Source organism: Methylobacterium dankookense, assembly GCF_902141855.1.
Taxonomy (GTDB): domain Bacteria; phylum Pseudomonadota; class Alphaproteobacteria; order Rhizobiales; family Beijerinckiaceae; genus Methylobacterium; species Methylobacterium dankookense.
Genome location: NZ_CABFVH010000007.1, coordinates 1 through 54,919 on the forward strand (window position 1 = coordinate 1; position 54,919 = coordinate 54,919).

The window sequence follows — 54,919 nt, forward strand, 5'->3', positions numbered from 1 at the left end:
CCCGGACGTCTGTTTCATCTTCGCTCCTGGGGGCTACGATGAACCAGCCATCCTCCGTTCGTGAAGACCCTCAATCTGTCTCAGGAGTGCTGACGGCGGACACCGCACCCCGCACGAAAGTGTGCCCTCGACGCCGGCTCGCCGCCGCCGATCAGCCGCGAACGCCGGCTGGCCCTCGCGTAACCGTGCTGCGACAAGTGCCTCGTGTTCCTCGTGCGAGCGCGGGGTCAGCAGGCGGCGCTCCGAGAGCGTGCAGCGCGGCTTCACGGTGCAGGCTTGGCAGTCTCGTGTCGCGAAGCGGATGCGCATGACCGTACGCCCGAGGTTGTGGTCGGGACACCAGTTCCGGTTGCTGTGCCCGGCCGGGCTGACGGCGATCTGCCGATCTCAATGAAGTTGGAAGGCTCGATCGTGAACGCGCCCTTGATGCGCGCCTGCCACTGGTTGTCCTTGGGTACCAGCCCGATGAGATCGACACCGTGATTGGGGATAGATGGCCAGCATCAGCAGGCACTCCTGGCCGCACGGCGGCGCACACCCTCGAACCGCCACACGTAGGCTTCGATCGCCCAACGCGCTGCGTCGCCATGACGTTTCGCAACTGGCCTGCATCGACCAGCCCACGACACGGCGTGAGAACAGGTCGATGACGGTGGCGACGTAGAGCCAGCCCTCGGCCGTCCAGATATAGGTGAAGTCGGCGATCCATTTCCGGTTCGGAGCATCCGCCGCGAACCGCCGGTCCAAAAGATTGGGTGAGGTCGTCGCCCGCTCACCCTCGTCCTTCGGAAGCCCGCGTCGGCGTGGCCGTGCCCGCAGTGCGTTCTCGCGCATGATCCGCTCGATGCGGTGCAGCCCGCACGAGACACCCTCGGCCAGCACGTCGCGCCAGACGCGCCTCGCGCCGTAGGTGCGGTCGCTGGCCACGAAGCTCGCGCGAGCCTTGACGAGGATGGCTTCGTCGTCCCGTATGCGTTGGCTGGGCTGGGGGGTCAGCCAAGCATGGAAGCCGGGGCGCGAGACACTCAGGGCCGCGCACATCCAGGCAACCGGCCAGACGGTGCGATGCTTTGCGATGAAGGCAAACTTCATATCGCGTCCCTCGCAAAGTAGGCGGCGGCCTTTTTTAGGATGTCACGCTCCGCCTTCAAACGAGCGACCTCCTTGCGCAAACGATCGATTTCGATCTGCTCGGGCTTCACTTGGCCCTGACCGGGGAAGGCGTGCTGCGAATCGGCCACCGCCTGTTTTACCCACCGGTGCAGCATCGTCTCGTGAACGTCGAGGTCGCGTGCGGCTTGCGCGACACTGACCCCGCGTTCCCGAACCAAGCGAACCGCCTCGATCTTGAACTCACGCCCGAACTTGCGACGCTGCATGGAGCACCTCCGGCTTCACCATCACACCTAAACCGGGTGTCCGTGAAACCGGCAGCAGGCCAAACCAAACAGCCAGCGGCCGCATCGATTCATTCACGAGGCACAGCCGCGCTACTGCCGCGATCGCTAGCGAACGGACCCTCGGGTGATGAAATCGTTCCGTTCCGACGCGCAATCGGGCAAGGAAGCCCGAATGGCGCTATGAGCGCGATACAGAGGAAGCCAGGTTTTGCATCTCAGCGTCGAGCAACTGGCCTGTCGCCGCTCGGGGCGGCGCGTATTCGGGGGCTTGTCTTTCGCCCTCGGGCCGGGAGAAGCCCTCGCCGTCACCGGCCGCAACGGCGCCGGCAAGTCGAGCCTGCTCGCCATCCTGTCCGGGCGTCTGCGGCCCGATGCCGGGCAGATCTGGGTGGCGGATGTCGGCGAGGCGAGCCTGCCTGAATGCCTGCACACTGTGGGGCACCGCGACGGCCTGAAGGCCGCACTGAGCGCTGGAGAGAATCTCGCCTTCGCCCGCGCCCTCCTCGGCGACGCCCGGATGCAGCCGCGGGCGGCCCTGGCCAGGCTCGGCCTCGGCCATGCCCACGACCTGCCGGTGGCCTATCTCTCAGCCGGTCAGCGGCGGCGGGTCGCGCTCGCGCGGCTCCTCGTTTGCCACCGGCCGCTCTGGCTGCTCGATGAGCCGACCGCGGCGCTCGATGTCGCCTCGCAGGCTCTCCTCGCCGAGCTGATGGCGGAGCATCTCGCGGCGGGCGGCCTCATCGTCGCCGCAACCCATCAGGCGCTCGGTCTCGAGGATGCGGCAACCCTCGCCATCGCCGCGCCGGAGTTCGGGCTGGACCGGCCCTCGCCGACGCCCGACCGCGACGCGGATTTGCGCGATGCGGACTTGGAGGATTGGGCATGAGCCGCGCCCTCCTCGCGCTGATCGCAAGGGACCTCGCCCTCGCCACCCGCGTCGGCGGCTCCGGCGCGCTGTCCCTGGTCTTCTTCCTGATGATCGTGGCGCTGGTGCCCTTCGCGCTGGGACCCGACCTCAATCTTCTGTCGCGGATCGGCCCGGCGATCCTCTGGCTCGCGGCGGTGCTCGCCACGCTGATCGGCCTCGACCGGCTGTTCCAGGCCGACGAGGAGGACGGCTCCCTCGATCTGATGACCGCCGCGCCCGTTCCGCTCGAACTCGTCGTGCTCGCGAAGGTGGTGGCGCATTGGCTCACCACCGGGCTGCCGCTGGCGCTCGCCTCGCCGCTCTTCGGCCTGCTCGTGGCCCTCGACGGGACTGGCATGGCCGCGACCGCGCTCACCCTGCTCGCCGGAACGCCGGCCCTCACCTTCATCGGTGCGGTGGGTGCCGCGCTCACCGCTTCGATCCGGCGCGGCGGCCTGATCCTCGCGGTGCTGGTCCTGCCCCTGATGGTGCCGACCCTGATCTTCGGCGTCTCGGCGGCGGAATCGGCGTCCAGTGGCACCGTGCCCTTCACGACGCCGCTCACCATTCTCGCGAGTCTGAGCCTTATCGCGGCAGTGGTCGGAACGCTCGCGGCGGCGGCCGCCCTGCGTTGGTCCGAATGATCGATTGGGGAATTGGTACACTGAAGCAATCGATCCAGACGTGGCGGCAACGCTCGACCCTACATCCGTCCGCGCTCTGGCCTAAAAGTCGGGCGACTGCGCGCTTGTGAACCCGGAATCCAATCTCCGGCCGCGTCGGGCCATGGGGGTGGCGATCATGAAGTCTCTGTTTGCTGCGCTGGCCGTGGCCGGCGCTTTTGCGGTCGATACCGAGCGTGGCTAGGCGGCGGCCGACGTTGGCTACGGCATCGGGTGGAGCGAGAGACCATCCGAGTCGCCGATGGTCCGCTCGCCAGCTTCAACGGCGTGGTCAAGGAGGTCGATATCGAGCGGCAGATGATTGAGGCCGCCGTGTCGATCTGTGGGCGGGCCCCGCCGGGGAATTTGGAGTTCAGACAGGTCGAGCAGGTGTGATGCGCCGGACATCATCATGCGGTAAGCGCATCATCATGCAGCCCACCTTCGACCCCGCGCAAAACGTCCGCTTCCGAGAGAAGCCGATTGCGGACCTCTCGCCCGACGAATTGCGGGAAGCGCTTGTTCAAGCCCTGCTTCGGATACGGCTGTACGAAGATTGTGCAGGGTTCAGGCCGCCGAAGACCGACAGCTACGAGTTCCAGCACGCTCTCTGGCCGCGGCCGCAGTCGTCCACATGTCGAGCTTAACTCGCCGAATCACCGCTGTATCTATGCGCCCCAGAAGGACCGACCGTTGTACTCCCCGGCGACGGGTCGAAGGATGAGCAGCGCGGCTTCTGGGGCAGGCTTACCCGAGCGGATCGCCTGACCTCTAGTCCTACCGGATTCGCCGAACCCTTCCATGCCGCCCACCCGCCCCTACCTCGTAGGGACCCTGGGGTCCGCCAAAGTTCCTGGGCCTGCTCCCCGAACCGGACTAAGAGCATAGCGGTATGCGTCTTCTGCCAGCCCTCGCCACAATGGCTAGGGCACGGGGGCTTGGCGGGGTTCAGGCTGTCGACGTTATCGCTTCCAGCGCGCAGGTCGGAGGCTGGGACAACGGAACGGCGGGCAGCTGTTGACATGCCGGCATTCTGGCTCGGCTCGGTTGCCTGTCCCTCGCTACCTTGCCCTTTTCAGTACGGGGCACGCTGGAAAATAACCGTTTGCGATCAATAGCACCGCAGAAGCAGGGTTCGGGATCTAAGATGCTGGAAGTACTTGGATTGTGGCAATTCTGCGGCACCTGCGTCTCCAGCCGCACCAACTACGGCATGGGCTGGTGTCGCACCAAGGAGAATGCCAAGGCGATGGCCTTCGACAACGACCCGAACTGCCGCCTCGTCCTCGCCGAGTGCGAGTGAGCCGACGACGGCCCAGCCGCGGGGCCGATGAACGCGCCGCCGCGAGCGCTCCGCTCGCGGCGGATATCCCAGGCGGTCAGTTCGACGCGGACCCGACCGCATTGCCGCTGCACCGCACCCCGGGCTAAGTGCATCTCACAGAACTCCCGATCACCGGGAGCCCTCCCTCCGGCCATTCCGGCGCGGTGGGAGTTTCGTGAGAGACACCAGAAGCTCCGGTCATGTCCGCCTCGCCCTCGCTCTGGACGCGCCTGTCCAATCCGAGCCACTTCATGCGCTGGTCCGGCAGCCTGACGCCCTGGCTCGCGGGCCTGTCGGCCCTGCTGCTCGCTGCCGGGCTCTACCTCTCCTGGTTCGTCGCGCCGCCCGATTACCAGCAGGGCGAGACCGTGCGAATCATGTTCATCCATGTGCCGGCGGCCTGGCTCGGCGTGTTCTTCTACGGGGCCATGAGCCTGTCGGCGATTGGGACCCTGGTCTGGCGCCACCCGCTCGCGGATGTGGCCCAACGGGCGGGCGCCCCGATCGGTGCGGCCTTAACGCTGGTCTGCCTCGTCACCGGCTCGCTCTGGGGCAAGCCGATGTGGGGCACCTACTGGGTCTGGGACGCGCGGCTGACCTCGATGCTGCTGCTGTTCCTGATCTATTGCGGGTTGATCGCCTTGTGGCGCACCATCGAGGATCCGAACCGGGCCGCGCGCGCCGTGGCGATCCTCACCCTGGTCGGCGCCGTCAACCTGCCGATCATCAAGTTCTCGGTGAACTGGTGGTCGACGCTGCACCAGCCGGCTTCGATCCTGCGCATGGGCGGCCCGACCATCGATCCCTCGATGCTCTACCCGCTTCTCGTCATGATCGCCGCCGCAACGGTCGGCGGCAGCACGCTCCACCTCTACGCCATGCGCACCGAGGTGATGCGCCGCCGCGTGCGCACGCTGACGATCCGCGAGGCCGAGCGCCTCGATGCCGGCCGGGCGAGCGTCGCTCCGACCGGTCTCCCCCTCGGCCAGCCGCTCTAAGGGCCTTCCCGATGGATCTCGGACCGCATGCCGGCTTCATCTGGGCGGCCTATGCCTTCACCGGGCTGGTGATGGCTGCCCTCGTGCTGAACGCCGTTCGCGACCGGCACGCGCAGCGCCGGGCGCTCCGCGCCCTTGGGGACGATCGCCGGTGAGCGAGGCCGCGAAGCCCCGAAGCCGCTCGCTGCTTCTGATCCTGCCGCTCGTCACCTTCGCGGTGCTGGCCGGTATGTTCTTCCTGCGCCTGCGCTCGGGCGTCGATCCGGCCGCCCTGCCCTCGGCGCTGGTCGGCCGGCCGCTGCCGGACTTCACGCTGCCGCCGGTCGAGGGCCTCACCACCGCCGACGGCAATCCGGTGCCGGGCTTCTCCTCCGCCGATCTCAGGGGCACGGTCACGGTGCTCAACATCTGGGCTTCGTGGTGCGCGCCCTGCCAAGTCGAGCACCCGATGCTGATGCGGCTCGCGCGCGAGCCCGGGATCCGGCTCGTCGGCATCGACTACAAGGATCCGCCGGAGAAGGGCCGCGCCTTCCTGGCCAAGCACGGCCTGCCCTTCCAGGCGGTCGGCTCCGACGCGAGCGGTCGCGTCGGCATCGATCTCGGCGTCTACGGCGTCCCCGAGACCTTCATCATCGGGCCGGACGGCGTGATCCGCGACAAGCTCGTCGGCATCGTGACGCCGGAGAACCTGAAGGACGTGCTGGAGAAGATCCGCCGTGCGGGTCAGGTCGCGTCAGCCCGGTGACGCGCGCTCGTCACCGGGCCGCGCGCGTGGCGAGGCCGTTCACAGCTTCCGCGAGAGCCTCGGAAGCGACCCACGGCACCATGTGGCCGATCCCGGGCAGCAGGACGAGCCTGGCGCCCGGGATGGCGCGCGCCAGTGGCTGCGCCTGCGACTCGGGCCGCACCAGCGGATCCGCATCGCCCGAGACGATCACGGTCGGCACCGACAGGCTCGCGTAGGCCGAGCTCATCCGGGCCAGCGCTGCGGGCAGGCCGATCAAGTCCTGTACGTTGGCGAGAAGTGATGCCGGCCGGATCACCAGCGGGGCCCGCGCCCGTTCCAGATAGCCCTCCGCCTCGGGCTGGGGCCGGAACGCGTGGCCAGCCGCGCCGCGCAGATAGAAGAGGGCGAGTGGCGGCCCGATCGTATGGCTGAGGAGCCAGGAGACGGGCGGCTTGGCCGCGAGGCGCCAGTACCACGGCAGCGTGATGCGCTGTGGGAACGGCAGCGCCACCGGCGAGACGAGAGCCAGGCCCGCGACCCGGTCTGGGTGGTCGAGGGCGAGCGCCAAGGCGAGAGCCGAACCCCAGGAATGGCCGAGCACGAGCGCCGCCGGCGCGCCCAACGCGCGAAGCGCCTCGGCGACAGCTCGCGCCTGCACGGCGGGATCCGCGGCCGCATCGCCGCCGATCCGGTCGCTCCAGCCGAGTCCCGGCCGGTCGATGGCGATGACCCGAAAGCCGCGGGCGGCGAGCGTTCTCCCGATGCCGGCCATCAGGTCGGCGGCATTGGCCGAGGCGCCATGGATCAGGACGATGGTCGCCCGGGCGCCCTCGACCGGCCCCTCCTGCAGGGTCGCGAGGCGACCGCCCGGCACCGCCACGAAGGGGCCGCCCGGCGGATAGGCCGAATCGACGCGCAGGGTGATGAGAAGCGTCGCGACGGCGCCGAGCGCGAGGATGGCGACGGCGAGGACGACCGGTATCCCGGCCAGGATCGCAACGGCGACCAGGGCGCCCTTCACGGGCGCCCCACCCTGCCGGATCGGCCGGCATTCGGGCGAGCACGACGTGCCGTCACGTGAGGATCTCCGCGATCAGCGAGACCGGCCGCGCATGCAGCAGGGCTGGCATGCGTGAGGTAGCGCCCGCGTCCGCGAAGTCAGTGCGACACCCTTTCTCTCCGCCGCCTCCCGCGCCACATGGGGGCATCGGCAGGAATCGGGAGTACGCGATCCGATGGCGAAGCTCGTCCACAGCATGGTCCGCATCGGCGATGAGGCGCGGTCCATGGACTATTACCGCCGCGCCTTCGGCCTCACGGTCGCCGACCGCATCGATTTCCCGGACTTCACCCTGATCTACCTGCGCGGCGAGGGCTCGGATTTCGAGCTGGAGCTGACCGTCAACAAGGGCCGCGACAAGCCCTACGAACTCGGCGACGGCTACGGCCATATCGCCGTGACGGTGGACGACGTTGCCGCCGAGCATGCCCGCTTCACGGGCGAGAACCTGCCGGTGACCGATGTGAAGGAGCTGAAGCGCGGCGGCACGCCGCTCGCGCGCTTCTTCTTCGCCACCGACCCCGACGGCTACAAGATCGAGGTGATCCAGCGCGGCGGCCGCTTCGTCTGACCCCCCCGGGCGGCCCCTTGACCGCCTCCCCGTCCCGCCTTTTCAGGAACCGATGACTATACCGACCCGCATCGTCTGCATCCGCCACGGCGAATCGACCTTCAACGCCGCCCACCGCGCCACCGGCCGCGACCCCGGCCATCTCGATGCTCGCCTGACCGAGCGCGGGCAGGCTCAGGCCCAGGCGGCCCGCGAGCGCATCGCGGCGATCCCTTTCGAGCTCGTGGTCACCTCCCCGCTGACGCGGGCCATCCAGACCAGCGCGATCCTGTTCGGCGAGCATCCGGCCGCGCCGCGCGTGCTGGTGGAGGTGCTGCACCGCGAGTGCCAGGAGAGCAGTTGCGACGTCGGCCGCGCCGCCTCGGAGATCGCGCGGGAATTCCCCCATCTCGATGTCGGCCACCTGCCCGAGGTGTGGTGGCACGCGGAGGAGGGATGCACGGTCGGCGCCTATCCGGTGGAGCCGCGCCACCTGTTCGACCGGCGCGTCGCGGAGTTCCGCGAATGGCTGCGCCGCCGGCCCGAGCGCACCATCGCGGTGGTCGGCCACGGGACCTTCTTCTTCCATCTGACCGGGATCTGGCTCGACAACTGCGAGAGCACCGAGCTCGACCTCGCTGCGGATTCGGCCGCGGCCTGAGATTCAGGCCGGCTGCAGGCCGCGGGCTGCATCGAGGCGGCGCCCCGCAAGCATGAGGTCGATGTTCGGCGCCTGGCGGCCGATGGCGAGCGCCTCCTCCAGGATGGCGCAGGCCGTCTGCCAGGTGCCGGGCAGGAAGGGCGCCGCGCCCTCGGCGATCTCGGCGGCGCAGCGCGGATCGTCGATCGCGCGAATGGCTGCGGTTGCGGTGCGCGCCAGAGCCGCCGCCCGTGCGCCCGCGAGCCAGAGGCGGCGATGCCCCGCCTCCTCGGCGCGGACGCCGCCGCGCCAGGACGCCGCGCGGGCGGCGGCGAGCGCTTCCTCGACCGTGTCCGCGGCCGCGCAAAGCGCGGCGAGGTCGGACAGGCCGGCGATCCCGCAGAGGGGACCGAGGATGCGGCTGATGCCCGCAACGGCGAGATGCCGGGTGCGCGCGGCCTCGATCTCCGGCCGGTCGGCGGAGCCCGAGAGGCGCAGCACGAAGGCCATCAGTCGGTTCCGCTCGGCATCGGGCATGGCGTCATTGAGACCGAGCGCGTAGGCCGCGAGCGGGTGCGAGAAGCAGGGCGGACAATCGGCGCTCGAACGGATCGCCCGATAGGGTAGCCCCGCCGCCACCAGGGCCGCCTCGTTGATGCAGGTGCCGCCGTCGGGCCCCGGGAATTGATGCGAGCCCGCGAGCAGGCGCCAGTTCAGGATGTGCCCGAAGCCGTCCGCCAAGCGATCAGCCATGCCGTCCTCGTCGTCCCGCAGGAAGCACGGGAGCCTGCCACGGTGCGGTCCGCTTGGCGAGAGGGCTTCAGGCGCCGCCCATCCCGAGCGCGAGGCCGGTGAGCATGGCGAGGCCGAGCACCAGGACGAAGGCGGCGGCCAGGAGTTCGAGGCCGCCGACGGCGATCGCCCCGACGCGGCCGCGCCCGCCCGCGAGGCGCAAGGCCGCGCCCTTGGCGAAGACCGCGAGGCAGGCGAGCGCCGTCGTGGTGAGAGCGGTGCCGAGCGCCATCGCCAGCACCGCCAGCATGCCGGCCCAGAGCACGCCCTGCGACAGGGCAAAGACGAGGAGCAGGACGGCGCCGGCACACGGGCGCGAGCCCGCGGCGAGCACGACGCCCGCGCGCTCGCGCCAGGATTCGGCGCGTGCGTCGGCGGGCACATGGGCGCAGTCCGGCCCGCAGCCGGCCGCGTTCGCCGCAGCGAGTCGCCCGGCCTTGCGCCAGGTCACCGCGAAGCCGATCAGCGCGACGAGGGCGAAGCTCGCGGTCTCTACGAGCGTGCCCGCCCGCGACATCGTGGCGGCCGTGGCGCCGAGGATCACGCTGCCGATCCCGACGATCGCGATGGCGACCGCGGCCTGCAGGAGCGCGGCGGCGAAGCTCAGGGCGCAGCCGCGCTGGAGCGTGCGCTCGCCAGCCACGATGTAGCCCGCGATCACCGCCTTGCCGTGGCCCGGCCCGGCGGCGTGGAAGACCCCGTAGGCGAAGCCGAGCAGCGCGAGCGGCATCCAGTCGCCGCCGAGCTTCAGCGCCTGGACCGCGCCCTGGAGGCTGCGGGAGAAGCTCGACTGGACGGCAAGCAGCCAGCCGCCGAGGCCCGTCGCGTCGGGCGCGGCCTCGCGGAAACCGATGCCGAAGGGCGAGCGCGGGGGCGGCGCGGCGACACCCGGCATCACCAGCCAGGTCAGAGCGGCGAGCAGCAACCCGGCCGCGGCGATCGCTCCGGCGATCAATGCGAGGCGCAGCGGGAGACGTCCGCGCGGCGACGCCTCCACCAGACCGATGCTCACGGACACGCGACCAGCACCCGCTGCGCGTATTGGACGCCGTAATTCGAGGCAGCCGTCAGCGCTTCGAAGAAGGCTTCCGTCATGCCGGGCTTGGACCCGTCGGCGGTCTTGGTCTCGGCAGCCTTCGGACGCGTGATCGTGGCGGCGCAGCCGGCCGGGGCTCCGGTCAGGCGCGCGGCGTCCGCACCGTCCGCGAGGCCGAAGGAGACGAAGAAGGTCGGATCGTAGACCTCGAGCGCGACGACGCCGCGTCCCTGAGTCGCCGGCGCCTTGAGGGGCAGCAGGAAGCTCAGGGTGAGGGTCTCGCCTCCCATCGCCATGCGCGGCTCGGTGGGTTCGGCGAAGGCCTGCTCCTTGCCGGCGACCTTGAGCTTCGTGAAGTAACCGAATTCCGCGAGGTTCTGCGTGTTCTCGGTGGCGAGCCCGGCGAGTTCGTCCGGTGTGAGCTTGCCGTCCTTGTTCGTGTCGAGCCCTTGCGTGACGAAGGCCGAGTAGGCCGCGTCGAAGGTCCAGCTATGGCGGATGCCGGTGACCTTGCCGGACGCGTAGTCGATCTCGGCCTTCGCGGTCACCCAGACATGCGGATGGGCCGAGGCGGGCGTGCCAGAGAGGGCGAGAACGCCCACGAATGTGAGAATGCGGAAGGCGGGCGCGGCGGTCGGCATCGGATCGGACGCTCGCGGGCTCTGGTAAAGGATCGGTAAACGCGCTTGCCCGCCCCATGGGGCGAAAGCGAGGCGTGCCATCTTCCCTGTCCCTGTCCCTCTCCGACGGAAGTTCTCAGGGCAGCGCCCTGAGAACCCCCTCTGCGACGACCGTTCGGCGATCCGTCAGTGCTGCAGGATCTTCGACAGGAAGGTCTGCGCACGCTCGGAGCGGGGCTTGCCGAAGAAGTCGTCCTTGTGGGCGTCCTCGACGATCTCGCCGCGATCCATGAAGATGACGCGGTCGGCTACCTTCCGGGCGAAGCCCATCTCGTGGGTCACGACCATCATGGTCATGCCCTCCTTGGCAAGCTCAACCATCACGTCGAGCACCTCGCCGACCATCTCCGGGTCGAGGGCCGAGGTCGGCTCGTCGAACAGCATCACCACCGGGTTCATGGCGAGCGCCCGAGCGATCGCGACGCGCTGCTGCTGGCCGCCCGAGAGCTGGCCCGGGAACTTGTGGGCATGGGCCGAGAGGCCGACGCGGGCGAGCAGGTCGAGGCCGCGTTTCTTCGCGTCCTCGCTGCCGCGCTTCAGCACCTTGCGCTGAGCGATCGTCAGGTTGTCGGTGATGGTGAGGTGCGGGAACAGCTCGAAATGTTGGAACACCATGCCGACCCGGGAGCGGAGCTTCGGCAGGTTGGTCGACTTGTCCAACACCTTGGTGCCGGCGACCGTGATCTGGCCCTTCTGGAAGGGCTCCAGCGCGTTCACGGTCTTGATCAGGGTCGACTTGCCCGAGCCGGAGGGACCGCAGACCACCACCACCTCGCCCTTGGCGACGCTGGTGGTGCAGTTCGTCAGCACCTGGAAGTCGCCGTACCATTTGCTGACGTTGTCGATAGCGATCATCGTCTCGCCCGTGCGGGTGCCGGGCTGGGTCAGGTTCCCCGTCTGCAGACCGTCATCCGTGGGGGCTTGGCCCGCCGGAGCGACGGGGTTGGAGGGCGTGGGAGCCGGCATCGGCGTGGAAGTCATGGCACGATCCTCGTGGAAGCCGCGACGTGCGCGCTCAGCGGATGATGGCGACGCGGGCCTGAAGGCGCCGCACCAGGAACGAGGCGGTCAGACAGACCGCGAAATAGACCACGGCCGCGAAGAGATACATCTCGACGAGGCGGCCGTCGCGCTGCGCGACCTTCGAGGCCGCACCGAGGAAGTCGGTCAGCGACAGCACGTAGACGAGCGAGGTGTCCTGGAAGAGCACGATCGTCTGCGTCAGCAGGAGCGGCAGCATGTTGCGGAAGGCCTGCGGCAGGACGACGTTCTGCATCGACTGCCAGTAGTTCATCCCGAGCGCAGAGGCCGCGGCCGTCTGCCCCTTGGGGATCGACTGGATGCCCGCGCGCATGATCTCGGAGAAATAGGCCGCCTCGAACAGCGTGAAGGTGATCAGCGCCGAGGGAAATGCGCCGACCTGGATCGGGTTCGGCGCGCCGGTCACGTAGGCGCCGATATAGGGTACCAGGAAGTAGAACCAGAAGATGACCAGCACGAGCGGCAGCGAGCGCATCAGCTCGACATAGACCTTCGCCGCGTGCGTCAGGCCGGGCACGCCCGAGAGGCGCGCCATGGCGATGAGCGTTCCGAGCACGATGCCCATGCCCGCCGCCATGGCGGTGAGCGACACCGTGAAGACCATGCCCTGCCCGAACAGGTAGGGCAGCGACGAGACGATGACGCTGAAGTCGAAGTTCGAAAGCATCAGCGCTGCCCCGGGATCGCCACGGAGCGCTCGATGAACGAGGCCGCCGTGATCACGATGAGGTTGATGAAGACGTAGAGAAGCGTGGCGGCCGTGAAGGCCTCGAACACCTGGAAGGAGAATTCCTGCATCGAGCGGGCGCGGGCGGTCAGCTCGAGAAGGCCGATGGTGAGCGCCACCGAGGTGTTCTTGAGGTTGTTCAGGAATTCGGAGGTCAGCGGCGGCAGGATGATTCGGTAGGCGTTCGGCAGGAGCACGTACCGGTAGGTCTGGGCCACGGTGAAGCCCATCGCGGTGCCGGCCATGCGCTGTCCGCGCGGAAGCGACTGGATGCCGGCGCGGACCTGCTCGGCGACGCGCGAGGCGGTGAAGAAGCCGAGGCAGACGACGCCGGTATAGAACGGCGCATTCGGCAATTGCTTCAGCCAATTGCCCCAGGCCTGCGGCAGAACCTCGGGCAGCACGAAGTACCAGAGGAACATCTGCACGAGCAGCGGGATGTTCCGGAACAGCTCGACATAGGCCGTGCCGACCGCATTCGCCGCCTTGTTCGGCAGGGTGCGCAGCACGCCGATCACCGAGCCCAGGCAAAAGGCGATCACCCAGGAGCAGAGCGCGGTCGCGATCGTCCAGAGGAGGCCCGAGAGCAGCATGTCGGCATAGGTGCCGGTGCCTTCGGGAGAGGGCTCGAAGAAGATGCCCCAGTTCCAGTTGTAATTCATCGCTCTCGAAGGCTTCGCCGCACCGGGTCAGAGGATCGACGCTCAATCGAGCAGGTTCGGCCCGAGGTGGCCCGCGAAAACTGCATCCCGACCGGCGTTCTGCACAGGATCCTCGCGCGGGACAGGCCCGCGCGAGGCTTCAAGCGATGGGGCCGCTCAGTAGACGGCCGGATCCGGGCTGTCGCTCGGGGTCTTGAACTGCTTCTCCATCGCCTCGGTCATTGGGAGCTTGAGGTTGATGCCGCGCGGGGGGATGGGTTGGGTGAACCACTTGTCGTAGAGGGCCTTACCCTCCGGGCTGGTGTAGAGGGCCTTCGTCGCCGCGTCTGCGACTGCCTTGAAGGGGGCGTCGTCCTTGCGCAGCATGATGCCGTAAGGCTCGGGCTTCGAGAGCGTGTCGGTGGAGATCACGTAGGCGTCCGGCGTCTTCGAGCCGGCGGCGAGCGAGGCGAGCAGCACGTCGTCCATCACGAAGGCGGCGGCGCGGCCGGTCTCGACCATCAGGAAGGCCTCGGCATGGTCCTTGGCCGGCAGGATGGTCAGGCCGAGCTTGCGCTCGGTGTTGGCCTCGTTGATCTGCTTGATGTTGGTCGTGCCCGAGGTCGAGACGACGGTCTTGCCCTTCAGGTCGTCGAAGGTCTTGAGGTTCGAATCCTTCTTGGCGACGTAGCGGGTCGCCGTCAGGAAGTGCGAGTTGGTGAAGGTCGCCTGCTTCTGGCGCTCGGCGTTGTTCGTCGTCGAGCCGCACTCGAGGTCGATCGTGCCGTTGGCGATCAGCGGGATGCGGGTCGCGGAGGTGACCGGATTGAGCTTCACCTCCATCTTGTCGAGCTTGAGGTGAGTCTTCACCGCGTCGGCGATCTTCAGGCAGATCTCCATCGCGTACCCGACCGGCTTCTGGTTGCCGTCGAGGTAGGAGAAGGGCACCGAGGAATCGCGGTAGCCGATGGTGATGGCGCCGGTATCCTTCACCTTCTTGAGCGTTCCGGTGAGTTCCTCGGCCTGGACTGAGCCGGCGAACAGGGATGCGCCGAGGGCGAGGCCGAGCGCCAGTCCGCGACGATCGAATTGAAACTGCATCAGAACGAAACTCCCAATCATGCCGAGCGGGCGTCGGCGTGCGCCAAGGGCGCGCCCGGCGTGCAGGCGCGCCTTTGCAATGATGGTGCCGGTTTGTGGAGGTGTGATCACGGAGATGCGTGCCGGCGCGGCCGCCGCGGACGAGCGGATTCGGCCTGTGCCGGACCTGTCGATGGGCGTGCCGTATCGGCGGGCGCCGGATCTGCCCAAGTTTTCCACCCTGATCGTCCGCCCACGGCGTCGAGCCGGGCGTTTTCGCCCGTGCCACACGCATCTTGCACATTCCCTGTGCGTCCGCATCGGGTTTCGTGCGGGCCTTGAGAGACGTTCCACGGGCGTTGTAGCGGCCGGACACGAAAAGGGCCGTCCCGCACGTCGGCGGGACGGCCCCAACTGCCTGTCCTCTTCAGGACAGGGTTACTGCGTCACCTCGTTGCCGGTGTAGTCCACCGTGCCCTTGTCGTTCTTCTTCCAGGTATACATGACGTAGTCGGGCTTGGTGATGTCGCCCTTCTTGTCGAACGAGATCGGCCCGAGCACCGTGGTGAACGGCTTGCCCTCGCGCATGAAGGCCGCGACCTTCTTCGGGTCGGCCGAGCCCGCGCCCTCGATCGCCTGCTTGAAGATCTGCACGGCGGCGTAGGCGTAGAGGGTGTAGGCCTCCGGATCGATGCCCTTGGCCTTGAAGGCGGCCACGGCCTCCTTGGCGTTCGGGTTCTTGCGGGCGTCCGGCGGGAAGGTGGTCAGGGTGCCCTCGGCCCCGGGGCCGGCGATCGCGACGAGCTCCTTGTCGACCATGCCGTCGCCGCCCATCATCGGCGCCTTCAGGCCCTGGTCGCGCATCTGGCGGATGATCAGGCCGGCCTCGGTGTAGTAGCCACCGAAATAGACCACGTCGATGCCGTTCTGCTTCAGCTTCGAGACCAGCGCCGAGTAGTCCTTCTCACCCGGGTTGATGCCCTCGTAGAGGGTCTCCTTGCCGCCCTTGGCCTTGAAGGCCTTCAGCGTCTCGTCGGCGAGACCCTTTCCGTAAGGGGTCTTGTCGTGGATGATCGCGACCTTCTTCCCCTTGAAGTTGTTGACGAGGTAGTCGCCCGCCACCGCGCCCTGCTGGTCGTCGCGGCCGCAGGTGCGGAACACGTTCCAGAGGCCGCGCTCGGTGAACTTCACGTTGGTCGAGGCCGGCGTGATCTCGACGATGCCGGCATCGGCGTAGACGTCGGAGGCCGGGATCGACACGCCCGAGTTGAAGTGGCCGACCACGAACTTCACGCCGTCCGAGGCGAACTTGTTGGCCACCGAGACGCCCTGCTTCGGGTCGGAGGCGTCGTCGCCCGACGAGAACTCGACCTTCTGGCCCTTGATGCCGCCGGCCTTGTTGATGTCCTCGACGGCCTGGGACACGCCGTTCTTGAGCTGGGCGCCGAAGGCGGCGCTGTTGCCGGTGATCGGGCCGCCGACCGCGACCTTCACCTGAGCCTGGGCGGCCGAGGCCAGGAGGCCGAGCGCGAGGCCCGCCAGTAATCCTACTCTCATCCCGGTCGTCTCCTTCACTTCACACAAACCTTGCGCGGAATCGGTTGGCGCAAGGCGGTCCGGATCGGATCATGGCCGCTGCGGTGCCGCGCCGGAAGGGCGCTCGCGCCAAGTCAGCGGCGAGGTCTTCTCGTAGAGCCAGCGGTACTGCGTGGTCATCTGCCGGGTGCGGGTGGCGCGGTAGCCGAGCGCGCCGACCAGCATCACGACGGCGGCGTCCACGAGATGGTACTGCGCGGACAGGAGCGTGCCCTCGAACAGGGCGAAATGGATGAAGCGCACCGCCGCCGCGACGAGGAGCAGCGAGACGGCCGCCTGCCAGAAGGGACGCCAGGCGCGGGCGACGGCGCGGGCCGCCATCCAGCCGGCCCAGCCGCCCATCACCACCGTGACGAGCAGGAACAGCCAGACGGAAGCCTCTTCGTAGACGATGCCCTGCATGGTCAGGCCCCCGCGGCGGCGCCGTGGCCGCCTTCGAGATAGGCGGACTTCACCGCCGGATCGTCGAGGAGCTGGCGGCCGGTCCCGCTCATGGTGACGCGCCCGTTCACCAGCACGTAGCCGCGATGGGCGAGCTTGAGCGCGTGATAGGCGTTCTGCTCCACGAGGAAGATCGTCATCCCGTCCCGGCGGTTGAGGTCGCGGATCGCGTCGAAGATGCCCTTCACGACGAGAGGCGCGAGGCCGAGCGAGGGCTCGTCGAGGAGGAGCAGGCGAGGCCGGCTCATCAGGGCGCGGCCGATCGCCAGCATCTGCTGCTCGCCGCCGGACATGGTGCCGGCCCGCTGCTGGAGGCGCTCCTTCAGCCGCGGGAACAGGGTGCAGACGCGCTCCAGATCCTCCGCGAAGTAGCGGCCCCCGTGCAGGCTCGCGCCCATCTGGAGGTTCTCGAACACGCTCATGCGCGGGAAGACGCGGCGGCCTTCCGGCGACTGGGCGAGGCCGAGGCGCGCGATGGCGTGGGTCGGCAGGCGCGTGATGTCCTGCCCCGCATAGAGGATCGAGCCCGTGCGGGCCTGGGGCGCGCCGAAGATCGTCATCATCAGGGTCGATTTGCCGGCCCCGTTGGCGCCGATCAGCGTGACGATCTCGCCCTCGCCGACATCAAGGTCGACGCCCCTGAGGGCGGCGACGCTGCCGTAATAGGTCGAGACGTCCCGGACCGCGAGGAGCGGCGCCGCGGCCGCGGCCTGCCGGGCGCGGGTCTCCTCCACGAGCACGTTGATGCCGGCGACGCTCATGCTCCGGCCTCTCCGTGGCCGATGCCCACCTCGGCCTCGACGCGCTCCACCTCCTCGTCCTCGACGCCGAGATAGGCGGCGATCACCTTCGGGTCGCTCCGGATTTCGTCCGGCGTGCCGTCGGCGATCTTGCAGCCGTAATCGAGCACGACGACGTGGTCGGAGATCTGCATCACCACCGACATGTCGTGCTCGATGAGCAGCACGGAGGTGTCGTGCGCGTCGCGGATGTGGCGCAGGAGCGCGTTGAGCTCGGCGCTCTCGCGCGGGTTGAGCCCGGCCGCCGGCTCGTCGAGGCAGAGCAGCACCGGATCGGTGCACATGGCGCGCGCGATCTCGAGGCGCCGCTGGGCGCCGTAGGGAAGCGCGCCGGCCGGATCGTCGGCCCGCTCCATCAGGCCGATCCGGTCGAGCCAGGCCTTGGCCTTCTCGATGGCCGCCCTCTCGGCCGAGCGGTAGCCCGCGAGCCCGAGGAGCCCGAGCACCGTGAAGCCCGAGGCGCGCATCAGCGGCTTGTGCTGGGCGACGAGCAGGTTCTCCAGCACGGTCATGCCGGGGAACAGGCGGATGTTCTGGAAGGTGCGGGCGACGCGCGCCGTGCGGTTCACGGCGAAGTTCGGCAGCCGCTCCAGAAGGTGCACGGTGCCATCCGCATGGGCGAGGCGCAGCATGCCCTCGGTCGGCTTGTAGAAGCCGGTGATGCAGTTGAACACCGTGGTCTTGCCGGCCCCGTTCGGGCCGATCAGCGCGGTGATGTCGCCGGCCTTCGCCTCGAAGGAGAGGTCGTTCACCGCGGTGAGGCCGCCGAAGCGCATGGTGAGGTGGGCGACCGAGAGGACCGCCTCGCGGCCGACGGCGATCTTCTCGGCGGTCTTCGGGTTGGCGGGGGTCAGGACCGTCATGCCGTCTAGCCGTGTCCCTCGCTGACATGGGCGCCGGATATGGCGCGGCGCTCGCCCAGCGACACGGAGGGCACGCGCACCGAGATCAGGCCCCGCGGGCGCCAGACCATCATCGCGACCATGGCGAGGCCGAACAGGAGCAGGCGGTACTCGTTCGGATCGAACCCCTCCCCGAAGACGGCGCTGAGGAAGCCGAGATTGCGCAGCAGCTCCGGCCCGCCGACCATGGCGACGGCGGCGATCGCGACGCCGACCTGGCTGCCCATGCCGCCGAGCACCACGATCGCCAGGATGATCGCGCTCTCGAGGAATGTGAAGCTTTCCGGGCTGATGAAGCCCTGGCGCACCGAGAAGAACGAGCCGGCGAAGCCCGCGAAGGCCGCGCCCAGCGCGAAGGCGGTGAGCTTCGTGGTGGTGGTGTCGATGCCGAGCGAGCGGCAGGCGATCTCGTCCTCGCGCAGCGCCTCCCAGGCGCGCCCGATCGGCATCCGGCGCAGGCGCAGCGTCGCGAGGTTGGTCAGGAGCGCGAGCCCCAGGATCAGGTAGTAGAGGAACACGACCCGGTGCATGGAATCGAATTCCAGCCCGAAGCGCGCCGCGAATCCCGTCTCGTCCGCCGTGAAGGGGATGCCGAAGAAGGTGGCGCGGGGAATCGAGGAGATGCCCGCCGCGCCGCCGGTCAGGTCGGTCCAGTTGATCAGGACGAGGCGGATGATCTCGCCGAAGGCCAGCGTCACGATGGCGAGGTAATCGCCGCGCAGGCGCAGGACGGGAAAGCCCAGCACCATGCCCCAGGCCGCCGCGAACAGGCCGGCGAGCGGCAGGCAGATCCAGAAGGACAGGCCGAAGGTGGTCGAGAGCAGCGCGTAGCAATAGGCGCCGACCGCGTAGAAGGCGACGTAGCCGAGGTCGAGCAGGCCGGCGAGCCCGACGACGATGTTGAGCCCCCAGCCGAGCATCACGTAGGTGAGGATCAGGATGCCGAGGTCGATCCAGTAGCGCGCCGGGCCGAGGCCCCCGCTCGCTGTTGTCGCGATCACCGGGAGCGTCAGCGCGACGCCGAGGAAGGCGTAGAGGCCGAGCTTCGAGACGCGCTGGCCGGCATCGGGCTCGCCCTGGACCGCCTCGGTGGCCTGGGCGGGCGACGGCGTCAGGGCGCGGCGCGCGTCGCGGCGGGCGAGGATCAGGCGCTGGACCACCCGCAGCGCGAAGATCGCGGCGCAGAAGGCCGCCACGAGCTTCCAGCGCGGCGTCAGCTCGAGTCCGGTCGGGCCCGCATCGGTGCGGTAGGCGATGATCGGGATGCAGAGGCCGAAGGCGACGAGGGCGTAGAGGCCGGCATCCCGCAGGATGTCGGGCAATCCGGGGGTGCGCGCGTCCGCCATCAGACCTTCTCGACCTCGGCGCGGCCCAGGATCCCGGAGGGCATGAAGATCAGCACGATGGCGAGGATCGAGAAGGCGGCCACGTCCTTGTACTCGATGGAGAAATAGGCCGACCAGAACACCTCGATCAGGCCGATGATCAGCCCGCCGAGCACGGCGCCGGGCAGCGAGCCGATGCCGCCGAGCACGGCGGCGGTGAAGGCCTTCACGCCGGGCACGAAGCCGTCCGAGAACGAGACGACGCCGTAATAGAGCAGGTAGAGCACGCCCGCGACTGCGGCGAGCGCGGCGCCCAGCACGAAGGTCAGCGAGATCGTGCGGTCCACGTCGATGCCGAGCAGCGCGGCCATCTTGCGGTCCTGCTCGCAGGCGCGCTGGGCCCGGCCGAAGGGCGTGCGCTGCACGAGGTACCAGAAGCCGGTGAGCAGCACGGCCGTCACCGCCATGATCAGGACCTGCTTGTAGGAGAGGAAGACGGTGTAGCTCTCGCTCTGCATCAGCACGACCCCGCCCTCCAGCATCGGCGGCGTCGACTTGTTGCGGGCGCCCTGCGTCACCTGCACGAAGTTCGACAGGAAGATCGAGACGCCGATGGCCGAGATCAGCGGGGCGAGGCGGAACGAGCCGCGCAAGGGCCGGTAGGCCACCCGCTCGATCGCCCAGCCCCAGAGCGCGGTGAGCGCCATCGCCACCACCAGCACGATCAGCAGGGCGAAGGCCACCGAGCTGATCCCGAGCCAGGCGGTGAGGATCAGGAAGACGATCAGGGCGATGAAGCTCGACACCATGAAGACGTCGCCATGGGCGAAGTTCACCATGCCGATGATGCCGAACACCATCGTGTAGCCGATGGCGATCAGGCCGTAGATCGAGCCGAGGGTCAGCCCGTTGATGAGCTGCTGCAGAAAGACGTCCATCGCGGTCCCGTGATGCCTCGCCGCTGTTCAGCAAGAGCCGTACCGCACTGCCGCGCTTGCCGCCAGCCGGGACCGGTGACGGCGGGCCCCGTCTGATCGCGAGGGGCGGCTGGAGCACACGAACAGAATAGAGGAATCATCCCGTACTCCGGGCAAAATCCCTTGCCAGTGGCGCGGAACATGCGTCAGCCTTCACATCACAGATCAAGCCTGTGGGCGGAGGAGACGGGCGCATGTCGGGTTCACGCCTCACCACGATGATCTTCATCGGCATGTTGCTCGGCATCGTCGTCGGCTACCTCTGCAGCATAACCTGGCCCGATCCGCAGACGGCTAAGGAGATCGCCGGATACGTCTCCCTCGTCAGCGACATCTTCCTGCGGCTGATCAAGATGATCATCGCGCCTCTGGTGTTCTCGACGCTGGTGGTCGGCATCGCGCATATGGGCGACACCGCCTCGGTCGGCCGCGTCGGCGGCAAGGCGCTGCTCTGGTTCGTCGGCGCCTCGTTCTGCTCGCTCATGCTCGGGCTGGTCCTGGTGAACCTGCTCCAGCCCGGCCACAACCTGAACCTGCCGCTGCCCGAGGCCGGGGCCGGCACCGGCCTCAAGGCGGCCTCGCTCTCGCTGAAGGAGTTCGTCACGCATCTGGTGCCCAAGAGCGCCGTCGAGGCGATGGCCAACAACGAGATCCTGCAGATCGTGGTGTTCTCGATCTTCTTCGGCGTGGCGCTGGCCGCGCTCGGCGAGAAGGGCCACGCGCTGGCCCACGGCATCGAATCGCTCGCCGACGTGATGCTGAAGGTCACGGGCTACGTGATGATGTTCGCCCCGCTCGCCGTGTTCGCGGCGATCGCCGCGACGATCACCACGCAGGGCATCGGCGTGATCGTCACGTACGCCAAGTTCATGCTGGAATTCTACGCGAGCCTCGCGGTGCTGTGGTGCCTGCTGCTCTTCGCGGGCTTCCTGCTCGTGGGCTCGGGCGGCATCCGTCGCCTCGTCAACCTGATCAAGGAGCCCTTCGTGCTGGCCTTCTCGACCGCGTCGAGCGAGGCGGCCTACCCGAAGACCCTCTCGAACCTCGAGCGCTTCGGCGTGCCCAACCGCATCACCTCGTTCGTGCTGCCGATGGGCTACTCGTTCAACCTCGACGGCTCGATGATGTACTGCACCTTCGCGGTGATGTTCATCGCCCAGGCCTACAACATCCCGCTCACCTGGGGGCAGCAGCTGACCATGCTGCTCCTGCTGATGGTGACCTCGAAGGGCATGGCCGGCGTGCCGCGCGCCTCGCTGGTGGTGATCTCGGCGACGCTCTCGCAGTTCAACATCCCCGAGGCGGGCCTGCTGCTGATCATCGGCATCGACCAGTTCCTCGACATGGGCCGCTCGGCCACGAACGTGCTCGGCAACAGCGTCGCCACGGTGGCGGTGGCCAAGTGGGAGGGCCAGCTCGCGACCGGCGACCAGCGGCTCGACCGCGACGTCAGTCCCCTGCCCTCTCCGGCCGAATGAGGCGGGCCATGTCGGTACGCCGGCTCGCCGCCGCCTTCGGCCTCGCCCTCCTCGCCCTGCCGCTGCCCGCGCAGGCCGTCGAGATCCTCACCGGCGCGCTCAAGACCATCGCCGAGCGCGGCGAGGTGGTGATCGGCTACCGCGAGACCTCGGTGCCGTTCTCCTTCCTCGACCGCGGCCGGCCGGTGGGCTACGCGATCGACCTGTGCGGGGAGATCGTGGACGAGATCGGCCGCGCCACGGGCCGCACGGACCTGCGCGTGCGCTACGAGCGGGTGACGCCCGATACCCGCATCGAGGCGGTGACCGCGGGCCGCATCGACCTCGAATGCGGCTCGACCACCGCCAATGCCGAGCGGCGGCGCAGCGTCGCCTTCTCGCCGGTGACCTATGTCAGCGCCACGACGCTGCTGGTGCCGCGTGAACCCAGCATCCGCTCCTACCGCGACCTCGGCGGGCGCAAGGTCGTGGTGACCTCGGGCACCACCAACGAAGCGGCCCTGCGCAGCCTCGTCGCCAAGCTGAAGCTCCAGACCGAGATCCTGACGGCGCCCGACCACGCGGCCTCCTTCGCCATGGTGAAGGACGGCCGCGCCGATGCCTTCGCCACCGACGACGTGCTGCTCTACGGGCTCATCGCCGATGCCGGCGCCGAGGGCGTGCGCTTCACGGTGCTGCCCGACAAGCTCTCCTTCGAGCCCTACGGCATCATGTTCCGCAAGGATGACCCCGACCTCGCGGCGACGGTGAACGCGGCCTTCGTGCGGCTCGCCGAATCGCGCGAGCTGCGCTGGATCTACGAGCGGTGGTTCCTCAAGCGCCTGCCGAACGGGGAGCGGCTCAACGTGCCGATGTCGAGCGAGCTGCGCACCAGCTTCCAGCTGATCGGTTTGGAGGATTGATCAAAAAAGCGCCCGCCGGGCTGGGACCGCGGCGGGCGGAGGGGTCGAGAAGCGAAGAATACCCTCGTTGCTATGAACGGGCGGAGATTGACTCTTCATCCGGCCGCAGGCTGCAAAATTGCAAAGCCTCGCGCCAGTTCAGATGTGTCATACGACATTCGGGTGATCCCTTCGGGATGGCGGATGTCGCCTTCGCTCAAGCGCCGCGCAGGACCTTGCCGGGATTCATGATGCCGAGCGGGTCGACGGCCCGTTTCAGGCTGCGCATCAGCGCCACCGCCTCCGGCCCGTGCTCGTCTTCGAGATAGCGGATCTTCTTCTGGCCGATGCCGTGCTCGCCGGTGCAGGTGCCGCCCATGGCGAGCGCCCGGGCGACGAGGCGGTCCACGAAGCCGGCGACGCGCGCGACCTCCTCCGCATCGCCGACATCGACCACGGGCTGGACGTGGAAGTTGCCATCGCCGACATGGCCGACGATCGGCGCGACGAGGCCGGTCTCCAGGATGTCGCGCTTGGTCTCGGCGACGCATTCGGCGAGCCGAGAGATCGGCACGCAGACATCGGTCGCCACCGCCCGGCCGCCCGGCCGCAGGGCGAGCGCCGCCCAATAGGCATCGTGCCGGGCCTGCCACAGGCGGTTGCGCGCCTCCGTCTCGGTCGCCCAGGTGAAGGGGCCGGCGCCCTCCCCCGCCGCGATCTCGCCGAAGCGCTCGGCCTGCTCGCGCACCGAGGCGTCGGTGCCGTGGAATTCGAGCAGCAGGAGCGGCGTCTCCGGCAGTGAGACCTTGGAATAGGCGTTGCAGGCCCGCACCTGCATCTCGTCGAGCAGCTCGATCCGCGCGACCGGGAGACCGCTCTGGATCGTCAGGATGACGGCGTCGCAGGCCGCCTTCACGCTCGGGAAGGAGCAGGTGCCGGCCGAGACCGCCTCCGGGATGCCGGAGAGGCGCAGCGTCAGCTCGGTGATGAGGCCGAGCGTGCCCTCCGAGCCGACGAGGAGGCGGGTCAGGTCGTAGCCGGCGGCCGATTTGCGGGCGCGGCTCCCGGTGCGGACGATCTCGCCGCTCGGCATCACCGCGGTGAGCGCCAGAACGGCGTCGCGCATGGTGCCGTAGCGGACGGCGTTGGTGCCCGAGGCCCGCGTCGCGGCCATGCCGCCGAAGGAGGCGTCGGCGCCCGGATCGATCGGGAAGAACAGGCCCTGGTCGCGCAGGGCCAGGTTCAGCGCCTTGCGGGTGAGGCCGGCCTCGACCACGCAGTCGAGATCCTCCGCGTTCACCGCGAGGATCCGGTCCATGCCCGACAGGTCGACGCTGACGCCGCCGAAGGGCGCGTTGACATGGCCCTCCAGCGACGAGCCGGTGCCGAAGGGGATGATCGGCACACGGTGCTCGGCGCAGAGGCGGACCACCGCCTGGACCTCCTCGGTCGAGGTGACGAAGGCGACGGCGTCCGGCGGCTGGCTCGGGGCCCAGGTCAGGGTGCTCGCATGCTGCTCGCGCACCGCCTGGCCGGTGGAGAGCCGGTCGCCGAGGCGCGTGCGCAGGCCGGCGATCACCGCTTCGACGGCAGCGGGCTCGGGCGGGGTCTGCGGCGGCGGGGCGGTCGTCATCGGTCGAACGGGGTCTCGCGGGCGTGGCGGAGGCCATAGACCCTCCGGCGCGCCCGGCAAAGCATCTCACTGACCGGGCACGAGACGGTAGGAGCCGCTCATCCCGGCCGGGGCCCTGTGCCGCGGCGCGGGAGCCTTTGCCCGCGCCGCGCATTGCGGTCCCGAAGAGGAGGGTGATCCGGCATGCACGAGAGCACAGAGAGCGCGTCCTACCGGGCGCGGGACAAGCGTCAGTCCGTGCAGACGGTCGGGGTGATCGCCGGACTGATCCTGTTCATCTGCGTGGTCTTCGGCGGCCTGTTCAGCGCCGCGCATTTCATCGGCTAGGCCGCGTCTCGACCGGGTCCCGTCAAGCCCCGAACCGCTCGAATTTCGGGAAGCTGCGGGTCATCAGGCTGCCGGCGTCGGCGCGGTGGCCCATCCATTTCTCCAGCATCTGCTGGTTGGCGAGCCGGCTCTGGCCGGCGCTGTCGCGCCAGGGCAGGCCCTCGGCCAGGGTGAAGACCTGGGCCGCGGCGAGCGCGGTCTGGCGGCAGCGCTGCAGGCGCACGCCCTTGCCGCGGGCAAGCTCCGACAGCTCGGTGACGGGGAAGACCAGAAGCAGCTTGTCGGTGCTGCACGCGGCGACATGGTCGCCCTCGGCCGGCACCAGGATCACGGCCTTGGCGTCCCCGTCGAGGCCGAGCACGCCCTTGCCCTTGCGCGTGTTGGCGACGACCGCGTCGGCCGGGGCGATGAAGCCGCGCCCGTCCGAGCCCGCGATGAGCAGCTTGCTCTCGGGCTTGTAGGGCAGCGCGGCCACCACCTCGGTGCCGTCGTCGAGATCGACCATCAGCCGGACCGGGTCGCCGAAGCCGCGCCCGCCCGGCAGCTTCGAGGCCTCGATGGTGAAGACCTTGCCGTTGGAGGCCAGGAGCAGGATCTTGGCCGTGGTCTCGCTCGGGAAGGCGATCTTGAGCGCGTCGTCGCCCTTGAAGGCGACGCCCGAGAGATCGGCGACATGGCCCTTGAGCGCGCGGATCCAGCCCTTCTCCGAGACGATCACGGTGATCGGCTCGCGCTCGACCAGCGCCGCGGTGAAATCGACGCCGGCGGTGTCGGGCGGGTTCTCCAGGGTGGTGCGGCGGCGGCCGAGCTTGGTCTCGGGGCCGAAGGTCTTCTTCACGGCGCGGATCTGGGCCTGCACCGTCTTCCACTGCTTCTCGTCCGAGCCGAGAAGCTCCTCGATCTCCGCCTTCTCGGCCGTCAGGGCCTCGAACTCGCGCTTCAGCTCCATCTCCTCCAGCTTGCGCAGGGAGCGCAGGCGGGTGTCGAGGATGGCGTTGGCCTGGATCTCGGTCAGCGTGAACCGGGCGATGAGCGCGGCCTTCGGCTCGTCCTCCTCGCGGATGATGCGGATGACCTCGTCGAGGTCGAGATAGACGATGAGCAGGCCGCCGAGGATCTCCAGGCGCCGCTCGATTTGGCCGAGGCGGAAGCGGGAGCGGCGCTGGAGCACCACGCGGCGATGGTCGACCCACTGCCTCAGGCACTCGGCGAGACCGATCACCCGCGGCACGAGTCCGTCGACCAGCACGTTGAGGTTCAGCGGGATCCGCGCTTCCAGCTCGGTGAGCCGGAACAGCGATTCCATCAGGATGACCGGATCGACGCTGCGCGAGCGCGGCTCCAGCACGACGCGCACATCCTCCGCCGATTCGTCGCGCACGTCGGCGAGCAGCGGCAGCTTCTTCTCCTGAAGCAGCTCGGCCATCTTCTCGATGAGCCGGCTCTTCGGCACGCCGTAGGGAATCTCGGTGACGACGATGTTCCAGGTGCCGCGGCCGAGTTCCTCCTTGGCCCAGCGGGCGCGCACGCGGAAGGCGCCGCGGCCGGTGCGATAGGCCTCGGCGATGCTCTCGGCGGAATCCACGAGGATGCCGCCGGTCGGGAAGTCCGGCCCCTGGACGAAGCGGCCGAGCTGGGCCGAGGTCGCCTCGGGATGGCTGATCAGGTAGAGCGCCGCGTCGCAGAGCTCGGCCGCGTTGTGCGGCGGGATCGAGGTCGCCATGCCGACCGCGATGCCCTGGCTGCCATTGGCCAGGAGGTTCGGGAAGGCCGCCGGCAGGACGATCGGCTCCTCCTTCTCCCCGTTATAGGAGGGCCGGAAATCGACCGTGTCCTCGTCGATCCCGTCGAGGAGCAGGCGGGCGACCTCGGTGAGGCGCGCCTCGGTGTAGCGGTAGGCCGCCGGGCCGTCGCCGTCGATATTGCCGAAATTGCCCTGGCCATCGACCAGCGGATAGCGTTGCGCGAAGTCCTGGGAGAGCCGCACCAGCGCGTCGTAGATCGCCTGGTCGCCGTGCGGATGGAAATCGCCCATCACGTCGCCGACGATCTTGGCGCATTTCTTGTGCGCGGTGTTCGGGTCGAGCCGCAGCAGGCGCATGCCGTAGAGGATGCGGCGATGCACCGGCTTCAGGCCGTCGCGCGCATCCGGCAGGGCACGGTGCATGATCGTGGAGAGCGCGTAGGCGAGGTAGCGCTCTTCCAGCGCGGATTTCAGCTCAACGCTCTCGATGCCGTCGCCGGACGGCGGCTCGAAGGGCTGTCCCATGACGGCTCCAACTTCACTGATTCAGGCGGAACATAACACGAACATGCTCAGCCATCACGCTGGCTGAGTGCGACGAATCGTGCCCGCTCCTCCGGAACTGGCAGGGCCCGGGGGTCCCAGATGTGCTGATTGAGGAAATAGCCCGTCAAGGTAAACCCCTTGGTAACGTCGTCCGGGCCGAGCCCCTCGCCCCGGAGGAAGCCCGGCAGCGGCAGCAGCCGGTCGCGATAGGGCTCGCCCGCCGAGGCGCTGACCGCGCGGCCGGAGCGCGGCGAGACGTAGATCAGGGCATCGTTCGCGCCGGTGGCCGCGCAGGCGCCGAGATCGAGGCCGAAGCCCAACTCGGCCAGGATGGCGAGCTCGAAGCGCACCATCAGCGGCGGTGCGACATGCGGATCGTCGAGCCGCTCGATCAGGATCCGGGCGGCCTCGTACAATTCGGGATGCGGATCGCGCTCGGGCAGGAGCCTGAGCAGCCCCGCCATGTGGGTGACGCCGTAGAGCGCGAGCGAGGAGCCGATCAGCCGCGAGACCACCGATTCCACGGGCTCGACCGCGTAGGAGCCGAGGCTCTCGTCGAGCCGCGCGCGCCAGGTCAGGCGCACCCGATTGCCCGGTTGCAGCACGGGCTGCATGCGCCGCGAGCGGCCGCCATGGACGAGGCCGAGATGGCGCCCGCGCTCGCGCGTCATCGCTTCCAGGACGGTGCCGGTCTCCCCGTGCCGGCGCACGCCCAGAACGATGCCATCGTCGGTCCATTGCATGGGACAGAGATAGTCGGTCCGGGGGCGTTCCGGGAGCGCATTTCGGCGGGCTGCCGGCTTCAGGGATAGAGGTGCGCGGCCTATACTCCCAGCATCGGAGAAGATTCGGATGCTGGCTCGGCTCACAGGCGTCGCGTTGGCGTTCGGCCTCGGCGGATGCATGGCGAGCCGCCCCGCGCCCGAGACGGAGGTGGCATCGGGCACCCCGCGCGAGCGCATCGCCCGCCTGGCGCTCGGCCGGGTGGAATTCGGCGCGGTCTCGCTAATCCCGGTGCGGTTCGAGCATAGCCGGATCAGCGGCCCGTTCGAGGATGCGAGCCGCACGCTCTACTGCGTCTCGACCCACATGAAGGGCCGCACCTTCGGCAAGGCCGAGCGGCCGAAGATCGTGGTGCAGGAGGACAAGGCGGCCTCCCGCTTCCGCGTGATCGACGACGACGAGGTCTGCACCGGGCACCGCACGGAGCCGTTCCCCGAGCTGGAGACCCTCGGCAACCGGAGCGCCTGACGCCGCCGCGCTTGCGCCCCGGCACGCGGCATGCTGGGCTCGCCGCATGCCCTCCCCAGCCGACGATCTCGACCTCAGCCTGGACCTGATCGCGCGCGCCCACAGCGTGCCGGTGCCCGACGACGAGAACGCCCTCCGGCTCATGACCGACGAGGAGTTGCGGCCAGGCCTCGAGCAGATCATCGCGGACCGGCAGGGCGGCGACGATCTCTGGGTCTTCGCCTACGGCTCGCTGATGTGGCGGCCGGAATTCGCCTACGCCGAGAGCCGGCTCGGTACGGTGCGCGGCTTCCACCGCCGCTTCTGCCTGCTGCAGCGGCGCTTCCGCGGCACGCCGGACCGGCCGGGCTTCGTGCTCGCCCTCGACCGGGGCGGGATCTGCCGCGGCGTCGCCTTCCGCCTCACCGGCACGGACCTGCACGAGACCCTGATGCCGGTCTGGCGGCGGGAGATGCGCGGCATGGGCTATGTCGCCCGCTGGCTCCCCGTCGCGACGGAATCCGGCACGGTCTCGGCCCTGACCTTCCTCGTGAACCGGGCGAGCGACCGCTACAGCGGCCGCCTCTCGGACGTGGAGATCGCCGACAAGATCGCGGCGGCCTGCGGGCATATCGGCCCGAGCGCGGAATACCTGTTCCGCACGGTGCGGGCCTGCGCCGAGCTCGGCATCCGCGACCGCCATCTCTGGTCGCTGCAGAAGCTGGTGGCCGAGCGATTGCGGGACTGCCTGCCCGACGAGGTGGTCAGATCCAGGTCCGCTTGAGCGCCAGCACGGCGCGGCCGGAATGGTGCTCCGCATCGGGGTTGCGGAGCTCACGAAAACCCGGCGCCTTGCCGTTCATCAGGTAGACGAACAGCGTCAGCGCCAGAACCACCTTGGTACGCATCGAACTGGTCTCAACAGCCTTAAGCGCGGCTGTTTAGGCTCGATCGCATTCGACGGACCTGCGCTGGCGCACATGGGCCCGGTTTCATCCCGGGCGCTTGCCGGCATGGTCAAGAAAGGGTTGATGTGCGGCCCGAACGACGGGAGATCAGCGGGATGACGGCACGGCTCTGGCTCGGGATGGCGGCGGCCCTCCTCGCGGGCGCCACGCAGGCCGGGGCCGCCGGCCTCGACCTGCCCGGCACGGCGGCGATCGGCCCCGAGACCCGCAGCGTGACGCTCCGCCTCGACTGCGAGCCGAAGACCGGCATCGCGGCGACGCTGACCGTGCCGCGCTTCGAGGGCCTGCCCTTCGATTTCGACGCGCTCGAAGGCCCGAGCGGCAGCGCCGCGCCGCTGACCGACCTTCGCATCGTCACGGCGTCCGGCGTGCGCAGCACCCGCGCCCGGGCGAGCGGCGCGGTGGCGGCCGATCCGGCCACGAGCTTCACCCTCACCGTGGCGCCTTCCCGCCGCGGCGAGGCGCCCCTGCGCGAGGCCGCGCTGGCGCTCGCCAAGCCCGGCGCGAAGCTCGTCTGGACGCAGACGTCGCCGCGCAAGGGCGACGCGCCGGTGGTGGCGACCTTCGTGGTCGCCGAGGAACAGGGCGCGCCGCTGCGCGCGGCCATGGGCCCCTGCCTGCAGGGATTCTGAGCGCGCCGCGGCGCGGCCTCAGTTCACCTCCACCTGCACCACGCCCGGCACCGCGCGCAGCGCCCCGGCGATGGCGGGCGTCGCCTGGTACTTGCCGGGCAGGCGCACCTCGACCTCGCTGGCGCCGTCGAGCATCAGGATCAGCGAGACCTCGCCCTCGCCGCGCAGGCCGAGCTGCTTCTGCACGGCCGGGATCGGGCGCTCGTCGCGCAGATAGATGCGCATGCCCTTCTGGTAGCGGGCCACCGCCGCGTCGAGCGGTTCCGCCGTCTGGATGCGGGCGCGCACGTCCTCGCCCTCCAGGTTCGCCTGGAGCTGGAGCACCAGCGGCTTCCCGGGTTCGAGGATGTCCCGGTAATGGCCGAGCCCTTCCGAGAAGATGATCGCCTCGAAATGGCCGGTCTGGTCCGAGAGCGTGACGATGCCGAGCTTGTTGCCGCTCTTGGTGCGCCGCTCCGAGCGGTCGAGCACGGAGGCCGCAACCCGCCCGACGCTGGTGGTGCCGGCGCGGACCGAGCGGCAGAACTCGGCCCAGCTCTGCACGCGCAGCTTGCCGAGCAGGTCGCCGTACTCGTCGAGCGGGTGGCCGGAGACGAAGAAGCCGATCGCGGCGTATTCCCGCTTCAGCTTGTCGGCCATCGGCCAGAGTTCGTGGGGTGGAATGCGGAGCGAGACCGTGTCCGAGGCGACGCCGCCGAACATGTCGCCGATGCCGGTCGATTCTGCCTCGGCCGCGCCCTGGGCCAGCTTCATCATCGGCTCGATCGCCGCGAAGGCGCGGGCGCGGTCCGGCTCGATGCAGTCCAGGGCGCCGGCCTGGACGAGGCTTTCCAGCACGCGCTTGTTCACGGCGCGCGGGTTGAGGCGCCGGGCGAGGCAGGCGAGATCCTTGAACGGTTTGGTCCCGCGCGCCTGCACGATGGAGCGCACCGCCTCGCGGCCGACGCCCTTGATGGCGGCGAGCGCGTAGCGGATGCGGCCCTGATGCACCTCGAAGACCTCGCCGGAGGTGTTGATCGAGGGCGGATCGACCGGGATCTTGAGGCGCTGCGCGTCCTGGCGGAATTCGGCGAGCTTGTCGGTGTTGTCGATGTCGAGCGTCATCGCCGCGGCGAGGAACTCGACCGGGTAATTCGCCTTCAGATAGCCGGTCTGGTAGGTCAGCAGCGCGTAGGCCGCCGCGTGGCTCTTGTTGAAGCCGTAATCGGCGAACTTCGCGAGCAGGTCGAAGATCTCGTCGGCCTTGGCCTTGGTCAGCTCGCGCTCGACGCAGCCCTTCACGAAGCGCTCGCGCTGCGCATCCATCTCGGCGCGGATCTTCTTGCCCATGGCGCGGCGGAGCATGTCGGCCTCGCCGAGCGTGTAGCCCGCGAGCACCTTGGCGATCTCCATCACCTGCTCCTGGTAGACGATGATGCCGAAGGTCTCCTTCAGCATCGGCTCCAGCTTCGGGTGCGGATACCAATTGGCCTCGTTGCCGGCGTCGCGGCCGAGCTTGCGCTCGCAATAGACCGGGATGTTGGCCATCGGGCCCGGGCGATAGAGCGCCACCAGCGCGATGATGTCCTCGAAACGGTCGGCCTGCATCTCGCAGAGCGCCTTGCGCATGCCCGCCGATTCCACCTGGAACACGCCGACCGTCTCGCCCCGGCCCATCGGCTTGTAGGTGTCCTCGTTGTCAAGCGGCAGCGAGGCCAGGTCGATGTCGATGCTGCGCTGCTTGAGGAGGTCCGTGCAGCAGCGCAGCATGGTGAGCGTCTTGAGGCCGAGGAAGTCGAACTTCACCAGCCCCGCCTGCTCGACCCACTTCATGTTGAACTGGGTCACCCGCATGCCCGTCTTCGGGTCTCGGTAGAGCGGCACCAGCTCCTCGAGGGGCCGGTCGCCGATCACCACGCCCGCGGCGTGGGTCGAGGCGTGGCGGTGCAGGCCTTCGAGCTTCTTCGAGATCTCCATGAGCCGGGCCACCACCGGCTCGTCCTCGATGGCCGATTGCAGCTTCGGCTCGCCCTCGATGGCCTGGGCCAGCGTCACGGGGTTGGCCGGGTTCTGCGGCACCAGCTTCGTCAGCTTGTCGACCTGCCCGTAGGGCATCTCCAGCACGCGGCCGACGTCGCGCAGCACGCCGCGGGCGAGCAACGTGCCGAAGGTGATGATCTGCGCGACCTGCTCCTCGCCGTAGCGGCGCTGGACGTACTGGATCACGCGCTCGCGGCCTTCGACGCAGAAGTCGATGTCGAAATCCGGCATCGAGACGCGCTCAGGGTTGAGGAAGCGCTCGAACAGCAGGCCGAAGCGGAGCGGGTCGAGATCGGTGATGAGGAGCGACCACGCCACCAGCGAGCCGGCGCCCGAGCCGCGGCCGGGCCCGACCGGGATGTCGTGGGCCTTGGCCCACTTGATGAAGTCCGAGACGATCAGGAAATAGCCCGGGAACTTCATCTTGACGATGACGTCGAGCTCGAAGGCTAGACGCTCGCGGTATTGCTGCTCGGTGAAGCCCGGCGCCGGCCCGTGCTTGGCGAGCCGCGCCTCGAGGCCGGCCTCGGCCTGCCGGCGCAGCTCCGTCGGCTCGTCGGCGGAGATCGTCTCGGCGACGGCGGTCGTCGCCTCGGCGGCGAGCGCCGCACCTTGCGCCTCCTGGCTCTCGGCGAGGCCCTCCGGCGCGGCCGAGCCGAAATTCGGCAGGATGGGCTTGCGGGTGCGCACGCGGTAGGCGCAGCGCATGGCGATCTCGACGCTGGCCTGGAGCGCGTCCGGCAGGTCGCGGAACAGCTCCGCCATCTCCGCCCGCGTCTTGAAAGCGTGGCGCGGGGTCAGCTTGCGGCGGCGGTCGTCGGAGACGACGCGGCCCTCCGCGATCGCCAGCAGCGCGTCGTGCGCGTCGTAGTCGCCGGGCTTGCCGAAGAAGGGCTCGTTCGTCGCGACGAGGGAGAGACCCTGCGCCTCGGCGAGGTCGATCAGGCCGTCCTCGATCCGGCGCTCATCGTCGAGCCCGTGCCGCTGGATCTCGACATAGAGCCTGTCCTCGCCGAAGGCCGATGCCAGCCGGGCGAGCCGCGCCTGCGCGAGGTCGCGCCGCCCCGCCCTCAGCGCCGTGTCGAGGGGGCCGGTCAGGCCGCCGGTGAGCGCGATGAGGCCGCGCCCCGATTCCATGAGCGCCTCGGCCGCCACCCGCGGCGCCTCGCCGAGAGGCGTGTCGAAATAGGCCCGGCTGCCGAGGCGCAGCAGGTTGCCGTAGCCCTCCTCGTCCTGCGCGAGCAGCACGATCGGAGCGGCGGGGACACCGCCGCGCCCCATCGGGTCGGCCGCCTCGAAGGTCACGGCGAGCTGGATTCCGGCGATCGGCTGGATGCCGGAGCCCGCCGCCTTCTCCGAGAATTCGAGCGCCCCGAACAGGTTGTTGGTGTCGGTGAGCGCGAGCGCCGGCTGCCGGTCGGCGGCCGCCGCCTTCACGAGGTCGCCGACCTTCAGGGCGCCCTCGAGCAGGGAATAGGACGAGTGGACGTGGAGGTGGACGAAGCCGACCTCCTTGAGCTGACGCGCCATGACCGACCTTGCGATGGGTCGAGCAGCGTGCCGATCTGTGCCCGGGGAGTCTGTCACCGGCGGGACGCACAGGCGGCGATATCCACCGATTCCCGTCCGCACTCCGAAGCGATGTCCGGCTTCCGGTCACCTCGGGGCCAGCCCCGCGGCTTTCCTGTGAACAAGTCGGGAACCCGGGAACGAAACCAGATTCCGAGAGCGTGCCTTAAGGGACCGGCGCCAAGGCTATGCCCCAGGCCGCCACCGACGCCGTGAGGAGACCGAAGGCCATGAACTCCGCCATGCCGGTCAGGACGATCCGCTTCAACATCTCGGCTGCCTCCTGAAGAACAAAACCAGTATGTTCATGTTTTGTTCTGAAGCAAAGTGCCGAAACGGGCGTAATTGGGCGAATGGTTAAGGAGCGTTGAACGCGCGAAGGAGCTGCTCCCGCGCGGATCGAGGTTGGCGCGGGTGGGGGCTGCCGAGGGGCGTTCCAGGGGTTGATCGGAGACGGCCGTTGCGGCCCGGCTGGAGGGCGACGCAGCCCTCCCCGTGCTCGTCGCCTGTTCGAGCGGGTCTGCACTCAAGCGATCCCGTCCTCGACCTCATCCTGAGGTGAGGGGGTGGGAGGAGAGGAAATCTCCAAGCCAAGATCGGTCGATCCGACTCGAGCAGGTTCTCAGTCGAGCTGGCGGATGAGCCCATCCTGGATCGTCACCCTGCGGTCCATGCGGGCGGCGAGTTCCATGTTGTGGGTGGCGACGAGCGCCGCGAGCCCGGAGGCGCGCACCAGCGCCAGCAGAATGCCGAAGACGTGGCCCGCGGTCTGCGGATCGAGATTGCCGGTGGGCTCGTCGGCCAGCAGCAGGCGCGGCCCGTTGGCCACCGCGCGGGCGATGGCGACGCGCTGCTGCTCGCCGCCCGAAAGCTCGGCCGGGCGATGGATCAGCCGGTCCTTGAGCCCGAGGAAGGAGAGCAGCTCCGTGGCCCGCGTCCGCGCCTCCGCCTGCGGCAGGCCGCGGATGAGCTGGGGCATCACCACGTTCTCGAGCGCCGAGAATTCCGGCAGCAGGTGGTGGAACTGGTAGACGAAGCCCATCTCCTCGCGCCGGAACCGGGTGCGCTCGGCATCGCTCATCGCCGCGGTCGGATGGCCGCCGACATAGACCTCGCCGCCATCCGGCCGCTCCAGCAGGCCGGCGAGGTGCAGCAGGGTCGACTTGCCGGCGCCCGAGGGCGCGACGAGGGCGACGATCTCCCCCGGCCAGATCGCGAGGTCGGCGCCGCGCAGGATCTCCAGCGCGCCCTCGGCCTGGGCGTAGCGCCGCTCCACGCGGGCGAAGAACAGGGCCGGCACCGGTTGGGCGCCGGCGGCATCTGCGCTCATGCGGTCGTGTCCCTGAGTCTCAGCCGTAGCGCAGCGCCTGCACCGGATCGAGCCGGGCCGCGCGCCAGGAGGGATAGAGCGTCGCGACGAGCGACAGGAGGAAGGCGGTGACCACCACGACGACGACCTCGCCGGTGTTCATCTGCGCCGGGATCTCCGCGAGGAAGCGCACGGTCGGATCCCAGGCGCCGGGGAAGAGCACGCGCTGGATCGGCTTGATGTTGAGGGTGATGACCACCCCGAGCACGAGGCCGGCGAGCGTCCCGACGAGGCCGATCAGCGCCCCGTTGATCAGGAAGACGCGCATGATCGTGCCGGGCGTGGCGCCCATGGTGCGCAGGATCGCGATGTCGCTCGACTTGTCGCGCACCAGCAGGATCAGGCCGGAGACGATGTTGAGCGTCGCCACCACGACGATCAGGCTGAGGATCAGGAACATCACGTTCCGCTCGACCTCCAGCGCGCCGAAGAAGGTGCGGTTGCGCTGGCGCCAGTCGGTGAACAGGATCGGGCGCTCGGCCGCCATCTCCAGGGGCTCGCGCATGGCGGCGACCTCGTCGGGATGATCGATGTAGATCTCGATCATCGTGACGTCGCCCTCCTTGTTGAAGAAGGCCTGGGATTCGGCGAGCGGCATGAAGACGAAGGTCGAATCGAACTCCGTCATGCCGATCTCGAAGATCGCCTTGACCGCGTAGCTCTTGGTCCGCGGCGCGGTGCCGAAGGGCGTGGTCGAGCCCTTCGGCGTCGAGAGGGTGATGGTGTCGCCGGCTTGAAGCCCCAGGCTGTCGGCGAGCCGCCGGCCGATGAGGACGCCCGAGCCGTCGCCGAAATCGGCGAGCGTGCCGCCGCGGATCGACTTCGAGACCGCGGCCATGGCGTCGAGATCCTCGGCCCGGATGCCGCGCACGAGGACGCCGCTGCCGCCATAGGGCGAGGAGGCGAAGGCCTGCCCCTCGACGAGGGGGATGGCTGCGCGCACGCCGGCGACCTTCGACAGCCGGTCCGAGAGGTCGGCATAGTCGGTGAAGGTGCGGTCGATGGGCGTGGCGAAGACGTGGCCGTTGATGCCCACGATCTTCGACAGCAACTCGGAGCGGAAGCCATTCATCACCGAGAGCACGATGATGAGGGTGGCGACGCCGAGCGCGATGCCGAGCACGGAGAAGAAGGCCACCACCGAGACGCCGCCGCCGCGGCGCCGCGCCCGCAGGTAGCGGCCCGCGATGATCCATTCGAACAGGGCGAACGGCGCGGTCGCGCCCGGCCGCGGCGCGAGCGCGGCGAGCCGCCGCTTCCAGGCTGGTGTCGTCTCCGTCGCGCCGGCGCCCATCGCGGCGGCCTCAGACGCGCTTGATCCGGGCCAGCAGGTCGACCGGCGCCAGGGTCTCGCGCTCGCCGCCCGCGCGCCGCTTCAGCTCGACCTTGCCCTCGGCGAGCCCCTTGGGCCCGACCACCACCTGCCAGGGCAGGCCGATCAGGTCGGCCGTGGCGAACTTGGCGCCGGGGCGCTCGTCGCGGTCGTCGTAGAGCACGGAGACGCCCGCCGCCTCGAGCTGCGCCTGGATCTCGCCGCAGGCGGCGTCGGTGGCCGCGTCGCCGACCTTCAGGTTGATCAGGGCCACGTCGAAGGGCGCGACCGAATCCGGCCAGATGATGCCCGCCTCGTCGTGGCTCGCCTCGATGATCGCGGCGACGAGCCGGCTCGGGCCGATGCCGTAGGAGCCCATATGGACCGGGCGCTCGATGCCGTCGGGACCCGCCACCTTGGCGCCCATCGGCTCGGAATACTTGGTGCCGAAATAGAAGATGTGCCCGACCTCGATGCCGCGGGCCGCCATGCGGCTCTCCTCCGGCACCTCGGCGAAGGCGTCCGGCTCGTGCATCTCGTCGGTGGCGGCGTAGTGCGAGGTCCAGGCATCGACGAGGCCCTGGAGCCCGGCGACGTCCTCGAAATCGGTGGTGGCGGCCGGGATCTCGAAGTCGAGATAGGCCTTGTCGCAGAAGACCTCGCTCTCGCCGGTCTTGGCCAGGATGATGAACTCGTGGCTGAGGTCGCCGCCGATCGGGCCGGTATCGGCGCGCATCGGGATCGCCTTGAGGCCGAGCCCCGCGAAGGTGCGCAGATAGGCCACGAACATGCGGTTATAGGCGTGGCGGGCGCCGGCCTGGTCGAGATCGAAGGAATAGGCGTCCTTCATCAGGAACTCGCGCGAGCGCATGGTGCCGAAGCGCGGCCGCACCTCGTCGCGGAACTTCCAGGAGATCTGGTAGAGGTTCTTGGGCAGGTCCTTGTAGGAGCGCACGCTCGCGCGGAAGATCTCGGTGATGACCTCCTCGGCGGTCGGGCCGTAGAGCATCTCGCGCTCGTGCCGGTCCTTGAGGCGCAGCATCTCCTTGCCATAGGCCTCGTAGCGGCCGGATTCGCGCCAGAGCTCGGCCGATTGCACGGTCGGCATCAGCAGCTCGACGGCGCCGGCCCGGTCCTGCTCCTCGCGGATCACCGCGCAGACCCTGTTCAGCACGCGCAGGCCCAGCGGCAGCCAGGCATAGATGCCCGCCGCCTCCTGGCGGACGAGGCCCGCCCGCAGCATCAGGCGGTGAGAGACGATCTCCGCCTCCTTCGGCGTCTCGCGCAGGGTGGGGAGGAAGTAGCGGGAGAGACGCATGGCGGTCCGACGACGATCCGGGTGCAGCTGAGCAGGGGGCGTAGGCCCGATGCCGAGGGCACACAACACATTGCCCCGGGAAAACACAAGCGTCGCCCGGGCTTGCTTGCCGTCGCAGGGTCGTTTCCGCGCCCCCTGAGGTCGCGCCGACACCCAGGGACCGCAATGGCAGTTGGGGACGCTCCTTCGACGGCAAAAAAGAGCAAATTTCTGCCACGAGGGTCGTGACAGCACGAACTGTTGTTCCTATAAGCGTCCTCGCGATGTTTGCGACGCCCGGTTGAGGTGGCGCAGGGTCCGAGTCTCGGGAGGAAAATGCGACCGCCGCGCAGCCAATGCGCAGGTTCTCAAAGGTCCAGCCATCGACGAACGTTTCTCAAAGCAAGGCCTCGGGCCTTGCTTTTTTGTTTTCGGACCCTGTTCGCAGCGGCCGCCTGCGCTCGCTACAGGCCGGCGAGCGGAAAGATCGCCAGCGCGGCGAGGAAGACGACCCCGGCGAACAGGGTGGTCCACACGGCCTTCTCCCGCAGGCGCGGGGCGGCCGGCGCGCCGGGATCCTGGCCCGGTACGATGTGCTCGGGCCGCATCTCGGGCTGGTTGCGGATCGGCAGGATCGCGAAGAGCAGCGTCCACCAGACCACGAAATAGAGGGCGGCGGCCCCGAACACGGTGAGCTTGAACAGGGCCACGGCCGCCGCCACGAAGGCGGCGACCAGCACCACGACCAGCGCGAGGGTGCGCCAGGTCGAGTGCGCCACGGCTGCCAGGAACCCGCTCACCGGCTCAGACCTGCTCCAGCTCGACCAGCGTGCCGAGGAAGTCCTTCGGGTGCAGGAACAGCACCGGCTTGCCGTGCGCGCCGATCTTCGGCTCGCCGGTGCCGAGCACGCGGGCGCCCTGCGCCTTCAGCTTGTCGCGGGCGGCGAGGATGTCGTCCACCTCGTAGCAGACGTGGTGGATGCCCCCGCCCGGGTTGCGCTCGACGAAGGCCTCGATCGGCGAGCCCTCGCCGAGCGGCGACATCAGCTCGATCTTGCTGTTGGGAAGCTCCACGAACACCACCGTCACGCCGTGCTCGGGCTGCGGCAGCGGCGGCTTCACGGTAGCGCCGAGCGTATCGCGATAGGTGGCGACCGCCGCGTCGAGGTCGCGCACGGCGATGGCCACATGGTTCAGGCGCCCGATCATTGTCCCACTCCCCGTTTGTCGCGGCGGCGTCGCTGGCGCCGCTCGCCCTGTTCTATGCCTATACCGTTCGGCCCGAAGACGCGCGTGCGGCGGGAGCTCTCTCTAGCGGAGAGCGGCCGCACGCCCCAGCGGACTTTCGTCGTCGGGCCGTTCCGTTGGAGCTGCTCCCGATCGCGTTGCAATCGGGAGCAGCTCCAAGCCCTTGTTTCGACGCGCCCTATTCGCCGAACCGGCATCCAGTTCGGCTTAAGAGCGCTCTAGACCTCGACAACCTGAACGTGGCAGGCCGGCTTCTTGCCCCAGGCCTCGTTGAGGGCCGTGCGGATCGCCCGGTCGACCGCCTTCTCGACGCCCTCCGAATCCTTCAGCTTGCCTCGCGAGAGGCCGCCGAGGGTGTCGGTGACGGCATCGACCACCACGTCGATCAGCGCCTGCCCGCTGCGGCCGCGGTTCGGCAGGCCGATGATGTCCACCGCCGGCTCTCCGAGCACGACGCCGTCCTCGTCGATGGCGAGCGCCACCGAGACGAGGCCCGCCTGGGCGAGCTTGCGCCGCTCGGGGATCGCGCGGTCCTTGTCGTCGACGAGGACGTTGCCGTCCTTGAACAGGCGGCCGGCCTTGACGTGCTCCACCACGTCCGGCTTGCCGGGCGCGAGCCGGATCAGGGTTCCGTTGCGCGCCTTGACGACGTTGCCGACGCCCTGCGCCCGCGCGAAGCGGGCATGCTCGTCGAGGTGCAGCGCCTCGCCGTGGACGGGAATCGCTGTCTGCGGCCGCGTCCAGGCATACATCTGCACCATCTCGTCCCGGCGCGGATGGCCGGACACGTGGACGAGCTCGGTCCGGTCGGTGATGACCTCGACGCCCTGCTCGATCAGGTCGTTGATGATCGCGCCGACGTCGCGCTCGTTGCCGGGAATGGCGCGCGAGGAGAAGATCACCCGGTCGCCGCCCGCGAGCTGGATGTCGGGATGGTCGCGGCGCGACACGCGGGCGAGCGCCGCGCGCGGCTCGCCCTGCGAGCCCGTGAGCAGGGCCACGACGCGCTCGCGGGGGAGGTTCTTCCAGGAATCGGAGCGGCGGAAGTCCGGCAGGCCGTCGAGATAGCCGCATTCCCGGGCGACGTCGATGACGCGGTCCATGGCGCGGCCGACGGCGACCACCTCGCGCCCGCAGGCCTGCGCCGCCTCCGCCACCGCCCGGATGCGGGCGACGTTCGAGGCGAAGGTCGTCACCGCCACGCGGTGCGGCGCCTCGGCCACGAGCTTGCGGAGCGTCTGCGAGACCTCGGCCTCGGAGGGCGAGAAGCCCTCGCGCACCACGTTGGTGGAATCGCAGACGATGGCCAGCACACCCTCGTCGCCCAGCGCCTGGAAGGCCGCGGCCTCGGTGACGTTGCCGGCCACCGGGTTCGGGTCGATCTTCCAGTCGCCGGTATGGAGGACGAGGCCGGCCTTGGTCCGGATCGCCACCGCGTTCGATTCGGGGATCGAGTGCGAGACGGGCACGAAGTCGAGCTCGAACGGCCCCACCGTCACGCGCTTGCCGGGCTTCACCTCGCGCAGCTCGACCTTCGGCGCGCCGGGCTCGCCGAGGCGGCGGGCCTCCAGCAGGTTCTTGGCGAAGCGCGTGGCGTAGACCGGAACCTTGAGGCGCGGCCACAGCTCGCTGATCGCGCCGATATGGTCCTCATGCGCGTGGGTGATGAAGATCCCGAGCAGATCCTTGCGCCGCTCCTCGATGAAGGAGAGGTCCGGGAACATCAGGTCGACGCCCGGCATCGCCTCCTCACCGGCGAAGCCCATGCCGCAATCGATCATGATCCACTTGCGGCCCTTCTCCGGCCCGAAGCCGTAGAGCGCCGCGTTCATGCCGATCTCGCCCACCCCGCCCAGCGGCAGGAAGACGAGCTCGTCCTGTCCAGTCGTCATCGTCCGTCGTCCAATCTCACGCCGCCGTCGCGGCCGTTCCGAAATGCACCTCGCCCGCCGTCACGGTATGTCGCGTGCCGTCCGGGGCGAGGATCACGAGCCGCCCCCCCTCGTCGATCTCCTCGAAGCGCCCCCGCAAGGTCGCCGTACCGGTCTCGACCGCGATCGGGCCGCCGAGGCCCGCCGCCCGCGCGAGCCACCGCCCGCGAATTCCCGCGAAGCCGCGCCCCCCGTCCCAGGCCCGCGCCGCGGCGGCGAGCCGGTCGCTCAGGTGCTGCAGCACCGTCTCCGCATCCGCCGCGAACCCGGCCCCCGACAGGGCGGCGGCCCGATCCGCCACGCCCTCGGGAACGCCGGCCACGTTCACGCCGAAGCCGATCACCACCGCGCGCCGGCCGCCGGGCAGCGTCTCCGCCTCCAGCAGGATCCCGGCCAACTTGGCCGATCCGAGCAGCACGTCGTTCGGCCATTTCAGCCGGAACGGCCGTGCCGCCTCCGAGTCGTCCCCGCCCGGCCCGGTGCCGCAGGCTTCCTCGAGCGCCTCGGCGAGCGCCACGCCCGCGACGAAGCCCAGGGTCGCCAGCCGCTCGGGCTCGATCCCGGCCGCGGGCCAAAGCACGCTCGCCGCGAGGTTGCCCGGGACCGAGTCCCAGACATTGCCGCGGCGCCCGCGACCGGCCTCCTGGCGCCGCGCCGCGATCCAGAGCGGGCCGACCTCGCCCGCCCGCGCGAGCGCCATCGCCTCCCCGTTCGTCGACCCGAGCCGGTCGTGAACGTGGAGGCGATGGCCCAGATCCCTGGCGGTGGCGCCGAGGCGATAGCCCGTCGAAGCGTCGGCCAAGGCTCTCAGAACAGCGACTTGGCGGCCGCTCCCGCAGCGCCGACGAGGGGCGCCGGCAACAGCCAGAACAGGATCACCACGATGCTCGACAGGGTGAGCACCACGAGTGAGCCGATCGGCATCGCCTCGTAGGGCGCCTTCGGCTCGTCGAAATACATGATCCGCACGACGCGCAGGTAATAGTAGGCGCCCACCACGCTGGTCACGACACCGATCACCGCCAGCACCACGAGGCCCGCCTTGATCGCCGCGGCGAAGACGTAGAACTTCGCGAAGAAGCCGGCCAGCGGCGGGATGCCGGCGAGCGAGAACATCATCATCGCCAGGCAGAACGCCATCCAGGGATGGGTGCGCGAGAGGCCCGACAGGTCCTCGATCGTCTCGAACATCTCGTTGCGGCGGCGCATCGAGAGGATGATCGCGAAGGCGCCGAGCGTCATCGCGAGGTAGATGATCATGTAGATCACCACGCCGCGGATGCCCTCCTCGGAGCCGGAGGCGAGGCCGATCAGCGCGTAGCCGATATTGCCGATCGAGGAATAGGCCATCAGGCGCTTGATGTTGCGCTGCCCGATCGCCGCGAAGGAGCCGAGCGCCATCGAGGCGATAGAGATGAAGACGATGATCTGCTGCCAGATCGCGGTCACGTCCGGCAGGGCGCCGATGAAGACGCGCACCGTCATCGCCACCGCGGCCATCTTCGGGGCCGAGGCGAAGAAGGCGGTCACCGGGGTCGGCGAGCCCTCGTAGACGTCGGGCGTCCACATGTGGAACGGCACCGCCGACATCTTGAAGGCGACGCCCGCGGCCACGAACACGATGCCGAGCACGATGCCGAAGCCGGCATTCTCGTTCAGCACCGAGACGATGCCGGGGAAGGAGACGGTGCCGGTGAAGCCGTAGATCAGCGAGGAGCCGTAGAGCAGCATGCCGGAGGAGAGCGCGCCGAGCACGAAGTACTTCAGCCCGGCCTCGGTCGACTTCAGGTCGTCGCGATGGAACGAGGCGATGACGTAGGCGGCGAGCGATTGCAGCTCGAGGCCGAGATAGAGCGCGATCAGGTCGTTGGCCGAGACCATGACCATCATGCCGATCGTGGAGAGCACGATCAGGATCGGGTACTCGAACCGGTCGATCCGCTCGCGCTGGAAGTAGTCGCGCGAGAGCAGGATCGCGGCAGCCGAGCCGAGCAGGACCAGCGCCTTCATCACCTTGGCGAAGCTGTCCTGGATGAAGGCGCCGGACAGGGTCGTCACCTTGATGCCGGGCGCCTGCGAGACCACCACGAAGAGGGCCAGCAGCAGGAGGATGAGGGCGCCGACATTGACGCCCTCGACGGAGCGCTCGCCGCGGAAGGCGCCGTAGAGGATCAGCACCATCACCCCGACGCTCAGGATGATCTCGGGGATGAGCGGCGCCAGGGTGGGCAGGACGGAGTGCACGGTCGGCATCGGTGACCTCAGCGCGCGAGCGGCAGCGCGGCGGCCGCGGTCTGCGTGTTCGAGAGGGCGGTGCGGATGCCGGCCATGAGTTGCTCCGTCGACGGCGCGAACACGTCGAGGATCGGGGCCGGGTGCACGCCGTAATAGATCGTCAGGGCGACGAGGGGGGCGAGGATGATCTTCTCGCGGGTGTCGAGATCGAGGATGCCCTGGAGGCTCGGCTTCTCCAGCTTCCCGTAGATCACCCGCGCGTAGAGCCACAGCGCGTAGCCCGCCGAGAGGATGATGCCGAAGACCGAGAAGAAGGCGACCGTCGGGTTGGCCTTGAAGGCGCCCATCATGGCCAGGAACTCGCCGACGAAGCCGGAGGTGCCGGGCAGGCCGACATTGGCCATGGTGAAGACCATCATCGCCGCCGCGTAGAGCGGCATCCGCTTCACGAGGCCGCCATAGGCCGCGATCTCGCGGGTGTGCATACGGTCGTAGACCACGCCGACGCAGAGGAAGAGCGCGCCCGACACGATGCCGTGCGAGATCATCAGGAACAGCGCGCCCTGGATGCCCTGCTCGTTCAGCGTGAACAGGCCGAGCGTCACGAAGCCCATATGCGCCACGGAGGAGTAGGCGATCAGCTTCTTGATGTCGGTCTGCATCATCGCGGTGAGCGAGGTGAAGATGATCGCGATGATCGACAGGGCGAAAACGAGCGGCGCGAACTCGTGGCTCGCATCCGGCAGCATCGGCAGCGAGATCCGGATGAAGCCGTAGCCGCCCATCTTGAGGAGGATGCCCGCCAGGATCACCGAGCCCGCCGTCGGTGCCTCGACGTGGGCGTCGGGGAGCCAGGTATGGACCGGCCACATCGGCATCTTCACCGCGAAGGAGGCGAAGAAGGCGAGCCACAGCCAGGTCTGCATATGCGCCGGGAAGCGGGTCTGCAGCAGGGTCGGGATATCGGTCGTGCCGGCGTACCAGTACATCGCCATGATGGCGAGCAGCATCAGCACCGAGCCGAGCAGGGTGTAGAGGAAGAACTTGAAGCTCGCGTAGATGCGCCGCTTGCCGCCCCAGATGCCGATGATGAGGAACATCGGGATCAGGCCGGCCTCGAAGAATAGGTAGAACAGCACCAGGTCGAGGGCGCAGAACACGCCGATCATCGTCGTCTCGAGGACGAGGAAGGCGACGAAGTACTCCTTCACCCGGGTGTCGATCGAGTGCCACGACGCGCCGATGCAGAAGGGCATCAGGAAGGTCGTCAGCAGCATCAGCGGCATCGAGAAGCCGTCGAGGCCGAGCTTGAACCGGATCGTCTCGGTGATCCAGGCATGGCTCTCGACGAGCTGGAAGCTCGGCGAGGACGGGTCGAAGCGGTTCCAGGCGACCAGCGAGAGCAGGAAGGTGACGATCGTCGTCGCGAGCGCAGCCCAGCGGGCGTTGCGCTTCACGCTCTCCTCGTCACCGCGCAGGGTGAGGATGAAGGCCGCGCCGCAGAGCGGGACGATGAGGAGGCCGGAGAGGATCCCGAGGCCGAACATCAGTGGGCACCTTTGGGCAGGCCGGTCATCAGGTACCAGCTGATCAGGCCGGCGACGCCGATGAGCATCACGAAGGCGTAGTGGTAGACGTAGCCGGTCTGGAGGCGGACCACGCCGCGGGTCACGTCCACGACGCGGGCAGCGATGCCGTCAGGCCCGGCGCCGTCGATGGCGCGGCCATCGACCTGCTTCCAGAGGAAGATGCCGAAATCCTTGGCCGGGCGGACGAAGATCCGGTCGTAGATCTCGTCGAAGTACCACTTGTTGAGCAGGAACCGGTACAGGACCGGCTGCTGCTCGGCCAGGGCGTGGGGCAGGCCCGGCCGGCGGATATACATCCAGAAGGCGACGAGGAAGCCGAGAACCAGCATCACGAACGGCGACAGCGAGACCCAGCGCGGCGCGTTGTGGATCTCGTGCATGATGTGGTTGTCGGGCCCATGCGCCAGGGCGTGGCCCCAGAAGGCGTCCATGCCGTCGCCGATGAACTTGTTCTTGAAGACGAGGCCCGCGAAGAGCGCGCCGACCGCGAGCACGGCGAGCGGGATCGTCATCACGAGCGGGCTCTCGTGCGGCGCGTGCGGACCGTGGTCGTGATGCTCGATGGCGCTGTGCGAGGCGGGCTCGACATCATGGCCGTGATCGTTGTGGGCGACGCCCTCGTGATGGCCGGGCGCGCCGTCCGCCTGGTGCGCGGTCGCGGCATGCGCCACCGCCGGGGCGTGGTGGTCGTCATGACCATGCGCATCGTGCCCATGCGCGCCGTGGCCGGCCCAGCGGGCCGGGCCCTCGAAGGTCATGAAGAACAGGCGCCAGGAGTAGAACGAGGTGAAGAAGGCGGCGATCACGGTGGCGAAGAAGGCGAGCGTGTGCCCGGGCCGGGTCGACATGTAGGCCGCCTCGATGATGGCGTCCTTCGAGTAGTAGCCGGCCGTGAAGGGGAAGCCGATCAGCGCGAGCGTGCCGATCGCCATCATCGCCGTGGTGAAGGGGATGTAGGGACGCAGCGCGCCCATGTTCCGCATGTCCTGCTCATGGTGCATCGCGTGGATGACCGAGCCGGCGCCGAGGAACAGCAGCGCCTTGAAGAAGGCGTGCGTGAAGAGGTGGAAGATGCCCGCCGAGTAGGCGCCGACGCCGAGCGCCACGAACATGTAGCCGAGCTGCGAGCAGGTCGAGTAGGCGATGACGCGCTTGATGTCGTTCTGCACGAGGCCGACGGTCGCCGCGAAGAAGGCGGTGATGCCGCCGATCACGGTGACCACGATCAGCGCGTTCGGAGCGAGTTCGAAGAGCGGCGACAGGCGCGCGACCATGAACACGCCGGCGGTGACCATGGTGGCGGCGTGGATGAGCGCCGAGACCGGGGTCGGGCCCTCCATCGCGTCCGGCAGCCAGGTGTGCAGCAGGAACTGCGCCGACTTGCCCATCGCGCCCATGAACAGGAGCAGGCAGGCGAGCGTGAGCGCGTGCCAGTCGTAGCCGAGGAAGTGGAAGGTCGCGTCCTTGAACTCGTTCACGCGCGGGAAGATGCCGTCGAAGGCGACCGAGCCGAACAGCACGAAGACGAGGAAGATGCCGAGCGAGAAGCCGAAATCGCCGACGCGGTTGACGATGAAGGCCTTCATCGCGGCGGCGTTGGCCGAGGGCTTCTCGTACCAGAAGCCGATCAGGAGGTAGGAGGCGAGGCCGACGCCCTCCCAGCCGAAGAACATCTGCACGAGGTTGTCGGCCGTCACCAGCATCAGCATGGCGAAGGTGAACAGCGACAGGTAGGCGAAGAAGCGCGGCCGGTGCGGATCCTCCTCCATGTAGCCGATGGAGTAGAGGTGCACGAGGGTCGAGACCGAGGTGACGACGACGAGCATCACCCGGGTGAGCGTGTCGATCCGGAAGGCCCAGTCGACGGTCAGGCCGCCGGCCGTGAACCAGGTCGCGACCTGCACGCGGGTCGCGTGCTCGCCATCGATGAACACGCCCCAGGCGATCAGCGCGGCGAAGGCGAGGCACGCCGTGGTGACGTACTCGCTCGCCCGCGCGCCGATGAAGCGCCCGAACAGGCCGGCGATCAGGGCGCCGATGAGCGGGAAGAAGACGATCGCGTGATACATCGTTCTCTTGCAGTCCGGCCTCGGAGGCGGCGACGCCGCACCCCGCGTTTCGTGGAAAAGGGCGAAGCGCGTCGAGCCGCCTCTAGCCCTTCATCATGCTCACGTCCTCGACCGCGATGGAGCCGCGGTTGCGGAAGAAGACGACCAGGATGGCGAGCCCGATCGCGGCCTCGGCGGCGGCGACCGTGAGGACGAACAGGGCGAAGACCTGCCCCGTGATGTCGTTGAGATGCGTGGAGAACGCCACGAGATTGATGTTCACCGCGAGCAGGATCAGCTCCACGGACATCAGGATCACGATGACGTTCTTGCGGTTGATGAAGATCCCCAGCACGCCGAGCGTGAACAGGATTGCGGCGACGGTCAGGTAGTGGCTCAGGCCGATCATGTGCGTTGCCCTTTCGGCCGTTCAGACCTCGACGCCCTGGCGCGAGGGGACCTTGAGGGTCTCCACCGCCGTGGCCTGCGTGCGGGCGTTCTGCACCGCGATGTCCTGGCGCTTGACGCCGGGGCGGTCGCGCAGGGTCAGCACGATGGCGCCGATCATCGCCACCAGCAGGATCAGGCCGGCGAGCTGGAAGAAGTAGACGTATTCCGTGTAGAGCACCCGGCCGAGCGCGGCCGTGTTGGTCATGTTCTCGCCCGCGGCCACGTTGCCGAGCGGCGCCTGCACCAGGCCCGGATCGATGGTCCAGGAGCCGACCACGAGCAGGATCTCGATCAGGAACACGACCCCGATCAGGCCGCCCACCGGCAGGTAGCGCTGGAAGCCGTCGCGCAGCTCGGCGAAATCCACGTCGAGCATCATCACGACGAAGAGGAACAGCACCGCGACCGCGCCGACATAAACGACGATCAGGATCATCGCGAGGAACTCGGCGCCCATCAGCACGAACAGGCCGGCCGCGTTCACGAAGGCGAGGATCAGGAACAGGACGGAGGTGACCGGATTGCGGGAGGCGATCACCATGAAGCCCGAGGCGATGGCGACGCCCGCGAACAGGTAGAAGAAGGCGGCTGCTGCGGTCATGCGCGTGTCGGGTCGGCCGCTCGCGCGGCCCCTTCTGCCTCGTGGGACGAACGGCCAGCGCGGGCTGGCCGTCCTATAGAACCGGGTCCCGCGCCGCACAAGGTTGGGAAGCCTCGGCGCGGGGGACGCGTGGCCGCCTCAGCGGTAGGGCGCGTCCATCGCGATGTTGCGGGCGATCTCGCGCTCCCAGCGGTCGCCGTTCAGAAGGAGCTTCTGCTTGTCGTAGAGCAGCTCCTCGCGGGTCTCGACGGAGAACTCGAAGTTCGGTCCCTCGACGATGGCGTCCACCGGGCAGGCCTCCTGGCACATGCCGCAATAGATGCATTTCACCATGTCGATGTCGTAACGGGTCGTGCGCCGCGTGCCGTCGTTGCGGCGCGGGCCCGCCTCGATGGTGATGGCCTGGGCCGGGCAGATCGCCTCGCAGAGCTTGCAGGCGATGCAGCGCTCCTCGCCGTTGGGATAACGGCGCAGGGCGTGCTCGCCGCGGAAGCGCGGCCCGCGGTGACCCATCTCGAAGGGATAGTTGATCGTAGCCTTCGGCTTGAAGAAGTATTTCATGGCGAGGACGAACCCCGACACGAACTCCTTGAGCAGCAGGCTCCGGGCGACCTGATCGAGCTTCATGCCCGAATCTCCGATTGTGCTGGCATCACGCCCCCGGCGCGAGGCCGGTGAGCTTGAGGACGAAGGCCACGACGATCACCGAGATCAGCGACAGGGGCAGGAACACCTTCCAGCCGAGCCGCATGAGCTGGTCGTAGCGGTAGCGCGGAACCATGGCCTTCACCATGGCGATCATGAAGAACAGGAAGCTCGCCTTCAGCGCGAACCAGATCACGCCGGGCACCCAGGTGAAGGGCGCGAAGGGAATCGGCGAGAGCCAGCCGCCGAGGAAGAGCACCGTGCCGAGCGCACACATGGTCATGATGGCCACGTACTCGCCGAGCATGAAGAGCAGGTACGGCGTCGAGGAATACTCGACCATGTAGCCAGCCACGAGCTCCGATTCGGCCTCCGGCAGGTCGAAGGGCGGGCGGTTCGTCTCGGCGAGCGCCGAGATGAAGAACACCACGAACATCGGGAACAGCCACAGCCAGTACCAGCCGAAGATGCCGAGCGCGGTGTCCTGCGCGGTGACGATGCGCGAGAGGTTGAGCGAGCCCGCGCAGAGCAGCACGCAGATGATCACGAAGCCGAGCGAGACCTCGTAGGAGATCATCTGCGCGGCCGAGCGCAGGGCGCCGAGGAAGGCGTATTTCGAGTTCGAGGCCCAGCCGCCCATGATGACGCCGTACACGCCGAGCGACGAGATGGCGAAGATGTAGGTGATGCCGACATTGATGTCGGCGATCGCCCAGCCCTCCGCCAGCGGGATCACCGCCCAGGAGGCGAGCGCCAGCGTCGCGAAGACGAGCGGCGCCAGCAGGTAGATGCCCTTGTTGGCGCCGGCCGGGATGACCGGCTCCTTGATCACGAACTTGATCAGGTCGGCGAAGGACTGGAACAGGCCGAAGGGCCCGACCACGTTCGGGCCGCGGCGCAGCTGCACCGCCGCCCAGATCTTGCGGTCGGCGAGCAGCGCGTAGGCGATGAAGACGAGGAGCAGCGCGAGGAGCACGAAGCTCTTCAGCGCGATCAGGAGCACGGTCCCGATGACGTCCCAGGTGGTCATAGGGCCTCCTACTCGGCCGCCTCGAGCGCGCGCCCGCGGGCGAGGCTCGAGCATTCGGCGAGCACCCGCGACGCGCGGGCGATGGGGTTGGTGAGATAGAAGTCGCGCACCGGCGAGGCGAAGGCGCTGCGGGCGCCCTCCCCGCTCCGGCCGGCCAGCCCCTCGACGGCGCCGGCGACGTCGGTCTCCGCGACCGTGCCGAGGGCGGCGAAGTGCGGGTGTTCCGCGTAGAGGGCGCGGCGCAGGGCGGTCAGCGAATCGTAGGGCAGCTTGTGGCCGAGCACGTCGGACAGGGCGCGCAGGATCGCCCAATCCTCGCGGGCATCTCCCGGCGGGAAGCCGGCGCGGTTCGTCATCTGCACGCGCCCTTCCGTGTTCACGTAGGTCGCGTTCTTTTCGGTATAGGCGGCGCCCGGCAGGATCACGTCGGCGCGCTGCGCGCCGCGGTCGCCATGGGTGCCCTGGTAGACGACGAAGGCGCCCGGCGCGATCTCGCACTCGTCCGCGCCGAGATTGAACAGCACTTCAACGCCGCCGCCGACGATCCCCGCGAAGTCGAGCCCGCCCTCACCCGGCACGAAGCCGAGATCGAGCGCGCCGACGCGGGCCGCGGCGTGGTGGAGGATGCCGAAGCCGTTCCAAGCGGGCGTCACCGCGCCGACCTCGCGGGCAAGGCTCGCCGCCGCCGCCAGCACGCCGGGCTGGTTGGCAGCCGCCTCGCCGACCACGATCAGCGGGTGCTGCGCCGCCTTCAGCGCGTCGAGGAAGCTGTGCTCTCCGCGAGCCAGGGCCGCGAGCGAATCCGGCCCGGCGCCGATCTGGACATGGGGGTAGGTCAGGTCCGCCGGCTCGCCGATCAGGCCGACCGCAAGCGGCGCCATGCGCCAGCGCTTGCGGATGCGGACGTTGAGGAGCGAGGCCTCCAGGCGCGGATTGGTGCCGACGAGCAGGATCGCGTCGGCCTGCTCGATGCCGGGAATGGTCGGGTTGAAGGTGTAGGCCCCGCGGCCGAGCGCGGGATCGAGGCCGGGGCCGGCCTGCCGGCAATCGAGATTCGCCACACCGAGCGCCGTCATCAGCTGCTTGAGGGCGAAGGCCTCCTCGACCGCGGCGAGATCGCCGACGACGGCGCCCACGCGCTTCGGATCCGCCCCCTTCAGCCTGGCCGCGATGGCCCGGAAGGCCTCGCCCCACGAGGCCGGGCGCAGGCGGCCGTTCTCACGCAGGAAGGGCCGGTCGAGGCGCTGCACGCGCAGGCCGTCCACCGCGTGGCGGGTCTTGTCGGAGATCCACTCCTCGTTGATGTCCTCGTTGACGCGCGGCTCGATCTGCATGACCTCGCGCCCGCGGGCATCGACGCGGATCGCCGAGCCCACCGCATCCATCACGTCGATCGATTCGGTCTTGGACAGTTCCCAGGGCCGGACGTTGTAGCTCTGCGGCTTGTGCACGAGCGCGCCCACCGGGCAGAGGTCGGCGACGTTGCCCTGAAGCTCCGAGCCCATCGCCTGTTCGAGATAGCTCGTGATCTCCATGTCCTCGCCGCGGCCGATCGCGCCGAGATCCGGCACGCCGGCCACCTCCGCCAGGAAGCGTACGCAGCGGGTGCAGTGGATGCAGCGGTTCATCGCCGTCCGCACCAGCGGGCCGATATACTTCTCCTCGACCGCGCGCTTGTTCTCCTTGTAGCGCGTCGAATCGACCCCGTAGGCCATTGCCTGGTCCTGCAGGTCGCAATGGCCACCCTGGTCGCAGATCGGGCAATCGAGCGGGTGGTTGATGAGGAGGAACTCCATCACCCCCTCGCGCGCCTTCTTCGTACCGCCCGAGCGCGTCAGCACCTCCGGCGGCTCGCCGTTGGGACCCGGCCGGCAATCCTTCACCGAGTAGGCGCAGGAGGCGACGGGCTTGGGCGCGCCCTTCAGCTCGACCAGGCACATGCGGCAATTGCCGGCGATCGACAGCCGCTCGTGGAAGCAGAAGCGCGGGATCTCCGCGCCCGCGACCTCGCAGGCCTGGAGCAGCGTGTACTCGGCCGGGACGTCAACCTCGATGCCGTCGACGAGAATTTTCGTCATCTGTCTTTCTCGGGCTCGGACTGCGCGGGCGCGGAGCGGATCACTCCGCGGCCATCGGCACGGGGTCCGTGTGCGGGTTGGCGGTGTAGCGGTCGATGCGCTTCTCGATCTCGGGCCGGAAGTGCCGGATCAGGCCCTGGACCGGCCAGGCGGCGGCGTCGCCGAGCGCGCAGATGGTGTGGCCCTCGATCTGCTTCGTGACCTCGAACAGCATGTCGATCTCGCGCTTCTGCGCGCGGCCATGGGCCATGCGGGTGAGCACGCGCCACATCCAGCCGGTGCCCTCGCGGCAGGGCGTGCACTGGCCGCAGGATTCGTGCTTGTAGAAGTACGAGATCCGCGTGATCGCCTCGACGATGTCGGTGGACTTGTCGAGCACGATCACCGCCGCGGTGCCGAGGCCGGAGCCGAGGCCGCGGAGCGTGTCGAAATCCATCTTGGCGTCGATGATCTGGTCGGCCGGCACCAGCGGCACCGAGGAGCCGCCGGGGATCGAGCAGAGCAGGTTGTCCCAGCCGCCGCGCATGCCGCCGCAATGCTTGTCGACCAGCTCGCGGAAGGTGATCCCGAGCTCTTCCTCGACGTTGCAGGGCTTGTTGACGTGGCCGGAGACGCAGAACAGCTTCGTGCCGGTGTTGTTCTTGCCGCCGAGCCCCGCGAACCAGGCGCCGCCGCGGCGCAGGATGGTGCCGGCCACCGCGATCGACTCGACGTTGTTCACCGTCGTTGGGCAGCCGTAGAGGCCCATATTGGCCGGGAACGGGGGCTTGAGCCGGGGCATGCCCTTCTTGCCCTCGAGGCTCTCCAGCAGCGCCGTCTCCTCGCCGCAGATATAGGCGCCCGCGCCGTGGTGGACGTAGATGTCGAACGGATAGCCGTGGACGTTGTCCTGGCCGACGAGCCGCGCCTCGTAGGCCTCATCGACGGCCTTCTGCAGGGCGTGCTTCTCGGCGACGTACTCGCCGCGAATGTAGACGTAGCAGGCATGCGCCCCCATCGCGAAGGAGGCGAGCATGCAGCCCTCGATCAGGAGATGCGGATCGTGCCGCATGATCTCCCGGTCCTTGCAGGTGCCGGGCTCCGATTCGTCGGCGTTGACCACGAGATAGTGCGGGCGCCCATCCGTCTTCTTCGGCATGAACGACCATTTGAGGCCGGTGGGGAAGCCCGCGCCGCCGCGGCCGCGCAGGCCCGAGGCCTTCATCTCCTCGATGATCCAGTCGCGGCCCATCTCCAGGAGGAACTTGGTCCCGTCCCAGGCGCCGCGCTTCTTCGCGGCTTCGAGGCCCGGCGAATGCAGGCCGTAAAGGTTGGTAAAGATGCGATCCTGATCGGAGAGCATGTCAGATCCTCACTGCCCCGACGGAGCCAGGGCCTTCGCCTGGCCGACCCAATCTTCGCGGTCGATCCGGCCGGGGAACGCGAGATAGGTGCCGACCCAGGCGATCTCCGCTGGGCTCCAGGCGGCGATCTGGTCGAAATGGTAGATGCCGAGCTCGTTGAGCTTGGTGCTGTTGCCGGGACCGATTCCCTTGATCCGGGTCAGGTCGTCGGGCGTGCCGGCGCGGGCGGCGTCGAGCGCCTTCGGGCGGGTGCCGACCGCATCGGCCTTCTGCTCGGGGCTCGCATCCTTCGGCAGGGTCGCGAGCGTTTCGGAGACGCGGGCCTCCTCGGCCTCGGCCGCCTTCTCGGCGTCGCTCGCGCCTGACGTAGCGGGGGGCGGCGGCGGCACGTCGCGCGGCAGGCCGGACTGCGCGCCGGCCTCGGCGGCCGCCGGCTCCAGATCCTTGATCGCCTTGGGGGCAGCCTCGCCCCGGGTCGCGTCGGCGCGGTCACTGGCCTTCACCGGCTCCTGGCCGGCAGCCGCGCGCTGGGCCGGCGCGTCGGTCGGCGCCCGCTCCGTGGTGCGGCCGGAATCGGGATGCGCCGGCTTCGGATCGGTCGCCGCGCGCTGCTCGGAGGATTTGGCCTCGTCACCACCGCCCTGGGAGGCCTCGGTCTGCTCGAAGCGCTTGCGCCACGCGCCGATGCGGGAGCCGTCGAAGAGGGTCGGGTCGGTGAGCGTGTCCGCGCCGCCGAGCGGCTCGGAGGCGCTGCGGCCGGTCTGAGAGCCGACCTTCACGGGCCGGCCGGCGGCGAGGTCGTCCATCAGCTTGCCGAGGGATTCGGGCGTCAGGTCCTCGTAATAGTCCTGGTTGATCTGCACCATCGGCGCGTTGCAGCAGGCACCGAGGCACTCGACCTCCAGCCAGGAGAAGACGCCGTTCGCGTCTACATGGCCGGAGGGGCCGAGGCGCTCGTGCAGCATCTCCTTGAGCCCGCGCGCGCCGCAGGAATCGCAAGGGACCGTCCCGCAGACCTGGATCCAGTAGCGGCCGACCGGCTCCAGCGCGAACATCGTGTAGAAGGTCGCGACCTCCAGCACGCGGATATGCGGCATGCCGAGCGTGTCGGCGACCGCCTCGATGGCCTTCTGCGGCAGCCAGCCGCCATTCTGCTCCTGCGCGCGCCAGAGCAGCGGGATCACGGCCGAGGCCTGGCGCCCCTCCGGGTACTTGGCGATCTGCCCCTTCGCCCACGCGTCGTTCTCCGGCGTGAACGCGAAGCTCGCGGGCTGCTCGGCGGCGGGGGCTAGTCTGCGGTTGGCCATCGTCTCTTCCGAACTCGTCCGGCTCTAGCGGTCCACCTCGCCGAACACGATGTCGAGCGTGCCGAGCACGCAGGACACGTCGGCAAGGAGGTGGCCACGGCACATCCAGTCCATCGCCTGGAGATGGGCGAAGCCCGGAGCGCGGATCTTGCAGCGGTACGGCTTGTTGGTCCCGTCGGAGACCAGATACACGCCGAACTCGCCCTTGGGCGCCTCGACCGCGGCGTAGACCTCGCCGGGCGGCACGTGGAAGCCTTCCGTGTAGAGCTTGAAGTGGTGGATGAGCGCTTCCATCGAGCGCTTCATCTCCCGGCGCGGCGGCGGCGCGAACTTGCCGTCGATGGCCGCGATCGGGCCCTGGCCGGCCGGCTCGCGCAGCTTCGCGCAGCACTGCTTCATGATGCGCACGGACTGGCGCATCTCCTCCATGCGGATCACCTGGCGATCGTAGGTGTCGCCGTTCTTCCCCACGGGGACGTCGAACTCCATCTCCTCGTAGGCCTCGTAGGGCTGCGACTTGCGCAGGTCCCACGGAATGCCGGAGCCGCGCACCATCACGCCCGAGAAGCCCCAGGCCATGCACTCGTCCACCGAGACAATGCCGATATCGACGTTGCGCTGCTTGAAGATGCGCGAGCCCATGACGAGCTCGTCGAGGTCGTCCACCACCTGCGGGAAGGTCTCGCAGAAGGCCTCGATGTCCTCGATCAGCTTGGGCGGCAGGTCCTGATGCACGCCGCCGGGGCGGAAATAGTTGGCGTGCATGCGCGCGCCGGAGGCGCGCTCGTAGAAGATCATCAGCTTCTCACGCTCCTCGAACCCCCAGAGCGGAGGCGTGAGCGCGCCGACATCCATGGCCTGCGTCGTCACGTTGAGGAGGTGTGAGAGCAGCCGGCCGATCTCGCAGTAGAGGGTGCGGATGAGCTTGGCCCGGCGCGGCACCTCGATGCCGGCGAGCCGCTCGATCGCGAGGCAGAAGGCGTGCTCCTGGTTCATCGGCGCGACGTAGTCGAGCCGGTCGAAATAGGGCGTCGCCTGCAGGTAGGTCTTGTACTCGATCAGCTTCTCGGTGCCGCGATGCAGGAGGCCGATATGCGGATCGA

General features: G+C 68.9%; 53 protein-coding genes and 1 pseudogene (1 of these 54 cut by a window edge). 15 read left to right on the forward strand and 39 right to left on the reverse strand.

Annotated elements, in window-relative coordinates; translation table 11 throughout:
- Nucleotides 1–33: 33 nt before the first annotated feature.
- Nucleotides 34–309, reverse strand: coding sequence for a transposase (locus MTDSW087_RS07860; protein WP_244948375.1), 276 nt, complete (start codon nt 307–309; stop codon nt 34–36).
- Between the two features lie 291 nt (nt 310–600).
- Nucleotides 601–1,379: pseudogene (locus MTDSW087_RS07865) on the reverse strand (IS3 family transposase); the annotation flags it as partial.
- A gap of 229 nt (nt 1,380–1,608) precedes the next feature.
- On the opposite strand from MTDSW087_RS07865, the gene ccmA reads away from it, so the two are divergent.
- From ccmA to MTDSW087_RS30575, 7 genes are all read left to right on the forward strand, one after another.
- A complete protein-coding gene (ccmA, locus tag MTDSW087_RS07870; RefSeq protein WP_144762666.1) occupies nt 1,609–2,286 on the forward strand; it encodes a heme ABC exporter ATP-binding protein CcmA in 678 nt (225 codons plus the stop codon).
- Nucleotides 2,283–2,951 carry a heme exporter protein CcmB gene (ccmB, locus tag MTDSW087_RS07875; RefSeq protein ID WP_144762669.1) on the forward strand — a complete coding sequence of 223 codons (669 nt, stop codon included), beginning with the start codon at nt 2,283–2,285 and terminating at the stop codon, nt 2,949–2,951. The genes ccmA and ccmB overlap by 4 nt, the downstream gene beginning before the upstream one ends.
- Before the next feature lie 252 nt (nt 2,952–3,203).
- On the forward strand, nt 3,204–3,365 hold the full coding sequence (locus MTDSW087_RS30045) for a hypothetical protein (protein ID WP_186383778.1): 162 nt from the start codon (nt 3,204–3,206) through the stop codon (nt 3,363–3,365).
- A gap of 751 nt (nt 3,366–4,116) precedes the next feature.
- On the forward strand, nt 4,117–4,272 hold the full coding sequence (locus MTDSW087_RS30050) for a hypothetical protein (protein ID WP_186383779.1): 156 nt from the start codon (nt 4,117–4,119) through the stop codon (nt 4,270–4,272).
- A gap of 221 nt (nt 4,273–4,493) precedes the next feature.
- Nucleotides 4,494–5,291, forward strand: coding sequence for a heme ABC transporter permease (locus tag MTDSW087_RS07880; protein ID WP_144762672.1), 798 nt, complete (start codon nt 4,494–4,496; stop codon nt 5,289–5,291).
- 11 nt (nt 5,292–5,302) lie between these two features.
- A complete protein-coding gene (gene ccmD / locus MTDSW087_RS30570; protein WP_210248275.1) occupies nt 5,303–5,446 on the forward strand; it encodes a heme exporter protein CcmD in 144 nt (47 codons plus the stop codon).
- On the forward strand, nt 5,443–6,036 hold the full coding sequence (locus MTDSW087_RS30575) for a DsbE family thiol:disulfide interchange protein (RefSeq protein ID WP_238179676.1): 594 nt from the start codon (nt 5,443–5,445) through the stop codon (nt 6,034–6,036). Before ccmD ends, MTDSW087_RS30575 begins: the two co-directional genes overlap by 4 nt.
- 10 nt (nt 6,037–6,046) lie before the next feature.
- Here the strand turns inward: MTDSW087_RS30575 and MTDSW087_RS07890 are convergent, their stop codons facing one another.
- On the reverse strand, nt 6,047–7,039 hold the full coding sequence (locus MTDSW087_RS07890; protein WP_144762678.1) for an alpha/beta fold hydrolase: 993 nt from the start codon (nt 7,037–7,039) through the stop codon (nt 6,047–6,049).
- Nucleotides 7,040–7,253: 214 nt separating this feature from the next.
- Here MTDSW087_RS07890 and MTDSW087_RS07895 point away from each other — a divergent pair, with 214 nt between their 5' ends.
- Both MTDSW087_RS07895 and MTDSW087_RS07900 read left to right on the forward strand, forming a co-directional pair.
- Complete coding sequence (locus MTDSW087_RS07895; RefSeq protein ID WP_144762680.1) at nt 7,254–7,649, forward strand: VOC family protein; 396 nt, start codon at nt 7,254–7,256, stop codon at nt 7,647–7,649.
- Between the two features lie 52 nt (nt 7,650–7,701).
- Nucleotides 7,702–8,289 (forward strand): histidine phosphatase family protein, encoded by a 588-nt coding sequence (locus MTDSW087_RS07900; RefSeq protein ID WP_144762683.1) that lies wholly within the window; start codon nt 7,702–7,704, stop codon nt 8,287–8,289.
- A 3-nt stretch (nt 8,290–8,292) separates the two neighbouring features.
- Here MTDSW087_RS07900 and MTDSW087_RS07905 read toward each other — a convergent pair whose 3' ends face one another.
- The 13 genes from MTDSW087_RS07905 to MTDSW087_RS07965 all read right to left on the reverse strand — a co-directional run bounded on the left by MTDSW087_RS07905 (nt 8,293) and on the right by MTDSW087_RS07965 (nt 20,267).
- The gene (locus MTDSW087_RS07905; protein WP_144762687.1) at nt 8,293–9,021 is read right to left on the reverse strand and encodes a hypothetical protein; all 729 of its coding nucleotides are present in this window, start codon (nt 9,019–9,021) and stop codon (nt 8,293–8,295) included.
- 67 nt (nt 9,022–9,088) lie between these two features.
- On the reverse strand, nt 9,089–10,078 hold the full coding sequence (locus MTDSW087_RS07910; protein ID WP_238179678.1) for a nickel/cobalt transporter: 990 nt from the start codon (nt 10,076–10,078) through the stop codon (nt 9,089–9,091).
- Nucleotides 10,069–10,737, reverse strand: coding sequence for a DUF1007 family protein (locus MTDSW087_RS07915; protein WP_144762690.1), 669 nt, complete (start codon nt 10,735–10,737; stop codon nt 10,069–10,071). The genes MTDSW087_RS07910 and MTDSW087_RS07915 overlap by 10 nt, the downstream gene beginning before the upstream one ends.
- A 165-nt stretch (nt 10,738–10,902) precedes the next feature.
- Complete coding sequence (locus MTDSW087_RS07920; RefSeq protein ID WP_186383788.1) at nt 10,903–11,631, reverse strand: amino acid ABC transporter ATP-binding protein; 729 nt, start codon at nt 11,629–11,631, stop codon at nt 10,903–10,905.
- A gap of 160 nt (nt 11,632–11,791) precedes the next feature.
- On the reverse strand, nt 11,792–12,484 hold the full coding sequence (locus MTDSW087_RS07925; RefSeq protein WP_144762696.1) for an amino acid ABC transporter permease: 693 nt from the start codon (nt 12,482–12,484) through the stop codon (nt 11,792–11,794).
- Nucleotides 12,484–13,206, reverse strand: coding sequence for an amino acid ABC transporter permease (locus MTDSW087_RS07930; protein WP_144762700.1), 723 nt, complete (start codon nt 13,204–13,206; stop codon nt 12,484–12,486). Before MTDSW087_RS07930 ends, MTDSW087_RS07925 begins: the two co-directional genes overlap by 1 nt.
- Nucleotides 13,207–13,362: 156 nt before the next feature.
- Nucleotides 13,363–14,286 (reverse strand): amino acid ABC transporter substrate-binding protein, encoded by a 924-nt coding sequence (locus MTDSW087_RS07935; protein WP_144762702.1) that lies wholly within the window; start codon nt 14,284–14,286, stop codon nt 13,363–13,365.
- Between the two features lie 417 nt (nt 14,287–14,703).
- Nucleotides 14,704–15,822, reverse strand: a complete 1,119-nt coding sequence (locus MTDSW087_RS07940; protein WP_144762704.1) for a branched-chain amino acid ABC transporter substrate-binding protein — start codon at nt 15,820–15,822, stop codon at nt 14,704–14,706.
- 69 nt (nt 15,823–15,891) lie between these two features.
- Nucleotides 15,892–16,263 (reverse strand): DUF6867 family protein, encoded by a 372-nt coding sequence (locus tag MTDSW087_RS07945; RefSeq protein WP_144762706.1) that lies wholly within the window; start codon nt 16,261–16,263, stop codon nt 15,892–15,894.
- A 2-nt stretch (nt 16,264–16,265) separates the two neighbouring features.
- Nucleotides 16,266–17,063: an ABC transporter ATP-binding protein gene (locus MTDSW087_RS07950; RefSeq protein WP_144762708.1), complete on the reverse strand. Its 798-nt coding sequence runs from the start codon at nt 17,061–17,063 to the stop codon at nt 16,266–16,268.
- Entirely contained in the window at nt 17,060–17,965 is a 906-nt protein-coding gene (locus MTDSW087_RS07955; protein ID WP_144762710.1) for an ABC transporter ATP-binding protein, read from the reverse strand. The genes MTDSW087_RS07950 and MTDSW087_RS07955 overlap by 4 nt, the downstream gene beginning before the upstream one ends.
- A gap of 5 nt (nt 17,966–17,970) precedes the next feature.
- A complete protein-coding gene (gene livM, locus MTDSW087_RS07960) occupies nt 17,971–19,350 on the reverse strand; it encodes a high-affinity branched-chain amino acid ABC transporter permease LivM (RefSeq protein ID WP_144762712.1) in 1,380 nt (459 codons plus the stop codon).
- Entirely contained in the window at nt 19,350–20,267 is a 918-nt protein-coding gene (locus MTDSW087_RS07965) for a branched-chain amino acid ABC transporter permease (protein ID WP_144762714.1), read from the reverse strand. The genes livM and MTDSW087_RS07965 overlap by 1 nt, the downstream gene beginning before the upstream one ends.
- Before the next feature lie 233 nt (nt 20,268–20,500).
- On the opposite strand from MTDSW087_RS07965, the gene MTDSW087_RS07970 reads away from it, so the two are divergent.
- Both MTDSW087_RS07970 and MTDSW087_RS07975 read left to right on the forward strand, forming a co-directional pair.
- Nucleotides 20,501–21,784 (forward strand): dicarboxylate/amino acid:cation symporter, encoded by a 1,284-nt coding sequence (locus MTDSW087_RS07970; RefSeq protein WP_144762716.1) that lies wholly within the window; start codon nt 20,501–20,503, stop codon nt 21,782–21,784.
- Nucleotides 21,785–21,792: 8 nt separating this feature from the next.
- Entirely contained in the window at nt 21,793–22,686 is an 894-nt protein-coding gene (locus MTDSW087_RS07975; protein ID WP_144762718.1) for an amino acid ABC transporter substrate-binding protein, read from the forward strand.
- A 196-nt stretch (nt 22,687–22,882) separates the two neighbouring features.
- Here the strand turns inward: MTDSW087_RS07975 and MTDSW087_RS07980 are convergent, their stop codons facing one another.
- Nucleotides 22,883–24,298 (reverse strand): FAD-binding oxidoreductase, encoded by a 1,416-nt coding sequence (locus MTDSW087_RS07980; RefSeq protein ID WP_144762721.1) that lies wholly within the window; start codon nt 24,296–24,298, stop codon nt 22,883–22,885.
- Nucleotides 24,299–24,481: 183 nt separating this feature from the next.
- Between MTDSW087_RS07980 and MTDSW087_RS30055 the strand changes: the two genes are divergently transcribed.
- Entirely contained in the window at nt 24,482–24,625 is a 144-nt protein-coding gene (locus MTDSW087_RS30055; RefSeq protein ID WP_186383780.1) for a hypothetical protein, read from the forward strand.
- A gap of 22 nt (nt 24,626–24,647) precedes the next feature.
- On the opposite strand, the gene parC is transcribed toward MTDSW087_RS30055, so the two are convergent.
- The gene (gene parC, locus MTDSW087_RS07985; RefSeq protein WP_144762723.1) at nt 24,648–26,894 is read right to left on the reverse strand and encodes a DNA topoisomerase IV subunit A; all 2,247 of its coding nucleotides are present in this window, start codon (nt 26,892–26,894) and stop codon (nt 24,648–24,650) included.
- Nucleotides 26,895–26,941: 47 nt separating this feature from the next.
- Nucleotides 26,942–27,658 carry a DNA repair protein RecO gene (gene recO / locus MTDSW087_RS07990; RefSeq protein WP_144762725.1) on the reverse strand — a complete coding sequence of 239 codons (717 nt, stop codon included), beginning with the start codon at nt 27,656–27,658 and terminating at the stop codon, nt 26,942–26,944.
- 160 nt (nt 27,659–27,818) lie between these two features.
- Between recO and MTDSW087_RS07995 the strand changes: the two genes are divergently transcribed.
- Complete coding sequence (locus MTDSW087_RS07995; RefSeq protein WP_238178665.1) at nt 27,819–28,166, forward strand: hypothetical protein; 348 nt, start codon at nt 27,819–27,821, stop codon at nt 28,164–28,166.
- A gap of 46 nt (nt 28,167–28,212) precedes the next feature.
- A complete protein-coding gene (locus MTDSW087_RS08000; protein WP_144762729.1) occupies nt 28,213–28,929 on the forward strand; it encodes a gamma-glutamylcyclotransferase in 717 nt (238 codons plus the stop codon).
- Here the strand turns inward: MTDSW087_RS08000 and MTDSW087_RS30060 are convergent.
- Nucleotides 28,910–29,053 (reverse strand): hypothetical protein, encoded by a 144-nt coding sequence (locus tag MTDSW087_RS30060; protein ID WP_185156747.1) that lies wholly within the window; start codon nt 29,051–29,053, stop codon nt 28,910–28,912. The two genes, MTDSW087_RS08000 and MTDSW087_RS30060, sit on opposite strands and share 20 nt — an antisense overlap.
- Before the next feature lie 155 nt (nt 29,054–29,208).
- Between MTDSW087_RS30060 and MTDSW087_RS08005 the strand changes: the two genes are divergently transcribed.
- Complete coding sequence (locus MTDSW087_RS08005) at nt 29,209–29,745, forward strand: hypothetical protein (RefSeq protein WP_144762731.1); 537 nt, start codon at nt 29,209–29,211, stop codon at nt 29,743–29,745.
- Nucleotides 29,746–29,763: 18 nt separating this feature from the next.
- Here the strand turns inward: MTDSW087_RS08005 and dnaE are convergent, their stop codons facing one another.
- The 19 genes from dnaE to MTDSW087_RS08100 form a co-directional block, all read right to left on the reverse strand.
- Complete coding sequence (gene dnaE, locus MTDSW087_RS08010; RefSeq protein ID WP_144762733.1) at nt 29,764–33,294, reverse strand: DNA polymerase III subunit alpha; 3,531 nt, start codon at nt 33,292–33,294, stop codon at nt 29,764–29,766.
- Between the two features lie 661 nt (nt 33,295–33,955).
- Complete coding sequence (locus tag MTDSW087_RS08015) at nt 33,956–34,663, reverse strand: ABC transporter ATP-binding protein (RefSeq protein ID WP_144762735.1); 708 nt, start codon at nt 34,661–34,663, stop codon at nt 33,956–33,958.
- A 19-nt stretch (nt 34,664–34,682) separates the two neighbouring features.
- On the reverse strand, nt 34,683–35,996 hold the full coding sequence (locus MTDSW087_RS08020; RefSeq protein ID WP_144762737.1) for a lipoprotein-releasing ABC transporter permease subunit: 1,314 nt from the start codon (nt 35,994–35,996) through the stop codon (nt 34,683–34,685).
- Between the two features lie 10 nt (nt 35,997–36,006).
- Entirely contained in the window at nt 36,007–37,332 is a 1,326-nt protein-coding gene (gene proS, locus MTDSW087_RS08025; RefSeq protein WP_144762739.1) for a proline--tRNA ligase, read from the reverse strand.
- Between the two features lie 443 nt (nt 37,333–37,775).
- Complete coding sequence (locus MTDSW087_RS08030) at nt 37,776–38,111, reverse strand: DUF1467 family protein (protein ID WP_238178666.1); 336 nt, start codon at nt 38,109–38,111, stop codon at nt 37,776–37,778.
- A 4-nt stretch (nt 38,112–38,115) separates the two neighbouring features.
- A complete protein-coding gene (gene mce, locus MTDSW087_RS08035; protein ID WP_144762741.1) occupies nt 38,116–38,520 on the reverse strand; it encodes a methylmalonyl-CoA epimerase in 405 nt (134 codons plus the stop codon).
- A 257-nt stretch (nt 38,521–38,777) separates the two neighbouring features.
- Nucleotides 38,778–40,451, reverse strand: a complete 1,674-nt coding sequence (locus tag MTDSW087_RS08040; RefSeq protein WP_144762743.1) for a ribonuclease J — start codon at nt 40,449–40,451, stop codon at nt 38,778–38,780.
- A 16-nt stretch (nt 40,452–40,467) separates the two neighbouring features.
- The gene (locus tag MTDSW087_RS08045) at nt 40,468–41,292 is read right to left on the reverse strand and encodes a biotin--[acetyl-CoA-carboxylase] ligase (protein WP_238178667.1); all 825 of its coding nucleotides are present in this window, start codon (nt 41,290–41,292) and stop codon (nt 40,468–40,470) included.
- Between the two features lie 5 nt (nt 41,293–41,297).
- A complete protein-coding gene (gene nuoN, locus MTDSW087_RS08050; RefSeq protein WP_144762745.1) occupies nt 41,298–42,743 on the reverse strand; it encodes an NADH-quinone oxidoreductase subunit NuoN in 1,446 nt (481 codons plus the stop codon).
- 8 nt (nt 42,744–42,751) lie between these two features.
- Complete coding sequence (locus tag MTDSW087_RS08055) at nt 42,752–44,272, reverse strand: NADH-quinone oxidoreductase subunit M (RefSeq protein ID WP_144762748.1); 1,521 nt, start codon at nt 44,270–44,272, stop codon at nt 42,752–42,754.
- The gene (nuoL, locus tag MTDSW087_RS08060) at nt 44,272–46,383 is read right to left on the reverse strand and encodes an NADH-quinone oxidoreductase subunit L (RefSeq protein ID WP_144762750.1); all 2,112 of its coding nucleotides are present in this window, start codon (nt 46,381–46,383) and stop codon (nt 44,272–44,274) included. The genes MTDSW087_RS08055 and nuoL overlap by 1 nt, the downstream gene beginning before the upstream one ends.
- A gap of 82 nt (nt 46,384–46,465) precedes the next feature.
- Nucleotides 46,466–46,771 carry an NADH-quinone oxidoreductase subunit NuoK gene (gene nuoK, locus MTDSW087_RS08065; protein WP_003598182.1) on the reverse strand — a complete coding sequence of 102 codons (306 nt, stop codon included), beginning with the start codon at nt 46,769–46,771 and terminating at the stop codon, nt 46,466–46,468.
- Nucleotides 46,772–46,792: 21 nt separating this feature from the next.
- Complete coding sequence (locus tag MTDSW087_RS08070; protein ID WP_144762752.1) at nt 46,793–47,413, reverse strand: NADH-quinone oxidoreductase subunit J; 621 nt, start codon at nt 47,411–47,413, stop codon at nt 46,793–46,795.
- Between the two features lie 138 nt (nt 47,414–47,551).
- Nucleotides 47,552–48,040 (reverse strand): NADH-quinone oxidoreductase subunit NuoI, encoded by a 489-nt coding sequence (nuoI, locus tag MTDSW087_RS08075; RefSeq protein ID WP_066921602.1) that lies wholly within the window; start codon nt 48,038–48,040, stop codon nt 47,552–47,554.
- Nucleotides 48,041–48,065: 25 nt separating this feature from the next.
- The gene (gene nuoH / locus MTDSW087_RS08080; protein ID WP_144762754.1) at nt 48,066–49,088 is read right to left on the reverse strand and encodes an NADH-quinone oxidoreductase subunit NuoH; all 1,023 of its coding nucleotides are present in this window, start codon (nt 49,086–49,088) and stop codon (nt 48,066–48,068) included.
- 8 nt (nt 49,089–49,096) lie between these two features.
- Nucleotides 49,097–51,166, reverse strand: coding sequence for an NADH-quinone oxidoreductase subunit NuoG (gene nuoG, locus MTDSW087_RS08085; protein ID WP_144762756.1), 2,070 nt, complete (start codon nt 51,164–51,166; stop codon nt 49,097–49,099).
- A gap of 40 nt (nt 51,167–51,206) precedes the next feature.
- Nucleotides 51,207–52,508, reverse strand: coding sequence for an NADH-quinone oxidoreductase subunit NuoF (nuoF, locus tag MTDSW087_RS08090; RefSeq protein ID WP_144762758.1), 1,302 nt, complete (start codon nt 52,506–52,508; stop codon nt 51,207–51,209).
- Nucleotides 52,509–52,517: 9 nt separating this feature from the next.
- Nucleotides 52,518–53,816 (reverse strand): NADH-quinone oxidoreductase subunit NuoE, encoded by a 1,299-nt coding sequence (nuoE, locus tag MTDSW087_RS08095; protein ID WP_144762760.1) that lies wholly within the window; start codon nt 53,814–53,816, stop codon nt 52,518–52,520.
- 24 nt (nt 53,817–53,840) lie between these two features.
- Nucleotides 53,841–54,919, reverse strand: the 3' portion of a protein-coding gene (locus MTDSW087_RS08100) for an NADH-quinone oxidoreductase subunit D (RefSeq protein WP_144762762.1). It continues 112 nt past the right edge of the window; the window shows 1,079 of its 1,191 coding nt (coding positions 113–1,191); its start codon lies beyond the right edge, outside the window; it ends in the stop codon at nt 53,841–53,843.

What these genes read in the sequence shown, in the direction of transcription:
- MTDSW087_RS08000 (WP_144762729.1), top strand. Translation starts at nt 28,213, where the DNA reads ATGCCCTCCCCAGCCGACGATCTCGACCTCAGCCTGGACCTGATCGCG.
- MTDSW087_RS07980 (WP_144762721.1), bottom strand. Translation starts at nt 24,298, where the DNA reads ATGACGACCGCCCCGCCGCCGCAGACCCCGCCCGAGCCCGCTGCCGTC.
- nuoH (WP_144762754.1), bottom strand. Translation starts at nt 49,088, where the DNA reads ATGACCACCTGGGACGTCATCGGGACCGTGCTCCTGATCGCGCTGAAG.
- MTDSW087_RS07915 (WP_144762690.1), bottom strand. Translation starts at nt 10,737, where the DNA reads ATGCCGACCGCCGCGCCCGCCTTCCGCATTCTCACATTCGTGGGCGTT.
- livM (WP_144762712.1), bottom strand. Translation starts at nt 19,350, where the DNA reads ATGGCGGACGCGCGCACCCCCGGATTGCCCGACATCCTGCGGGATGCC.
- MTDSW087_RS07935 (WP_144762702.1), bottom strand. Translation starts at nt 14,286, where the DNA reads ATGCAGTTTCAATTCGATCGTCGCGGACTGGCGCTCGGCCTCGCCCTC.
- MTDSW087_RS08005 (WP_144762731.1), top strand. Translation starts at nt 29,209, where the DNA reads ATGACGGCACGGCTCTGGCTCGGGATGGCGGCGGCCCTCCTCGCGGGC.
- proS (WP_144762739.1), bottom strand. Translation starts at nt 37,332, where the DNA reads ATGCGTCTCTCCCGCTACTTCCTCCCCACCCTGCGCGAGACGCCGAAG.
- parC (WP_144762723.1), bottom strand. Translation starts at nt 26,894, where the DNA reads ATGGGACAGCCCTTCGAGCCGCCGTCCGGCGACGGCATCGAGAGCGTT.
- MTDSW087_RS07905 (WP_144762687.1), bottom strand. Translation starts at nt 9,021, where the DNA reads ATGGCTGATCGCTTGGCGGACGGCTTCGGGCACATCCTGAACTGGCGC.
- MTDSW087_RS08020 (WP_144762737.1), bottom strand. Translation starts at nt 35,996, where the DNA reads ATGGGCGCCGGCGCGACGGAGACGACACCAGCCTGGAAGCGGCGGCTC.
- nuoG (WP_144762756.1), bottom strand. Translation starts at nt 51,166, where the DNA reads ATGACGAAAATTCTCGTCGACGGCATCGAGGTTGACGTCCCGGCCGAG.
- ccmD (WP_210248275.1), top strand. Translation starts at nt 5,303, where the DNA reads ATGGATCTCGGACCGCATGCCGGCTTCATCTGGGCGGCCTATGCCTTC.
- MTDSW087_RS07975 (WP_144762718.1), top strand. Translation starts at nt 21,793, where the DNA reads ATGTCGGTACGCCGGCTCGCCGCCGCCTTCGGCCTCGCCCTCCTCGCC.
- MTDSW087_RS07955 (WP_144762710.1), bottom strand. Translation starts at nt 17,965, where the DNA reads ATGACGGTCCTGACCCCCGCCAACCCGAAGACCGCCGAGAAGATCGCC.
- MTDSW087_RS07995 (WP_238178665.1), top strand. Translation starts at nt 27,819, where the DNA reads ATGGCGAGCCGCCCCGCGCCCGAGACGGAGGTGGCATCGGGCACCCCG.
- MTDSW087_RS07970 (WP_144762716.1), top strand. Translation starts at nt 20,501, where the DNA reads ATGTCGGGTTCACGCCTCACCACGATGATCTTCATCGGCATGTTGCTC.
- MTDSW087_RS30055 (WP_186383780.1), top strand. Translation starts at nt 24,482, where the DNA reads ATGCACGAGAGCACAGAGAGCGCGTCCTACCGGGCGCGGGACAAGCGT.
- nuoI (WP_066921602.1), bottom strand. Translation starts at nt 48,040, where the DNA reads ATGAAGCTCGATCAGGTCGCCCGGAGCCTGCTGCTCAAGGAGTTCGTG.
- mce (WP_144762741.1), bottom strand. Translation starts at nt 38,520, where the DNA reads ATGATCGGGCGCCTGAACCATGTGGCCATCGCCGTGCGCGACCTCGAC.
- MTDSW087_RS08040 (WP_144762743.1), bottom strand. Translation starts at nt 40,451, where the DNA reads ATGACGACTGGACAGGACGAGCTCGTCTTCCTGCCGCTGGGCGGGGTG.
- recO (WP_144762725.1), bottom strand. Translation starts at nt 27,658, where the DNA reads ATGCAATGGACCGACGATGGCATCGTTCTGGGCGTGCGCCGGCACGGG.
- MTDSW087_RS07965 (WP_144762714.1), bottom strand. Translation starts at nt 20,267, where the DNA reads ATGGACGTCTTTCTGCAGCAGCTCATCAACGGGCTGACCCTCGGCTCG.
- MTDSW087_RS07945 (WP_144762706.1), bottom strand. Translation starts at nt 16,263, where the DNA reads ATGCAGGGCATCGTCTACGAAGAGGCTTCCGTCTGGCTGTTCCTGCTC.
- nuoK (WP_003598182.1), bottom strand. Translation starts at nt 46,771, where the DNA reads ATGATCGGCCTGAGCCACTACCTGACCGTCGCCGCAATCCTGTTCACG.
- MTDSW087_RS08055 (WP_144762748.1), bottom strand. Translation starts at nt 44,272, where the DNA reads ATGTTCGGCCTCGGGATCCTCTCCGGCCTCCTCATCGTCCCGCTCTGC.
- MTDSW087_RS08070 (WP_144762752.1), bottom strand. Translation starts at nt 47,413, where the DNA reads ATGACCGCAGCAGCCGCCTTCTTCTACCTGTTCGCGGGCGTCGCCATC.
- MTDSW087_RS07930 (WP_144762700.1), bottom strand. Translation starts at nt 13,206, where the DNA reads ATGAATTACAACTGGAACTGGGGCATCTTCTTCGAGCCCTCTCCCGAA.
- nuoL (WP_144762750.1), bottom strand. Translation starts at nt 46,383, where the DNA reads ATGTATCACGCGATCGTCTTCTTCCCGCTCATCGGCGCCCTGATCGCC.
- MTDSW087_RS30050 (WP_186383779.1), top strand. Translation starts at nt 4,117, where the DNA reads ATGCTGGAAGTACTTGGATTGTGGCAATTCTGCGGCACCTGCGTCTCC.
- ccmB (WP_144762669.1), top strand. Translation starts at nt 2,283, where the DNA reads ATGAGCCGCGCCCTCCTCGCGCTGATCGCAAGGGACCTCGCCCTCGCC.
- nuoE (WP_144762760.1), bottom strand. Translation starts at nt 53,816, where the DNA reads ATGGCCAACCGCAGACTAGCCCCCGCCGCCGAGCAGCCCGCGAGCTTC.
- MTDSW087_RS07900 (WP_144762683.1), top strand. Translation starts at nt 7,702, where the DNA reads ATGACTATACCGACCCGCATCGTCTGCATCCGCCACGGCGAATCGACC.
- MTDSW087_RS30060 (WP_185156747.1), bottom strand. Translation starts at nt 29,053, where the DNA reads ATGCGTACCAAGGTGGTTCTGGCGCTGACGCTGTTCGTCTACCTGATG.
- nuoN (WP_144762745.1), bottom strand. Translation starts at nt 42,743, where the DNA reads ATGCCGACCGTGCACTCCGTCCTGCCCACCCTGGCGCCGCTCATCCCC.
- MTDSW087_RS07940 (WP_144762704.1), bottom strand. Translation starts at nt 15,822, where the DNA reads ATGAGAGTAGGATTACTGGCGGGCCTCGCGCTCGGCCTCCTGGCCTCG.
- dnaE (WP_144762733.1), bottom strand. Translation starts at nt 33,294, where the DNA reads ATGGCGCGTCAGCTCAAGGAGGTCGGCTTCGTCCACCTCCACGTCCAC.
- MTDSW087_RS07895 (WP_144762680.1), top strand. Translation starts at nt 7,254, where the DNA reads ATGGCGAAGCTCGTCCACAGCATGGTCCGCATCGGCGATGAGGCGCGG.
- MTDSW087_RS07950 (WP_144762708.1), bottom strand. Translation starts at nt 17,063, where the DNA reads ATGAGCGTCGCCGGCATCAACGTGCTCGTGGAGGAGACCCGCGCCCGG.
- MTDSW087_RS07925 (WP_144762696.1), bottom strand. Translation starts at nt 12,484, where the DNA reads ATGCTTTCGAACTTCGACTTCAGCGTCATCGTCTCGTCGCTGCCCTAC.
- MTDSW087_RS07880 (WP_144762672.1), top strand. Translation starts at nt 4,494, where the DNA reads ATGTCCGCCTCGCCCTCGCTCTGGACGCGCCTGTCCAATCCGAGCCAC.
- MTDSW087_RS07920 (WP_186383788.1), bottom strand. Translation starts at nt 11,631, where the DNA reads ATGATCGCTATCGACAACGTCAGCAAATGGTACGGCGACTTCCAGGTG.
- MTDSW087_RS07860 (WP_244948375.1), bottom strand. Translation starts at nt 309, where the DNA reads ATGCGCATCCGCTTCGCGACACGAGACTGCCAAGCCTGCACCGTGAAG.
- nuoF (WP_144762758.1), bottom strand. Translation starts at nt 52,508, where the DNA reads ATGCTCTCCGATCAGGATCGCATCTTTACCAACCTTTACGGCCTGCAT.
- MTDSW087_RS08015 (WP_144762735.1), bottom strand. Translation starts at nt 34,663, where the DNA reads ATGAGCGCAGATGCCGCCGGCGCCCAACCGGTGCCGGCCCTGTTCTTC.